This is a genomic window from Pseudoalteromonas sp. G4 (assembly GCF_028875915.1).
Taxonomy (GTDB): Bacteria; Pseudomonadota; Gammaproteobacteria; order Enterobacterales; family Alteromonadaceae; genus Pseudoalteromonas.
This window is the reverse complement of sequence record NZ_JAPEHW010000019.1, coordinates 1-54,571: the sequence shown is the minus strand read 5'-3', so window position 1 is coordinate 54,571 and position 54,571 is coordinate 1. Positions and strand designations below refer to the sequence as shown.

The window sequence follows — 54,571 nt, the reverse complement described above, 5'->3', positions numbered from 1 at the left end:
CCGCCAGTACTGGCGCAAGGTAAATACCGTACACATTATGCCATTGGTAGTCGCGGGCATTAATGTTTGGGTAAGAATTTCCAAACGTAAGCTTTTGTTTAAAGGCGCGTTTGTTAAAGCGTTTTGGCAACCATAAATAAAGGCCCGAAAGCACTAATACAAAAAACATAAGATTGGCGATACCGTTTACCCAGCGCCCTGTTTCACTAAAGTTGCCATCAAGTGTTAGCCAGCGGTGAAAGGCGCGTAACTTGCGCATAAAGGTTTTGGTGGCAAGCCCAGGCTCTTCGATTTTTTCACCTGTATAAGGGTTTAAGTAGGCTAGGGTTTTGCGGCCTTCTTTTACTTGTACAAAGGCGTTTTCTTCATTTCTTAAGGAAATTGTCAGCAGTTTTTCATGGGTAAAGGTCTTGGCAATCTCGCTTAGCGCTGTTAACGACAGTGTATTTGTGTGGTGATTTGCTTGTGGGTAGTCGCTTTTTTCAGCGAAGTGAATAATTTGACGCTCATAAGTTAATAGTGCACCCGTTGCCGACATTAAAAAGATAAATAGGGCAGCTACGCAGCCAAAGATCAGGTGTAGCCAAAAAAACGCTTTTCTTATACTCATAGTTTATTGCTCATTGTAACGATAAAAGCGAGCCAACCTTGAGGTTGCTCGCTTTATTTAATGCATTAATTGACGGTTAATGCGTTTTATTTTGTGATTAAAGTGACACGCGTACTTCAAAACGGGCAGTACGTGCATCACCAATGGTGACATTGTTTACACCGCCGCCAGCAAGATAATCTTCATCTAATGCATTTTCTATATTGAAGCGGAAGTCGGTGTCTTGTCCACCAATTTGTGTGCTGAAAGTTGCACCTAGATCAAGGCGGTAATACGCATCTTTAGTAATCGTATTGTCGGCGTCAGCAAAACGCTCACCTTGGTAAATTAAACCCGCATTAAGCGCTAACTTTTCGGTTATTTCGTAACGCGACCAAAGTGATGCTGACCATTTAGGTGCATCCACAGGTGTTTTGCCTTCGTAGTTACTGTCACGCTCGTACTGTGCATCTAGGTACATGGTTGATGCCATTACGAAAAGCGTATCTGTAACAGCACCTTGTGCTGATGCTTCAAAGCCTTTATGGCGCTGCAGGCCTGCTTGTGTAGTAATGGTGTCAAAATTAGGGTCGTCAATCAGTGTTTCTCGCACTAATACGCCGCTTTTTTCAATATCAAACACGGCTGTATCAATCATTAAGCGTTCAGACACTTGCCATTTTAAACCAAGCTCTAATTGCTCCGATGTCACCGCATCTAGCTTCATGCCGTGGTTTTTATCGGTTTCGTCATTTAATGTTTCGCTGCGCTGTGGCTCAAACCCTTCGGCATAGCTTAGGTAAACTGTTGCATCTGAAATAGGGTGGAAAAGCACACCAAATTTTGGCACAAATGATTCGCTGTCAGCACCTTCTTTGTTTTGTTTATCAAAACGGCCACCAAGCGACACTTGCCATGTATCGTTAAAGGTAATTAAGTCTTGTACATAAAAACCGTAAAAGTCGTATTCGCTGGTGTAATGGGTGTCGTCCGTTTTATATGAAATATCTGGGCGCGTTGGTTCTTGGCTGCCAGGTGTGTAATCAACACTTGCAGCTTTAACGCGTAGCTGACCATAGTAATAATCTAGGCTATTTGCGCCAACAAGTAAGTCATGACGAATGCTACCCGTATTAAATTCACCTTTTACATCGAAATACATGGTTTTGAATTGCCAATCATCAAAGCGGTCGTATGGGCGCGACTGATAACTATCACCAGCTACATAATCAGATGGTTTACGCGGCGCAGACTCAAAACGTTGACGCTCAAAGGTCTGCTCGTTGTAACCAAACGTCATTTGCCAGTCATTGTTGAGGTGATAATCGATTTTGGTACCCAGGTTGTTTACGCGAATATCAGTAAATGCCCATGAAAAGTCATAGATATAGTCTTTATCGCCAATTACATCACCGTTGCTGTTTAACCAAGCACCGGTATCAAGGCCAGTTTTGTCATCTGTTTGGTCGTAGTACACATTCACAATCAAGTCGTCAGTAATTGCGTAATCAACCGCAAGATAACCTAAAAAACGGTCGCGCTCTCGGTTTTCGCCATTGGCGTATTCACGGTCAAACACCACATCTTGTTTTACTAATACACCGCGGTAATTTAGGTCTTCAATTAAGTTACCGCCAGCATCTAACATAAAACGTGTAGAGCCATTTTGGTCTGCGTCTGCACTGATATCCAAAAGCGACGATGAGGTTGGTTTTTTAGTTACCATATTAACTAAACCACCCGGTGCAGATTGGCCATAAAGCACACTTGATGGGCCTTTAATAACTTCAACACGTGACAGCGTTTCGATAGGTTGCTGGTAGTGTGACCAGTGTTGGTGACCATCGCGTAAATAGCCATTTGATGAGCTAAGGGCAAAGCCTCGGGCGTTAAAAACTTCACGGTTACGCTGTTTTGAGCCAGGTGAGAGGCTGGCGTCATTAATTAATACTTCACCTAATGTTGTAGCAAGTTGTTCATCAATAATGGTTTCTGGAATAACGGTAACAGACTGCGCCGTTTCAAGTAGTGATGTACTACCGCGCATTGCGCCAGAGGCATCATCTACTTTGTAATCGTTAAAGTAAGTGCCTTTCACTTCAATAACTTCTAGTTTTTTTTCATCGGCTACAGCGGTTGCTGAAAGTGATAAAAGTGACAGTGTAATTGCTTTGGTAATGTGATTTAACTTCATACTAAACCTAAATATCCCTGAAAAAGTGCGGGCATTTTATAGAAAGATAATTAAAATTGAAATAGCAAATGATAATAATTATCGTTAAGTTTAAATTGTAACCAATTAAGCAATATACCGTTGTTTGGTTTTTAGTGAGTTAAACTCAAGAAATTTAATGGGAAGGGTGTTTTGAAAATATAATATTGTTAGTAACTTAGCTTGAATGGCAGATAAATATCAGAGCATCTATGCCTTCGCATTTTATTGTTTTAATAAAATGTATTTAAGTATTTTGTCATTCAAATCGTTATTAATAACCCCCATATTGATGATGAAAATTCATTTGTTTGCTGTTTATTTAATAAAGAATGAAGTTAATAAATCTGTGTAATAAGTAATATTGAGAAAAAGCATATTAAAGCGCGTTTAATTAAGCGTTTATCACCGCTTTTAATTACATTATGCTAAAGAAACTGTTACTCACATAATTAATTACAAGGTCAGACTATGCCCTTAGAACGACACCCGATGTGGCGAGCACCACAACATCATATGGACGTTGAAAACGCACACGATCATGTTCATTGGATAGAGCTTTTTTATGATCTTATTCATGTTGTAATAATATTCTTGCTTGGGAACTTCTTAAGTGATCACCTTAACCTTGCAGGTTTTACTGTTTTTGCAGGGATATTTATTGCTGTGTGGTTTGCTTGGGCCGATTCGAGTGTATTTAATTCACTTTACGTAAGCACAGATGTTAAACATCGCTTGCTTATGTCGAGCCAAATTGTCACCGCAATGGTGATGGCGGCCTCTATTCCTCATATCTTAGATAAAGGTTGGCAATATTTTGCACTTGCCTACGCAGTTAACCGTTTTATAACGGGCTATTTATTTTATCGAACCAATCGTTTAGGTGTTGAAGAAACGGTACTTGCCAGCAAAGTGAGCCGCAATTTCTTTTTATTGGCGATTGTATTTGCGATTAGTGCGTTTTTACCAAAGCCGTTTAACTTTGGATTATTTGCTTTGGGTATTATTAGTATTCAGTTACTTTACATGCTGCCAAAGGTAGGGATACTCGAATGCAGCCGTTTTGTGCCGCGCTTAGGGCATATGGCTGAACGTTTTGCGCTATTACTCTTGATTGTGGTGGGTGAGGGCTTTTTTAAATTAGTTATCACCCTTTCAGAAAAAGGGGTATATAAAGTAAGCCCTGAGATATTCGCTAATTTTATTTTTGGTGGGTTTGCTGTATTTGTTTTATGTTGGATTTACTTTGACTTTGTAGGGAATGGTAAGCCGAAAAATACCAAAAAGTGGACACTAGTTAGCTGGTGGATAGCCCATTTATTTTTAATGTTAGCCGCCGTGATGTTGGGTGTGGCGTTGGCTGGCGAAGTAAAAGTAGGGTTTTGGCAGCCCTACCCATTGAAATATGCCGCAGTTGGTTGTGCCGGGCTTGCTTTATATTTAGCGAGTTTATTATGGATACAGTGCACCATTGAAACGCGAATAGCCCATCGCTTTGCAACGCCAAACATTAGGTTGTTTGGTATAGCTTTGGCAATTGGTACATTTTTTATTGTGCCATATGTACCTGCTTTAGTTGGCAACTTATTGTGGGGTACAGCGTTAATTTCGCAAATTGCCATTCCTGTAACGCGCGGTTACCTTGTTCTTTCTAAAGAAGAACAATTAGCGGACGAAAGTGAAGTAAAGTCACATTAGTGGCTTTACTTAAAGGTATCTGAGCGCTCAATCACTTCAATGGCATAGCCATCTGGGTCGTTTATAAAAAAGAACTTGGCAACCAGCGCATCGCCATTGTAGAACGATTTTACTTCTTTGGGTTGATAGCCAAGTTCAGTGGCTGTTTGATGGATTGCCTCAATATTCTCTGCGCTTACTGCAAGGTGACCATAGCCATTGCCATGTGTGTAGGGCGTTTTAGTATCAAAGTTAACGGTTAATTCAAGCTCAAAATCTGATTCATCATTACCAAGATAAATTAAGCAAAAACTATCAAAAGTGATACGGCGTTTTTCTGTTAAGTTGAGAATAGTTTGATAAAATTGCAGTGACTTTGATTCGTCTACTACGCGGATCATGCTGTGAATCATTTTAGCCATGTATTGGAAAACCTTATGTGTGAATTATATGCTGGTGAACCGCAAACATCTTACGACAGCACAAAGCGGTCGATACGTTTGCATGGGGTCGTTACGAGCATTTCGTTAGAAAATAAAATGTGGCAAATCTTGGAACAAATTTGTGAAGCCGAAAATGTTACTGTGCCAGAATTTATTGCCACCTTGTATCAAGAGGTTGTTGAGCGTCATGGCAGTGTTAAAAACCTTGCCTCTATGCTGCGTGTGACCTGCTTAACCTTTGCATTAAATAGTAACTGAAAGCCGTTCAAAAAGGGTAGTAACCCATTACTACACTGAATTTTTTACCGTAAATCACTTGGTTTAACCGCTTAACACTTAGCGCTCTTTCATACCGTGTGTTCGATTAGTCTAGCCCTATTGCTTTCTTACTCGGAATTTAACTTATGGAAACGCTTACTTTTTTTGAAGAATTTTTTGCCAATGCAAACCCTGTATTTGTTTTAGGTGTAGCCTTAGTGACGTTGGTACTTTGGTTTTTACCTGCCATTCTTGCATTCTTCTTAAACCGTAAACATGCAAAAGTGATTACCGTTGCATGCGTACCAGCGGGTTTTTCACTGATTGCTTGGTCAGGTTTATTTCTTTGGGCTGTGACTGGAAAAAGTGTTGAAAGGGTCGTGACTAAATCACGAAAAGAGCAAGTAACACCTGAAAGTAACTAATTTTCATCATTTTAAAAATGCCCTTTTAGTTTTGCATTGTTATTAAAAGGGCAAAGCGCTATTCATTATTAACCCCTCTTTATAAATGCATGTTATTTCTAGCTTTCGCTATTAAGGCTTGCACTTTAACAACGCGACTCTCGCTGGTGCATGCGTTTAAACAAGAATGCTTAAATCTCTTAATAACAAATTCAATTTATTTAAACCAAACCCCATGGAAGAGAGTATTGGTTATGGTTAGTAAGAATTTGAATTTCTATAAAAATTACCTTTAATTATAAGAAAATACTAAGGAGTTGGTATGAGTAATTCGGTACTGGCAAGCGCGATAGAGCGTTTGCATCGCATTGGTGAGCAAGCCAATACATCAAGCCAAGTGATTGAAGCATTAAGTCACCCTCATGCAACCCTTGCGTGTAATTTACCTGTCCGATTAGATAATGGCAGGTTGGCCTATTTTAAAGGTTATCGCTGTCGCTATAACGATATTTTGGGCCCATGCAAAGGGGGTATTCGCTTTCATCAAGCGGTTAATCAAGATGAAGTAGAAGCATTGGCATTTTGGATGACATTAAAGTGCGCTGTGGTGGGTTTACCGCTTGGCGGTGGTAAAGGGGGTGTAACTGTTAATCCAAAAACGCTTTCACCAATGGAACTGGAGCGTTTGTCTCGTGCTTATGTACGTGCAATGGCTGATTTTATTGGCCCAGATACCGATATTCCAGCACCTGATGTATATACCAATGCCCGCATTATGGGCTGGATGATGGATGAATATGAAAAAATCACGCGCAGTAAAGCGCCTGCGGTGATCACCGGTAAGCCTATCTCTTTAGGTGGAAGCCTTGGGCGTGAAAGCGCAACTGGCCGCGGCGCCTTTATTTGTACGCAAATGCTGGTAAAAAAACTTGGGTTAAAACCAAGCGAACTGACCGTTGCAATTCAAGGTTTTGGTAATGGTGGTTATCACTGTGCAAAATTACTTCAGCAAGCGGGATTTAATATTGTTGCCATTAGTGATTCGCAAGGCGGCATCTATCGCGCTGAAGGGCTTGATGTTGATAGTATTTATCAAGAAAAACAGCGCAGTAAAAAATTAACAGCGGTTTACTGTAATCAATCCGTGTGTGAGACGCTTGAATTTAAACACATTAGTAATGAAGAGCTGATCACAATGGATGTGGATATTTTGATCCCAGCGGCACTAGATGGCGTGATCACACAAAATAATGCAAACGAGGTTAAGGCAAAATACATTGTTGAAATAGCAAATGGCCCTGTTGAGAGTGATGCCGATAGCTTACTTCAAGCCAATAATGTCACAATTGTGCCTGATATTTTGGCTAACTCAGGTGGTGTTATTGTGAGTTATTTTGAATGGCTGCAAAACCGCCAAGGCGAACAATGGACGCTTGATAAAGTAGAAGAAAAACTGCACCAAAAGCTTGAGAAAGCCTTTGAAAATGCATGGCAGATTTATACTGAGAAAGGCATTTCACTAAGGGACAGTGTTTATAATGTGGCGCTGGTGGCATTAACCGAAGCAATAGAAGCGCATGGCACAACTGATTACTTTAATGCGCAATCGAATCGTTAAAGAAAGTACATTTGGATAAAAAGAGCAGCTTAAGCTGCTCTTTTTGTGTGACGTTTTTAAAAATTATTGTTTGCTTTTCACATAGTCATCAACAATACGCGCCAAAATATCTAGAGGTACGGCACCATTTTTAAGCACCACATCATGAAACTCAGCCAAATCGAACTTATCACCTAGCGTTTGTTTGGCGTTTTGACGAATTTCTAAGATTTTCATCATGCCTACTTTATATGCGGTTGCTTGGCCTGGCATCACAATATAACGCTCTATTTCAGAGGTAACATCTGACTCTGCCATGCCTGTATTTTTAAGCATATAGTCAATAGCTTCTTCACGTGTCCAACGTTTATGGTGAATACCGGTATCGACTACTAAGCGTACTGCCCTGAAAAGTTCTGCTTGTAGGCGGCCAATATTATCGTAAGGGTCGTTTTGAAAGCCTAACTCCCACGCAACTTGTTCAGCATAAAGAGCCCAGCCTTCAGTGTAAGCAGTAAATGGCGACATGCGTCTAAAGAGCGGCAAGCCTTCAGCTTCCATTCCAATGGCAATTTGAAAATGGTGGCCTGGAATACCTTCGTGGTAAGCAAGGGTGCGCATTGAGTATTTAGGAGTGGCTTTAATATCGTATAAATTGGCAAAAAATAACCCAGGGCGTGAACCATCAATAGCGGGCTGTTGATAATAGGCACCCGGTGCGGTTTTTTCTTTAAATTCAGGGATGCGACGCACTTTCATACCTGCTTTTGGTCGAATATTAAATGCGCCATCAAGTCCTTGGTCAATCTCATCTAGGATGGTTTGATAGTCCGCTAAAATTTGTTCGCGACCTTCATCGGTATCAGGATAATAAAAACGCTCATCGGCTTTTAACGCTTCAATAGCCGTGCTAAAGCCAAGGCTGGTATCAAATCCTTCGCTATTTAAAATTGTGAGAATTTCACCCTGAATTCGTGCAACTTCATTTAACCCTGTTTGATGAATAAAATCGGCAGTGTAGTTGGTAGTAGTGAAAAATTTAAGTGAGCTGGCATAAGCTTTATCACCATTTGGTAACTTCCAAAAGCCATCATCTGTAGTGGCTTTATCGCGAAGTGCGCTAAAGTAATCAATAAACAGCTGATAAGCAGGGTGCACAGATTCTGTCATTGCATTTTCAACGTCAGCAAGGATCTTTGCTTGAGTTTGGTCGTCAAAAACCGCACTACCACTTTCTGCTGCTTTATTCATTTTATCTTGCAATGAGGTGTAAAGAATATTCTCATTGATTGGGGTTGCAACAAAGGTGGTCATTTCGTCAAGTACGCGGTCAATTACAAAACGCGGCGGAATAATGTTTTTTTCTTCTCGTAATTTTAGCCCCTCTAAGCTTTGACTAAACTTGCGTTTAACTTGGTTTAAACGGCTAATGTAGTTATTAGCATCTTCAACCGAATTAACTTGGTGCTGCGCATCCATAAAACTTGGGAAACCGTTTTGAATGCCAAATAATTGGTTTACCGGATAACTGTGGTAGCGAAACTCGGTGGCATCAACAGCAAAATCAAGTAAATAGAGCGCAATTTCTTTCGACATTTGATCAGATTTATCGAGTTCGCTGTCATCATATTGCAGTACACCTTGTCTTATTTCGGGTAACAGGGCGAACATTTCGTCGTCTTTAGCAAGGCTTGCATCATCAAGCTCTGCATTGTGGCTGTTAAAGCCTAAACTCTCTAAAAAACCAAGCGAGGTAAGGGTTTCTGGGCTGTCAAAGGCCATTTTTACCATAGTACGGTCAACGTACGATTTAAATCGCAATGGTTTTTTGGCGTACCATTCATGGGCAACAAATGCACCTGCTAAAAATGCCAGTAATAAAATACTCAGCACTAGCCACTTTATTATTTTTTTAATCATTGGGCTTCCATATAAGTTGTTGTTTGCATCCCTTGCTATGATACCGACATTCGTAAAATTAACAATTTATTAACGTAAAATAATGGTAAAGAAGTGTGTGCTTAAGATATACAAGTTAATTCTTTACCCTTAGAATTCATTTGCTTGAAAGATTATTTATTTAGGAGACAGCTTGAAAGCATCAAGGTTTATCAAAATGAGTGTTTGGCTATTTAGCTTGCTGTTAACCAACACCTCAATGGCTAATCAAGTTTTAAATAACATTCCTGAAAACTACAACAAAGCAAGTAAGTTTGTGTTTTATTCGCACGGGTTCATTGTTGAAGGGGATAATCCAATGCCAATAGAAACCAAACATGGTTGGGGGGTGTATGATTTTCCGAGTATCAAACAAGCGCTTTCGGATGCACGGTATACTTTGGTTGCAACGCATCGCAAAAAGAATACGGATCCTTTTATATATGCCAAGCAGTTAAGTGAAAACATACGCAGCCTAGTTAAAAATGGCGTAAAACCAACGCATATTACCCTTGTTGGTTTTTCAAGAGGCGCGTTTATTACAGGGCTTACCTCACATTACTTACAAGATATTGGTGTTAATATCATTTTACTGGCTGGTTGTGGGCGCTTGATTTCATCAAAACATAGCGATATTCAAGTGTATGGAGATGTGTTGTCAGTTTACGAGAAAAGTGATGCTGCAAAGTCGTGCGCTAAATTAAAAGCCAAAAGTACAGCGTTAACGTCATTTGAGGAAATTGAGATTAATACAGGGCTTTCACACGGTGCATTTTACACACCAAGTGATGAATGGCTTGTTCCGGTCAAAAATTGGATCGCTGTTAAAATGAATTTGGGATAACAACAATTTAGTTATCCTTTTGATTTAATTGCTGAATTCTTCTTTGAGATCTTCTGGGGTAAAATTGGTTTTGAAACTAAAAGCGTAGGGTGTATCGCCTTGGCTACGTAATTGCGTGAGGCGCGCTATGCCTTCTTCGACTGATGGAATATGACCATCTTCCACCCACCAAAGCACGTAGTTATCTTCATTTAGTTTTTCAAACCATTCATTTTTGCGGCGCATAAAATCGCGGTGATGGGTGAGAAACATAAAGTTTTTTAAGCTATCGACATTTTGCCAAACAGACATATTGACGAGCATATTGGGGTTTTCAAATGCTTGAATATTAGTCGCATCGCCAGAGTCATCTTTCAGGCGCCAAATAAAGCCTTCACTGTTTTCAGCGAGTGAATTCACCTTATTTAAGTTATCAACAAAGTCTTTTATTTCAGGGGCATCAAGTGCGTATTTTGCAAGCGCGATATTGAGTTGAGCTAATTGCATAGTCATCCTTTGCGAAAACTTACGGAAAAAAGATCAGTTTTTAACACGCCACGGTGGGTTTAAACGGTTTTCACCTGCCCAATATAGCTTGATTTTATTGCCTGAAGGGTCAAATAACACAGCTTCTCGCCATAGGTATCGCTCATCAGTTGGTAACTGCGTAAACGTAATGCCTTTGGCCTGTAATTCGTCAACCCAGTTATCGAGTTCTGCATGTTCAAAATAAATTGTTGCGCCATTAACAGGGTTTTCTTCAAGTGATAGCGAAAATGTTGAATCGCCCATCGGGCAGGCAAAACGTGCATAATGGGGTGTGTCAACGATAAGTTCAAAACCGAGCGTTTGGTAGAACGTAACTGCATTTTTCATGTGAGCTACTGGCAATGTAACTTGGTTTAAATTCATTTTAATCCTCAAAATATTAAGGCATGCGTTTAAAGCGCATGCCTTAGAGTTATTTATTTGTTTTCATTAACTAAAATAACTTTACGATGCGGGAATGGAATTTCAATATTTGCTTCATCGAGTGCTTTTTTAATTTGCTCTGGCACCGAATACAAGATATCGAAATAATGCTCACCCTGGCAAAAAGGGCGAACTAAAAAATCCACCGAGCTATTGTTTAATGTTTCCACTTCAACAAACGGACTTGGTTCGCTAAGTACATGTGGGTGCGCTGTAAGTACACCTTCAATTACTTTGCGGGCTGCATCAATATTCTCGCTGTAAGCAATACCAAAATGCATATCCACACCGCGAATTGCATGGTGTGAATGATTAATAATTTTGCTGCCCCAAATATCGCTGTTAGGAATGATAATACGCTGATTATCAAAAGTTTGTAGAATGGTGGTGAACATGTCTATTTCAGCAACTTTACCGAATTGGTCACCTGTTTCGATAAAATCATCAACTTTATACGGTCTAAAAATAAGTAGCATAACGCCTGCTGCTAAATTTGACAGTGTGCCTTGTAATGCTAAGCCAACCGCTAAACCGGCAGCGCCGAGTAAAGCAATGATTGAAGCTGTTTGGACGCCAAAACGGTTGAGTACGGCAATGCCTACAAAGGCTAAGATGGTGTATTTGGCAACACTGCCAAAAAACTTAAATAAGGTGTCATCCAATTGCGCGTGTTTATTGGCAACTTTAATAATGGCTTTATTTACTTTACCTGCAAGCCATACACCGATAATTAAAATGGCGAGCGCCAAAATAAGATTGGTTGCCCAATCAAGTGCGGTGGGCAGATATTGGTTTAAATCGAGTTGAGCTATAAATTCTTCCATGAGACTTTCCTTTTAGTTAAAAAATATACACTAAGCTATCTTATAAAGCTGTTCAAGTGACAAAATAAACACACTGCGTTTTAATTGCGCTAGCGCAGCTAAAATTGATTAATCAATAATTTAGTTAACAATCACTTGCGAAATAGCCAGAACGATCACATAGTTTTAAGTGCACAGTGTTTTGTAGCTGTCATGAAATTAAGGGTGGTTTATGTCTAATATAAAATTAGTGATTCGTTTTCGTTTAGAACCGGGCTGTTTGGGGCCGACGGGCACAGATTATGTTGAAGACTTTTGCCGTTTAATTAATTTAGTTGAGTTTAGTTACCCTTTTGTTGAACTCAATGTGATCCCACGATACGACAAAACCCTGCCCGAATGGGAGTTTTTACTCAGCGATAAACTGATTAGTGAAAGCCAAGCAGACCGCGTTTTGGAACTACATAACTTTACCATCGAGTCGATGGAAGAAGCGGTTGATGAATTTATTACTCTGAAAGTCGAGCAGTTTATGACTTCGGTTAAAAAAAATAGCTAACCGTTAAAAATCAATTTCACTTCACATTTTCTTCACATGCCCCTTGCTAGATTGTACTCAACAATCAATAGGAGCATGTTATGACAATCAAAATTAAACACAGCGTTATTGCAAGTTTACTTGGCCTTTCTTCACTTAATCTAATGGCTGATGAGCAAAAGCATATTTTAATGGTGTTAAGTAGCTATGGCGAAAAGGACGCAGCGGGCGAATTAGTTAAACCAGGCTACGAATTCGATGAAATGAGTAAATCGTATTTAGTATTTAAAGCCGCTGGCGCAAACGTTACTTTTGCATCGCCAAAAGGCGGAAAAGTGCTGGCTGATAACTACAACAAAGAAAAGTCCTACAATGCAACGTTTTTAAAAGACAGCAGTGCGTTAGAAAAGCTTGAAAGTACAATCAAACTTGAAACCCTCAACCATAACGATTTCGATGCTGTTTATGTGGTGGGTGGTAAAGGGCCAATGTTTGATTTAGCCAGTGATAACAGCGTTAAAAAAATAATAAAGCAAGTGTATGAAAATAATGGCGTGATTGGCGCTGTGTGTCATGGACCTGCTGCGCTTTTAGACATTAAACTATCAAACGGAGAGTACTTGCTAGCAGGTAAACGCGTTTCAGCGTTTAGCAATTTAGAAGAGACGGCCTTTACTAAAAAATGGCAAATGCCATTTTCGCTTGCCAATAAATTATCAGAGCAAGGTGCGCTTTATCAACAAGACAGTTTGATGTTCAATCAAGTCAGTTTTGATGGCAACTTGCTGACTGGTCAAAACCCTTTTTCAACCACAGACACAGCAATTGCCGTTGTTGAGAAATTAGGTTTATCGCTCGACAAACCAATTGAATTTAAAGACGGGCGCTTGCTACATATAATGCCAACAAAGATGACTTTGATACCATGCTGTTAGCGATGCTTGGGGTTTATTTAGGTAAGCATGCGCAAAACCAAATGGAACGCGATACCGCGCTTTCATTAATGGAAGTAACAAAAGATGCCATTAATCACCCGATGCTTGAGCTAGCAATGGCAAAAACACTGCTTGCTGAAAATCAGTTTAAAGCTGCACAAACACATCTTGCAGCGGCAAAAGTTAAATTTCCAGACAATACTGATATCGCATCCTTATTGAATAAAGTGCAATCGCTTTAATGAAAAAACGGATTTTAATTAAGCAGTTAACCTTTGCACTCATTGCACTAAATAGTGCGATGAGTGCACTAATGCTGATATTCATCACCTTTACCCCTTACCTCATTTACCTTTAAATGCTAGCCTTGTTTTGTCGGCTTAAAAGGAATAATTAAATTGAAAGAACAACAGCTTAAAGTACTTTTGATTGAAGATAATGTAGCGATTTCCAACAACATCGCCACATTTTTTGACAATCGAGACGCTGTAATGGACTTTGCTTATGATGGTGAACAAGGCGCTTCTTTAGCCCTTGCACATTTTTATGACTGCATTATTTTGGATATTGCTCTGCCGAAAAAAGATGGCTTAGCGGTTTGTCAGGAGCTGAGAAGTAAGGCAGAACGGCATATTCCGATTATTATGCTAACGGCGCGAGATACTTTAAGTGATAAAGTAACGGGCTTTGAGTTAGGAGCGGATGATTATCTAACCAAACCGTTTGAGTTAGAAGAGCTTTATTTACGCTGTTTGGCGATTACTCAACGGCATCAATCGCAAACTCAAAGCAAACAATTACAGCTGGGCAAGGATGAAACTGAGTTAGTGTTAGATTTTGCTAGCAAACGGGTACTGCGTGCAGGCGCTGAAATTCATCTGCAGCCGATAGGTTTTGCTATTTTACGCATTTTGATGGAAGCCTACCCAAGAGCGGTATCACGCTCAGAATTATGCGATAAAATTTGGGGCGATGAGCCAACTGATTCGGATGCGCTTCGTTCGCATTTTTATCAACTTAGAAAAGTGCTAGATAAGCCATTTGCAAAGCCGATTATCAAGACCATCCACGGTGTTGGGTTTAGTTTAACATTTTAAGAGATTGAGCTTGTGTTTACATTAATTAGAACGCGCATCATTGTATCGTTTATCAGCATTGCTCTGCTAGTTAGCACTTTGTTTATTGGTTTAGGTTTTATATTTTCATATGAAGTGGAAGATGGTTTTTTTCGCTTTATTTTAAATAGTGAAAAAGAACAAGTTGAATCGCAATTAGCCACAAACCAAACGGTCTCCACTCATTACCCTTTTGTCAGTTATGTTGCATCAATTGATGCATTACCACAGCCAATTTTTAGTCTGTTACAAGAAGAGCCCAATCGTATAGAGTTCTCAGGTGACGGTGACAAACATTACCATATTAAAGCGCTATCTTCCGGTTACTTGGTTGCCGAAGTGAGCGAGCAACTGATTGTGCGCAAAAATACAGGCGGTATGTTGGGCTTCGCATTATTTTTTGTCACCATCATTTTGTTAATAGTTCTATTGGTGGCGTGGCTATTAGCAAAGCGCATCACTAAACCAATTAAGGCGCTCGATCAGCTTATTTCAAATACCACATCAGACACCATGCCCGTTGGCTTTTCAGCACAGTTTAAACAAGATGAAATCGGCGTATTTGCCAAAGCGTTAGATAATGCGTTTATGCGTGTACGGCAGTTTATTGAACGGGAGCAAAACTTTACGCGTGATGCCTCCCATGAATTACGTACACCTATCGCAATTAGTGTAGGGGCAGTTGCGTTACTTAAAGAAACACCTCTTAGCCAAGAGCAACAGGTGCTTTTATCCCGTATTGAAAATGCGCAGCGTGATATGCAGCAATCAGTTTCGGGTTTATTGGCAATGGCTAGAGAGCATGATTATGAATTAAGCGACATTAAACTATTACCGCTGATTGAACAGGCTATTTTGTTGCATCATAAATTGATTGAAAATAAACCGATTGAGATTGAGGTGAATGTTGACTCAACTGCCACAGTAAACACGAATCATGATGCATTTAAAATGGTGTTAAGTAATTTAATTAGTAATGCATTTCATCATACTAATAAAGGCACAATTTTTATTGAATATGCCAAGAATCACTTAACAATTCGTGATTCGGGTAGTGGTATTGATAAGCAATTGCTCAACAAGGTGTTTGATGCTGGGGTTAAAAGCGACAGTAGTACCGGCCTTGGCTTTGGCCTTGCGATTGTAAAACGCTTATGCAAACGTTTAGCTATTGATATAACAGTCAGTTCAGATAAACAAGGCACGGTTTTTACCTTAAAATTGGCCAGTGACTAAAGAGCGCGGTAAATAATTAGTATTTCGTTTCTGTGTTCCCGTATACTTTGCCAATAAAATTATGCTGTAGGTTATTTATGAATATTTGGGTTGATGCCGACGCGTGTCCGGTTGTGATAAAAGAAATTCTGTTTCGCGCTGCTGAACGTACACAGATTATGACAACGTTTATAGCAAATCATAGCTTTCGTATTCCGCCTTCACGCTTTATCAAGCGACTGCAAGTAGAAAAGGGTTTTGATGTTGCTGATAATGTGATTGCCCAGCGCGTAGAGCCTGGTGATTTAGTGATTACTCAGGATATCCCTCTTGCCGACGAAGTGATCACCAAGCAAGCTATAGCCCTCACGCCACGCGGTGAGCTGTTAACGAGCAGCAATATTAAGTCGCGTTTAAATATGCGCGATTTTTTTGATACGTTGCGTGCCAGTGGTGTTGAAACCGGTGGCCCAAGTGCACTTTCTAATGCGGATAAAAAAGCATTTGCTGACGAGCTAGATAAAGCCCTTGCAAAAGCGCGCTAAGCAATAATATATAAAATCTAATACTTATAAGTAGCAATCATTTGCTAAACTAAGCTAGTCCCACTCTTTGCACTATACTTAGGGAGTTATAACTCCGAGGATGGTGCATCATGTTTTATGGTGTAGATAAAATAAATGCATTTGCACTTGCCATGTTAAACCAGGCCGAGCTGGATGACTTATTGTGGTCAATTGCACAAGGCGTGGGCGAGATTATGTCGTTTGATGATTGTGTGATTTATCTTCGCAATGAAGATAAATTGGTACAAATGGCAGCTTTTGGCATTAAAAACCCAAAAGATCGTGAGATTTTTGAGCGCATTGAAATCCCTGTAGGACAAGGCATTGTGGGTACGGTTGCTGAAACAGGCGTGGCTGAAATTGTCTCAGATACGCGCACTGACGCACGTTATATCAATGATCAATTCCAAGGACTTTCAGAGCTTGCAGTGCCGGTTATTTATGAAGGCAATACGATTGCCGTAATTGATTCGGAATCAAATAAAACTGACGATTATTCAGAATTTGAAATGGCGCTTTTACAGGTGATTGCCAATATTGCCGCACCACGTATTGCCTCAGCGCAATATCGCCTTGAATTACAACAAACCCAATTACGGTTAGAGCGCAGCAATAATGAGCTGCAAGAAAGTTTAGCGCAGTTAGCACATAATCAAACAATGATGATTGAGTCAGAAAAAATGGCAGCGCACCGCTTGGCTTTGCAATTAGTAATATCAATACCATTAACCATGATTATTTGCCTGAGATCACAACGCGTTTGAATACCCTAAAAAACGACCCATCTATAACTGAAGAATTAAAAAACGCGGTATTTGATGATGAGCTTAGCTTTATCTTAAGTGATTTAGACGAGCTGACAGCTGAAACGGTGAAAGGCCTTAATTCAGCCAAGCAAATTATGCTTGATTTAAAACGCTTTTCCCGTGGCGAATCTGATGTTCACGAACTTAGTGATATCAATAAAGGAATTCAATCAACGCTTAATATTTTACGCAATGAACTTAAAGACAATTGTAAGGTGCATTTAGCGCTAAACCCTTTACCGGAAACAACGGTGAATATGGGAAAACTTAACCAAGTGTTTATGAATCTGATTTTAAACGCAAAACAGTCGTTTGATTCGAAAGGGGATATTTATATCTCTACTAAAGTTCATGAAAATAATATTGTGATTACTATCAGGGACACGGGGTGTGGCATTCCAGAGGCTGATTTAAAAGACATATTTACCCCGTTTTATACCACAAAGCCAATCGGTGAGGGCACAGGGCTTGGCTTGGCAATTTGTTATCGCATTATTTGTGACGAACATAAAGGTAAACTGACGGTAACATCCAGTGATAAAGGCAGTGAGTTTACGATTTGCATTCCGTTTTCAGATCAGCACCAATTGCAAGCCTAGCCACAGTTTTAATTTAATTCTGCCTTTGTTAGCTTGATTGAGGCATGTCGGTTTTGTGGTTTTTTACCGAGCCATGTTCAGAAAGTAATGATAAAAAGTCCTTTTGGCTACTTGGTTTAGCAAACCAATAACCTTGTATTAATGTACATTCAAAGTCTTTCAGCCATTTCATTTGATCGCTCGTTTCAACACCTTCCGCAATGACTTCTAATTTTAAGCTTTGCCCCATTGCAATAATGGCTTTTGTTAATGCTTGGTTTTCTTGGTTGTGCTCAATATCACTGACAAAACTTCTGTCAATTTTTAGTTTATTTACTGGGAATTTTTTTAAATAACTGAGTGATGAATACCCAGTACCAAAATCATCAATGGCAATTTTTATTCCGCGCTCGGCGAGTTCGTTTAATTGCGCCATGGTTTTTTGGTCATTCTCGATAAATACGCTTTCGGTGATTTCTAAAATCAATTTTTCAGCAGGCAAACCGCTGTTAAGAAGGGCATTATCGATACTTTCGATAAAACCATCACGCTGAAATTGAATACTGGAAATATTGATACTGATACTTGGCGCATCACTATATAAGGTTTGCCAGTTAGCGGCAGTTTCGCATGCCGTGTTTAATACATATTCACCAATTTCAGCGATGAGCCCTAACTCTTCTGCGAGGTCAATAAAGTGAAAAGGTGACAACAAACCTTTCTCTGGGTGTTGCCAGCGTACAAGGGCTTCAGAGGCATAAATATGATTGTGCTCGGTATCAAAAATAGGCTGATAATGTACGGTAAATTGCTGTTGCTCAATCGCAATACGTAACTCACTTTCCAGTGCGCGGCGCTTAAGGGCTTTTTCATCCATTTCGGCGGTGAAAAACTGAAAGTTATTTTTACCATTTGCTTTGGCTTTATACATTGCGCTATCGGCTTTACGCATTAGTGTTTCAACATCCTTACCATCATTTGGGTAACTAGTGATGCCGATACTCGCTGAGACAAACCCTTGTGCGTTTTCGAGTTCGAACGGTCTGGCTATTGCGCTCTGTATTTTGCGCGCTACTTTATGAATATTAAATTCTTTTTTGTCTGTGGAAATAAGTACTGCAAACTCATCGCCACCTAAACGGGTGATAGTGTCAGACTTACGTAAGGTAGCGTTTAACCTTTGAGCTGTTTGTTTTAATAATACGTCGCCTTGGGAGTGACCTAAGGTGTCATTAACATGTTTAAAGCCATCTAAGTCAATAAACAAGAGTGTGACAAACGTATTGTCACGCTCCGCTTTATTAAGTGCTTGTTCAAAACGATCTAAAAATAAGTTTCTATTGGCAAGCCCGGTAAGCGAGTCATAGTTAGCTTGTTGGTATATCTTACTTTCTGCTTTTTTGCGTTTAGTAATATCACTAAAGAGCGCAACAAAGGCTTCAATCTCACCATCGTTGTCTCTAAGCGCTGTGATAGACAGCCACTCGTAATAAATTTCGCCATTCTTACGGCGATTACATACTTCACCTTGCCATTGATTGTTTTCATCTAGCTGGTGCTGCATATTTTGATAAAACGATTCATTTTGTAGGCCTGAACTTAAAATTTCAGGTGTTTTATTGATGACCTCATGGCTTTCATAGCCGGTGATTTTAGTAAACGCTTCATTTACTGCTTGGATTTTATAATGTTTATCACAAATCATCACCGCTTCGGTGGCGGTTTGGAACACAGTCGAGGTGAGTCGTAGCTGTTTTTCATCTTGTTTTTGTTTGGATATATCATCCAAAATTAACACATAACCACTTTGGCTGTTTTGCTTACTGTTAATTGGGTAAAGGTGTACACGTAAAAAAGTATTTCCTTGGTGAATAGATAACTTATCTACCCATGGTTGACGATGTTTGATGGCATTAGTAAAACGTGTTTGGTCGTCTACCAAATTGGGTAAAACTTCAAATACATTCTTACTCTTACTTATATTAGCAAACAGCGTTTTCATGCTGTGGTTGTTTTGATAAATAATATTGCCGTTATAGTCTGTGGTTATAATTGCCGATGGGCTTTGTTCTACAATTTGATTTAGTTCATCACTGCGTTTTTCAGCATTTCGTGCAATGCGCAATAAATAAGTTAAAAATAACGAAACGGTGATTAACGTAATGATGCCAGTCAAATACAGAGTATGCATTTTGTTGTTCTTATCTGTAATGGTTGCAAGTTGAGCGTCAACCATTTCTTCGAGGTTTTGTTGGTATTGCCAAATATCCGTTTGATACTGGCGTTGTTCCGAAATATCTTGAATGATGGAAAATAACATTGTTCTGCCAGCGTTTGTTATTGGGGTGGAGTAAACTTCGACGGTTTTAACATCGCCACTGGCAATTTGGTGACGAAAGATAAAATAATTGCGTTTTTGTAGCTGGGCGTTTTTACGCTCTTCTGCAACTTGTTCTTTAGTGAAGAGGTTTATTTCTTGAATTGATTTATTTTCGAGTACATCAATGGTGTAACCATAAAAATTCGCTGCGGCCTTATTGGCTTTGACAATTTCACCGCTTGCAGCATCGATTAGTAACATCACTGCGGTGTGGTCTTCAAAAATTTCACCAAATTGGCTATTTGCAGATAAACAAAAAGGCAAAAACAACAAAAAATAGACAACTAATGGCATGGCACACTATTTTGAAGCTAAAGTCGGTACATTATTAAACTATAGTCGCAATTATTGCAAGAAGTTGCTTAAATTTTTATAGGTTTAACAGTCAGTAAATCAGCATCTGGCGCCTGATAATCAGATGAAATAACGCTGTATAAAACTAAAAGAAGTCTTATACAGCGTAAAATTTAAGTTAATAAAGTTTTAATTTCTTCAAAAATGCTTGGGTCATCTATGGTTGAAGGGATATTTAACGTTTCGCCATCGACTAACTGACGTAAGTTTTTGCGCAAAATTTTACCCGAGCGTGTTTTTGGTAATCGCTCGACACAAAGAATATGCTTTAGGCAGGCAATCGCGCCAATTTTGCCGCGAATTGTGCCGATAATTTCTTGCTCAATTTCGCTAGAGGATATTGCTTCGCCGTCTTTCAGTACAATCATTGCCATTGGCACTTGGCCTTTTAATGAGTCGTTCACGCCAAATACAGCGCATTCGGCAACAGCGGGATGTGCAGCAACTATCTCTTCCATTTCACCAGTTGAAAGACGATGCCCTGCAACATTAATAACATCATCAGTGCGCCCCATAATGAACAAATAGCCGTCTTCATCGAGGTAGCCACCATCGCCTGTTAAAAAATAACCTTCATATTGGCTTAAATACCCTTCAGCATAACGCGCATCGTTTTGCCAAATAGTCGGTAAACACCCCGGAGGTAAAGGTAATTTTATAACCACCGCGCCACTTTCATTAGGCGCACATTGATTGCCATCCATATCTAAAATTTGCACATCAAAGCCAGGTGTGGCCACAGTTGCACTGCCTACTTTGGTTGGTAAAGATTCAATGCCAATCGGGTTACAGGCAATTGCCCAACCCGTTTCGGTTTGCCACCAGTGATCAAGCACTGGTAAGCCAGTTTTTTCCTGCAGCCAGTGATATGTCGGGGGGTCCAAGCGTTCGCCTGCTAAAAACAACCGTTTAAGGCTACTGGTATCGTATTCTTTAAAACCATTGGCCTCCGGATCTTCTTTTTTGATGGCACGAAATGCCGTTGGGGCGGTAAAAAGGGCGCTAACTTTATGTTCTTCAACAATACGCCAAAATGCACTGGCGTCTGGCGTGCGAATGGGTTTACCCTCATAAAGCACAGTTGCACAGCGATAAATAAGCGGTGCATAAACAATATATGAATGGCCAACGACCCAGCCAATATCGGATGCTGCCCAAAACACTTCACCGGGTTTCATGCCATACACTGTTTCCATACTGTAATGCATCGCCACTGCATGGCCACCGTTTTCTCTTACAACACCTTTAGGCGTACCTGTGGTGCCAGAGGTGTAAAGAATATACAAAGGATCTTCCGCACGAACTGGAGTTGGTGCAACGGGATTTGCCTCTTTTTCAACTAAATACCAATCAAGATCTCGTGGTGAGTGCATTGGCGCAAGTGCTTGCTCGCGCTGTAAAATGACGGTATTTGTAACTTGGTGTGTTGCCAATTCTATGGCTTCGTCAAGCATGGGTTTGTAAGGAATGACTCTGTCTATTTCGATTCCGCAAGAGGCACTTAAGATCACTTTTGGTTTTGCATCATCAATTCTGACTGCTAATTCATGGGCGGCAAAACCGCCAAATACAACAGAATGAATGGCACCTAGCCTTGCACAGGCTAGCATTCCAATCACGGCTTCTGGGATCATTGGCATGTAAATTACAACGCGATCGCCTTTTTCAACGCCCAAATCGGCCAATACGCCAGCGAAACGTGCCACTTTTTGGTGAAGCTCGAAATAGCTAAATGATTGTTTGGTATTGGTAACAGGTGAGTCGTAAATAAGTGCGGTTTCATCAGCAAAACCGTTTTCAATATGCTGGTCAAGTGCAAGGTAGCAGGTGTTGAGTTCACCGCCGGCAAACCAATGATAGCGGCCATTTTCATCTTGTTGGTATGCCGATGTTGGCGTTTTAAACCAAGGAATTCGCTTGCTTTGTGCTAGCCAAAATTCACACGGTTCCTGTTTGAATGCTGCATAAGCGTCGTTGTAATTGCCCGTCATATCAGGCTCCTAACTGTTTTTGTGAGAGACCTTACTAAAGGTAGGTTAATTTTAACATGAACAAAATTCGACCTTTGTCTGTTATCACCTTTGTCTGTAATCTAAGGAACGACACTTTTTTAAAAGATACACGCTATATAGAGCAAAAAGTTGGCAAAGATATAATTTATGTAATAATCAAACGCATTGAAATAAATAAGAAAATCAAATATGAAACGGATTTCGCTAATACTCTTATTGCTGCTTTTAGTTGGCTGTCAGCAATTTAAAAAGGCTAAAGAGCAGGCTGCTTTACTGACATCAATCGCCGAAATATCGGGAACGGTAAATACAAAACTTACAGGCTCTTCAGAAAATGTGAATTTGGTTGCAGCGGTGCTCATTAAAAACGGCGATGATTTTAAGGTCGAAAATCAAAAGACATTGGGTTCTAGTAATCAATTTCAGTTTTACTTAAAACCCGGGACTTACTATTTTGCTGTCTATCAAGATGATAACCACAATTTAGTTTACGATGAAGGTGAGCGCGCTATTGGTCATGTTGACGACTTTGGTACTTGGCAACCAATCGTGTTAAACGAAAAAGAAAAAAAGCACCTTACCTCACTGCGTTTCTCAACCCCACGAAACAAAAAACGTTTAGTAAAATACAATGACAATCAATCCATAAATCGTTTAGGCAAAGTAGTTAACTTAGCCGCCTCAGATTTTGATAGTGAAAACGTGGATTTGGGATTTTGGCATCCCATTGATTTTGTCAGCCAAGTCGATTCCGGTCTTTTTATGTTAAGTCCCTATCAAGAAAATAAAGAGCCATTAATTTTAATTCACGGCATTAAAGGTAATCCGCGCGAGTTTTCAGCCGTTATTGAAGCGTTTAAAAACAGTCAATATCAAATCTGGGTGCTGTATTACCCAAGTGGAGTTGGGCTTGGTATTGTGCGTGATTATTTAGTTGAAGGCGTAGATATTTTGCAAAAACGTCACGGTTTTGAACGTGTTTCCGTGTTAGCCCATAGTATGGGTGGATTAATCGCAAGAGGCTATTTATTAAAGCATCAAGAGCTTAAAAGTAATTACATTATAAATCAGTTTGCCACGGTGAATAGCCCGTTACTGGGCATGGAAAGTGCTGAAAAAGGCGTTAAAAACTCACCGATTGTGATTAATTCTTGGTACGACGTGGCATCCAATAGCGATTATGTAAAGACACTTAATGAACATACGTTGTCAGAGGCAATTAACTACTCCTTGGTGTTTTCATATAAAAGTGGCTACAGCGGTGATGGCGTAGTGTCATTGGCAAGTCAAATACCCATTAATATTCAGAAGGAAGCGAGTTCGATTAGAGGGTTTGAGGCGACTCATGCCGGTATTTTGCAGCAAAATGAGTTTGTTCAATTTATTAAGCGACAATTTAACGTGCCTGAAAAACGTTAATTTACGACATCATAAAACGTATACAATGCATAAACATGCTTTTAACGTGCCGTTAAAGTTTACAATTTGAACTAAAAATAATCGGATATTAGTCTAAATTACAGTTTCTTACGTTTTAGCATTGCTTCTTAGGCGCAGTTTTTTTATAGTTTCGCCTCATTTTCAAACAACATGGACGCACTTCACATGAAAATGGTGCTCTCTCATTTCAATTATTGGTGTAAAGCAAAGGATGATGCCCAGCTAACTAATACTGCTATTGAAATGTTAGATTCTTCGAGTAAAAGCCCTCAGTTAGAGTGGGTACCTGCAATGCAGCGCCGTCGTTTAAGCCATTATGCAAAAATGGCATTATTTGTTGCTGCAAAAAGTGCAAATACATATGAAGAAGAAATGCTTCCTGTTGTTTATGCTTCTCAGCACGGTGATTTTCATCGAACTTCCAGTATTTTAAAAGACTTGGCCGAAGGCGAAGTGATTAGCCCTACATCATTTGGTTTATCTGTGCATAATGCCGTTATTGGTCTTTATTCTATTTTGACCAAAAACCAACAACCAATGAACAGTATTGCGGCAGGTGAGAACACCTTATTAATGGCGTTGATTGAAGCCTATGTACAGCTTGATAACCCCACCGTTGATAAAGTATTAGTTGTGTATTGTGACCAACCACTGCCAACGGACTACGCACAATTTGACGAAAAAGACAGTGTTGATTTAGCGTGTGCATTTGTGGTGTCTAAACAGGCTGAAAACGGCATAAGTTTGACGTTATCACCTAGTGAAGAGAAAAATAATAGCGCTTTACAAGCTAAGCAACTGGTTGAGTTTCTGGCCACAAAACATGCAGGTGACAGTGTGGTATTAGGTTGTCAAAGTGCTTGGCAAATTACCATTGATGAGGTTAGACATTGTTAACAAAACTAGGACGGTTTTGGCGAATTATAGCAACCGGATTTTGCTTTTCTGTATTTGGCGTAGGTGGCTTGTTGGTGCCGCTTTTGGTGTTACCTATCCAATATGTGATTTATCGCGATAAACAAACGCGCCGAAAAGCGGCGCGCTACACCGTACATTTATTGTTTAAATTCTTTGTTGGATTAATGGGCTTTTTGGGCATATTCAAATTTTCCATCGCTGATAAAGAAAAGTTTGCCAAACTACAAGGCAAACTAGTGTTAGCCAATCACCCAACTTTGATTGATGTTGTGGTATTAATTTCGCTTATTCCAAACGCGGACTGTGTTGTTAAAGCACATTTATTTAGTAACCCATTTATGCGAGGTGTGATAAAATCCACCGGTTATATCAGCAATGATTGTCCTGATGGGTTATTAACAGATTGTGCGGCTTCGCTTGCCAGTGGTAATAACTTAATTGTGTTTCCTGAAGGGACGCGCACAACACCTGGGCAAGCACTAAAATTTAAACGCGGTGCGGCCAATATTGCGCTGCGCTGTCATGCTGAAATTGTGTCTGTGTTGATTCATGTATCACCTTCAACATTAACAAAGTCTGAAATGTGGTATGAGGTTGCGCCGACACAAGCAAAATTTGATTTAGCAATGACCAGACAACAATTGCAATTACCAGCCGTTGATACAGCAAAGTTAGCACAACAGGCACGAAGTTTTACCCGCGATATGCAGGCATTTTTTCAAGGAGAACTGGATACTTATGAGTGATTTAAAAACTAAAATCAAAAAACTCATTATTGAATCATTAGATTTAGAAGACATTACAATTGATGATATTGAAGACAGCGAACCACTTTTTATTGATGGTTTAGGTTTAGATAGCATTGATGCGCTAGAGCTTGGCCTAGCAATTAAAAAAGAGTTTGATATCAAAATCGATGCAAACTCAGAAGAAACAAAGCAGCACTTTGCGTCAGTAGATGCATTAGCTGCATTTATTGAACAAAACGCATAACAGCGGGTAAGTTATGAAAACACAACAAGAAATCTTCGCAGTATTAACTGATATCTTGGTGGAAGAATTTGAAATTGATCAGGATGATATCTCTTTAGAAGCCAATCTTTATCAAGATCTTGATCTGGACAGTATCGATGCGGTTGATTTAGTAGTAAAACTACGTGAAATCACGGGTAAAAAAATCGATCCCGAGGCGTTCAAGCAAGTTCGCACAGTGGAAGATGTAGTAAACGAAGTTAGTAAACTCGTTACTGAATAATTCCAATGACAAAAGCAATACTGAATACGCTTTTTATAAGCTTATTGCTTGCCTACCCAGTACTTATTTACTTTGGGTTGCAGCACTTTAGTTTGTCCAGTATTGCCCCTTTGCTGTTAATTGCCATTATTGGTCGTTACTTTTTTAGTAAATCGGCCAGTAACACCATGCCATGGCTGTTGCCTGCAACCTTATTGGGTAGTGTGTGTGTGTTACTTGCATGGCTACTCAATAACAGCAAAATCACGCTTTTTTATCCGGTATTGATTTCTGCCACTATGCTGGTCACTTTTGCCTATTCATTAGTCAAAGGGCCAAGTGTTATTGAAAGTTTTGCTCTGTTAGATGAAAAGCGAAAAGCTAAAGATAAAGAAAACGTCACATTACCATCGCATGTTGTCGCCTATACGCGCAATGTAACAAAAGTGTGGTGTGGATTTTTTAGTATCAACATTATCATCGCCACTTACACTATTTTGAGTGACGATATTGCGCTTTGGACCCTATATAATGGGCTTGTTGCGTATATTTTAATGGGATTATTGATGGCAGGTGAATTAATTGTTCGCCACTTTGCCAAAAAGCGCCATGGATTGCAGTCTTAATTTTTATGCCTACCGATAACGCATTTTTGAAAGAACATCAGTTACTCGCATCTCAAGTAAGCAGACTAAGTGCGGCACTAAAGCACCATAAACACACTTTTGGTGGCAATAGCTTAGTGCTTTACCATGCATCCAGCGAGGAGTTTTTAATCCGCTTGTTGGCAGCAGCTCATGCTGGGTTTGATATTATTTTTCCTGCAAATGGACAAGTTGAGAACATTGAAACTGCGAGCCTTGCTGCTGACTATGTTTTTGTTGATAGTTTTACTGGCAGCAAACAATTAAGCAAAGACATGTTAGTGTTGGATGTTGTAGACAACGCACATTCTGCAATTGAGCACATCACACTACCGCAAACAGGAAAGCTGACCTTTTATACATCGGGTTCCACTGGTTATGGCAAGCCAATTGAAAAACATTGGCAACATATCAACGCGGAATTAACAAATTTAAAGCACACCTTTAGTTTTGATAAGCCTTGCCAAATTATTGCAACCGTATCGCATCAACACATCTATGGCTTATTGTTTAAGTTGCTTTGGCCAGTGTTAGCAGGCTATAAAACGGAATTTACTTTTGTTGAATTTCCTGAGCAATTACAAATATTTATTGAAAAACAAAGCTCAGTGATTATTACTAGCCCAGCCTTTATCGACAGGCTAATTCGAGACAATGTACTAATTAATTGCAAAGCGAACATTCTTGGGATTTTTTCCTCGGGCGGACCGTTATCTAATGAAAGTGCAATTACGCTTTATAAACAGCTAGCTATTGGCGCAACGCAAATCTACGGTAGCACTGAAACCGGAGGCATTGCCTATCGCCAAGTCATCGCTGATAAGCCAACACCTTGGCAGTGCTTTAATGGCATCACGGTTGCCAATCATGAGCAGCAACTGGCAGTTCGTTCACCTTATTTTAATGATGATGTGTTTATTACCCAAGATATTGCTGAGGTGCTCGATGATGGTCAGTTTATATTGTCAGGGCGATTAGATCGCACCATTAAACTCGAAGAAAAACGGGTTAATCTTGATGCGTTAGAGCGCACATTATGCAGTGATAACTTTATTACCCATTGCAAAGTCATTTTATTAAAGAGTGGAAAGCGCCAACAATTAGGACTAGTGGCAGCATTAAGTGAAGATGGCTTTAGCGAATTGGATAAAAACGGTAAACTGGCACTCAATAAACACATAAAACGGGTTTTATCCGGGCGTTTTGAGGCGGTGTGCATGCCGCGAAAATTCCGTTACCTAAAAGAATTACCGGTAAATAGCCAAGGCAAATTGGTGTTTGCCGATTTGGAGAAATTGTTTGACTAAGCTGAAAGAGTCATTGCCTGAAGTACGAGCAATCGATACACAAGACGATAGTGTTAAATTAACTTTATGGGTGGATCGCGCCCTAGATTACTTTAATGGTCACTTCCCTGAAGCACCGATATTAGCGGGTGTGGTGCAATTAGATTGGGCGGTGAAATATGCTATTGAGCATTTTTCGTTAAGCTCTCATTTAGTTGAAAATGTTGAAGTATTAAAGTTTCAGGTGGTGATTGTGGCAAACTCCATGGTAGAACTTACGTTGACGAAAAAAAGCGACAATAAATTTACCTTTAGTTTTCATTCAGATCATGGTCAGCATTCGTCTGGCCGTGTTGTACTTCATAGTTAATAGTTATGCGCGCCTGTATTGTTATTCCTAACTATAACCACGTTGCTGTCATTAAAGATGTGCTAGCAGAGTTAAGCGGCTTGGCGCTGCCGATTATTATGGTAAATGATGGCTCATCAATAGAGGCATCAGAGGTGATGCGAGAGTGTGAAAAGAAGTTTGAATTACTCACTTTAATTGAGCATCAACACAATCAAGGCAAAGGTGGCGCGGTACAAACTGGTTTACTAAGCGCAGATAAACTTGGCTTCACCCATGCAATTCAAGTGGATGCGGATGGCCAACACGATTTAAACGACATTCAAACCTTGATAAATCTTGGTAAAGCCAATCCAACAAGCGTTATTAGCGGTCGCCCTGTTTATGACGAATCAGTACCAAAAGTGCGTTTATATAGCCGTTATATCACGCACTTTTGGGTATGGATTGAAACTTTGTCGTTTAGCATTAAAGACTCGATGTGTGGTTTTCGTTGCTATCCAGTGGCCGTAACAGCAGCGCTTTTACGTGATAAGCGTTTAGGCAAGCGCATGGACTTCGATATTGAAATTATGGTGCGTTTGTATTGGCGAGGTGTAAACAGTATTTTTATGCCTACTAAAGTGATTTACCCAGAAGGTGGCAGCTCACACTTTCGCGCCCTTGAAGATAATGTGTTAATCAGTTGGATGCATACCCGTTTATTCTTTGGCATGTTAGTGCGTATGCCTAAGCTTTTGTGGAGAAAGCTTAGTGGCTAAGCATTGGTCAACAATGCAAGAGCGCGGCACCTTACTTGGTATGCGTATTTTGCTCGGCTTTTACCGCTTGGTTGGACGCAAGGTGTTATGGCTAATGCTATTTCCTGTGGTGTTTTATTTTTACTGCACCGGTAAAACGCAACGAAAAGCCAGCATTGCTTTTTTAAACCAAGTGGAAAGCTACAAAGGGCAGCCTATTCGCGCTGGTTTTTGGCAAGGACTAACACATTTTTGTAAATTTGCTGATTCGGCTTTTGATAAAATAGATGCATGGCTTGGGCGCATTTCAATCGATGCAATTAGATACCAAAACCACCAAGAGTTCACCAAACTACAGCAAAGCAAGCAAGGCGCAATTTTTATTGGCTCTCACTTAGGCAACCTTGAAGTATGCCGAGCGCTAAGCCAAGGCCGTTATGCGGTAACCATAAATGTATTAGTGTTTACTCATCATGCAGTTGAATTTAATAAAGTGCTTAAGCAAATAAATAATGATGCGCAAGTTAATCTGATTCAAGTGACGGATATGAGTCCCACACTGGCTATTTTGCTAAAACAAAAAATAGAGCAAGGTGAAGTTATAGTAATCGTTGGCGATCGCACTAGCTCATCGGTAGCAGGAAGAGTAAACTATTGTAATTTCTTGGGTAAACCTGCGCCTTTTTCACAAGGGCCATTTATTTTGGCGAGTTTGTTAGAGTGCCCAGTATATTATTTATTTTGTTTAAAAACGGATAACCAGTATCAGGTTATTTTTGAAAAAGTTGCGGATAAATTAAAGTTTAACCGTAAAACCAGACAACAGGATTTACAAACAACCATTCAGCATTTTTCCGATAGGTTGGGGCATTTTGCCAGTGAATATCCTTATCAATGGTTTAATTTTTATGATTTTTGGACTGACGATAAACAAGTCAGTCGTGATTAGGTCGGAGTAAGAAGTGATTAATCAACAGCAAAAAAGGCCACTTATGTTTGGCCAAGGACCGCTTTCAATTGAAGATATTGTTGCGATAGCAAAAGGACATTCAGAGGCTAAGCTGTCGAATGATACTGACTTTACTCAGCGCATTGATGCAGGCGTTGCCTTTTTAGATAAGTTACTTGCCGAAGACGGCGTAATTTATGGTGTGACAACAGGCTATGGCGATTCAGTAACGCGCGCTGTACCTCTTTCATTAGTAAATGAATTACCACTGCATTTAACCCGTTTTCACGGTTGTGGATTAGGGGATGTGTTCACCAAAGAGCAAGGCCGTGCAATTTTAGCCACGCGTTTAAACTCATTAGCTCAAGGCTACTCCGGCGTTAGCTGGGATATGCTGTCGTTATTAAAAGAGTACTTAAATCACGATGTAGTGCCAGTTATCCCTCAAGAAGGTTCAGTGGGAGCAAGTGGTGATTTAACCCCACTTTCCTATGTTGCAGGTGCCTTAGTGGGCGAGCGCGATGTGTATTTTAATGGCGAAGTGGCAAATAGTGGTGATGTAATGAAAGCGCTGAACCTAACACCGCTCACCTTAAGACCAAAAGAAGGTCTGGCAATTATGAACGGCACAGCGGTAATGACCGCTCTTGCTTGCCTTGCATACAGCCGCGCAGAGTACCTTGTGAAATTAGCGACGCGTTTAACATCGCTTAGCAGTTTAGGTTTATTGGGTAACTCACACCATTTTGATGATATTTTATTCTCAGTAAAACCGCATGCTGGGCAACAACAAGTTGCTGCTTGGATCCGTGATGACTTGAATTATCATACTCATCCACGCAATGCTGATCGCCTACAAGACCGTTATTCTATTCGTTGTGCGCCGCACATTATTGGTGTGTTAGCTGATACCTTACCGTGGTTACGTCAGCTAATTGAAAATGAGTTAAATTCTGCAAACGATAACCCAATTATTGATGGTATTGGCGAGCACGTGTTACACGGTGGACATTTTTACGGTGGTCATATTGCAATGGCAATGGATACCTTAAAAACAGCGGTAGCCAATTTAGCAGATTTAGCTGATCGTCAAATCGCATCACTTGTTGATAGTAAATTTAATAATGGCTTACCGAGCAATCTGTCAAATGGTGATCCTGAGCGTCAATACATTAATCACGGTTTTAAAGCGGTGCAAATTGGCGCATCTGCCTATACAGCGGAGGCATTAAAACTCACCATGCCGGCTAGTGTGTTTTCGCGTTCAACCGAATGCCATAACCAAGATAAAGTCAGCATGGGCACAATTGCTGCGCGTGATGCACTACGCGTTATTCAACTAACTGAGCAAGTACTTGCAAGCACATTACTTGCGTCAATTCAGGCACTACGAATCAGAAAAGAGCGCGGCGAAGTAGATTCTGATAGTTTGGCAAATGGCCTAATGGACATGTATAACGACATTACGGGTTATTTCCCGAACCTTGATGAAGATCGCCCATTAGAGCGCACCTTACGCGACACGATTGATGCGATTCAACAACAAAAGTGGAAGTTATATGGATAGTCGCGGAGCGATTTTAACAAAACACGTTGAGATTGATGTGCCATTTCATGACTGCGACCCAATGCAGGTGGTTTGGCATGGTAATTATGCGCGTTATTTTGAGGTAGCGCGCTGTGCACTGTTACGTGAATTTGATTACGACTATGATGAAATGGCTGAGTCTGGTTATATGTGGCCAATTATCGATATGCGTTGTAAATACATCAAACCAGCACGTTTTCGTCAGACAATTGTGGTCTCTGCTTATTTAAAAGAATATGAAAACCGTTTAAAAATTGATTATGTCATCAGCTGTAAAGAGAGCGGTGCAAAACTGACAAAAGGGTATTCAGTTCAAGTAGCGGTGAGTATTAGTGATGGCGAAATGCAATATGTTAGCCCGCCAGCACTGATAGAAAAACTAGCAAAGGTGATAAATGCGTAGTGTATTGATGTTGCTTGTGTGTGTTATGTCTCTAGCGGTTAACGCAAAGGACACTATGACTGAGGCATTTGAAACATTATCTTTGGTGAAGCAAACGGAAGTATTTGGCGAATTTGAGCAGCGCAAAAAAATAAAAATACTCAAAAATAGCCTGGTATCAAAAGGTGTTTTCAATGCCAACAACACAGGGTTTGTATGGCAACAAGTCTCACCGGTTGCATCCATTATTCGCATGGACGACAGTGGCGTTTATAGCGAAGATCACCTTGGTACCACAAGCAAAATGAATAACGCAGATATGTATATTCCGTTATTACAAGCTTTGTTACTGCAAGACCCAAAGCTACTGTCTAATTACTTAAGCGTTAATAATGTGGATAGCGATTGCATGGGCTTAACAGCAAAAGCACCGTTAGATCAGGTTTTCAGTGAAGTGCGTTTGTGTGGGCAAGGAACAATTTCTAAGCTTGTTTTGCGTGAGACAGCAGGGCATGTTACAGAGATAAATCTAAGTTATGGTCAAGCAAACTAATCCAAACGTGCTACGTTATGGCTATGCACTTGCATTTGTGTTGCTTGCATTTGCGTGTATCACAACTATTGGCGTTCGTTTTCAACAAGGCTTAACGCAATTTAGCAGCGATATTTTAGCCGTTGTGCCAAGTGCAGCACAGCTCGAATCTCCTTCGCTTAAAGACGCAAAAAATACCATTCAACAACGTTCCTCAAGCCAATTAGTATTTAGCAGTAATAATAAGTTAGCCATTGAGGCTTTGACGAATGCCTTAAAATTTAAATCGACTTTAACCTATATTGCCCCACCAGATATAGCACTTGATGAAGTAGTGGATTTTTACTCTCGCTATCCGGGCAGTTTGATGGCCAGTAATTATCCAAGCCAAGTGTCTGAGCCAAGAGAACTTCTTAATTACACTTTGGCTGAACTAACAAAACCAGACAGTACTTTAAGCGCAAGTTCCCTTGAAAATGACCCAACATTAGCCCTAGCAAGCTTTTTAAATACGGTGTCTCAGATTGGTGGTCTGCAGCAAGAAGATGGCATATATAAAAAGGCGTTAAACACAAAACATATGCTGGGGTTTAATCAAGAACAAACCCAATCGACGTTTTATTTTGTTCGTTTTATGTTAAGTGAGAATGGCGCGGATTTCTCACAGAGCATTCAATTAACCGAAGACATTAAAGAGATAATAAAAAAAATAGAAAGCGACTTTAATAGCGCTATTTATTACTCAGGTTTTGCTTTTCACGGCAGTGAAAATGCACAGCAAGCAGAGTATGAAATCTCAACTTTTGGTTTGATTAGCTTGTTTTCTGTTACCTTGTTGGTGTTTGTGTTCTTTCGCAACTTAACCGTCGTTGGATTAATGTTTGTCACTATTTTTAATGCCTGTTTATGGGGCATGACGGCGTTAGTGATGGCTTTTGATACCGTAGAGTTAATCGGTTTAGTTTTTTCAATCACCTTAATTGGTGTGGCGATTGATTATTTGTTTCACGTGCTCTGCGCTGAAAAGGTTTCTATTACAACGAGTTTAGTACTTGGTTTTATCACCACAGCTGCTGGGTATGCGCTTTACAGCTTCTCGCCGATGGCGTTATTACAGCAAGTTGCTGTGTTTATGATTTTTGGTTTACTTGGCGCACTAATGTTTGCGCTTTATTGCCAAAAGTTTATCGTTTTAAATATCACAATGCCGCGTATTATTTGGGCCGACAGTTTCGAATTAATTAATCGCTATAAGGCGAAAATACTCGGCTTAGCAGTCTTTTTAGTTGCTGTTGGCTTGATGTTAAAACCCATTATTCATCAAGATGATGTTACGGTTTTAAGTGGCACAAGTGATGAGTTAAAGCGCAATGAATCACTTAATTTAGCACTCTTTGGTCAAAGTGATAAGCATCACTTTTTAGTTGTTGGCAGTTCAATGCAAGATGCATTAGAAAAACAAGAGGCCATCAATGCATGGGTAAAAACACATGCAGAGACAGTAAAAGTACAAAGTTTAGCAAACTATTTACCGTCGTTATCGTCACAACAGGCGACATACTCAACGCTAACTAATAAAGTAGCATCAGGGCACTATAGCGATGTAAGTAATGCCTTAGGGATTAATGTTAGCCTGCAAAACTATTCACCGCTGACAGTAAGTGAATTTGAAAGTTCGCCATTAGCACAATTATCAGAAGTACATAAAGTGGCACAAAATGAGGCTGCGACAGTGCTTTGGTTTAATAGTGATATGTTACCTAAGCAAACGTTACAGCAGTTAACCGAAACCCATTCATCTTTTTTATATTTACTTGATAAACGTCAAGAAATTTCTGATGCATTAGGTCATTATCGCACTACAGTGATGGGGTTGATGGTGCTCAGCGCTTTGGTTGCGATGATTGTAATGGCACTTCGTTTTGATTTTGCGACGGCACTTTTGTCTGGGCTGATTATTTGTGTAGTTACCGTATGTGCTTTATTGCTATCAAGTTGGTTACAAAGTGCGGTTAACTTATTTAACTATCTCGCGACAATTTTAATTTTAGCGCTAGCAATTGATTACCTTATTTTTTATCGTAGTAAAGGGTTATGTCAAAGTAACTTGCAAGCGATAAGTTTATCATTGTGTTCATCTTGTTTGGTGTTTGGCATCTTAATTTTTAGCAAAACGCCAGCAGTATTTAGTTTTGGTTTGACCTTAGTGATAGGGTTGGTGAGTCTTTACTTTTTGGCTCCCTGTATTGTCAAGGAAAGGAAATGAAGGTAGAAAAGGTTGACGTAGTTGTTATTGGCGCAGGTCCTTCTGGTGCCGTTGCAAGTAGTTTGTTAAATAAACAAGGAAAGCAAGTTATTGTACTTGAACGAGAAACGTTTCCACGTTTTTCTATCGGGGAAAGCTTATTACCGCAGTGCATGACGTATTTAGCCGAAGCGGGTTTAGTTGATAATTTACATGAAAAAGCGGATGCCCTTGGTTTTCAGTTTAAAAATGGTGCGGCTTTCGAAAAATCAGGTGAACACACCTTTTTTGACTTTACCGATAAGTTTACTGAGGGACCGGGCACGACCTATCAAGTTAAACGTGCAGACTTTGATAAATTACTTGCCGATGGCGCGGCAAAGCAAGGTGTTATCATTCGTTACCAACACACAGTGTTAGAGGTAACAGAGCATGCTGAATTCATGCGTTTAATGGTGATTGATGACAGTGGCGAAACATACACTATCGAAGCAAAATTTGTATTAGATGCGAGTGGCTTTGGCCGTGTACTACCGCGTTTACTCGATTTAGAAAAACCGTCAAAATTTCCTGTGCGTAGTTCATACTTCACCCATGTTGAAGATAACATTGATGACGCTAACTTTGATCGCAATAAAATTTTAATCACTGTACACCCTAAGCATCCTGATGTGTGGTATTGGCTTATTCCGTTCTCAGATGGCACTGCAAGTGTCGGTGTAGTAATTGAACCAAGTAAAGTCATTAGTCCAGAGCGTGAACACGATGCCATTTTATTTGATTACATTAATCAAGTGCCTAATTTGTCGCGCTTACTTAAAAATGCTAAAGCCATTGCACCTGCAAGGCAAATAAAAGGTTACTCTGCGGATGTTACCCGTTTGCACGGTGAGCGTTTTGCTCTGTTAGGCAACGCAGGTGAATTCTTAGACCCTGTTTTCTCAAGTGGTGTAACAATTGCACTTCGTTCAGCATGTTTAATTGCGCCAGTAGTCAATGACTTACTCGAAGGGAAAGAGGTTGACCTTGAAAATGACTATGCAAAACCTTTAAAACAAGGTGTCGATTGTTTTAAAACCTTTGTTACTGCGTGGTATGACGGTCGTTTCCAAGATGTTATTTTCCACAAAGAACAAGATCCGCAGATAAGGCAAATGGTGTGTTCGATTCTAGCGGGCTACGCGTGGGATACTAGTAATCCGTATGTCGCACAAAGCGAACGCCGTTTAGACGTTTTAGCGAAGTTATGCAAAGAGTATCAATAGCCTTACTGGCAGTTTGTATCGCATTACTTATAGGTTGTTCAAGTGTGCATTCACCCGAGCGTGTGCCACTTGACGACTTTGTTAGTTATCAATTACAAGCAGTACCGGATAATTGGCCAATACAATCTTCATTACAACTGGTTACGGTAACACGCGAAAACCAGCAACAATCACTGTTGTTGCAAAGTGAGTTACAGGGAGAGCAGCTGAATTTCGCTGCATTAACACCGCAAGGGATCAGTTTGTTTTCAATGTCACTATTAAAAGATGGTAGCTATACGCTGGAAAAACATATTCCAGGTTTAGCATTATATCCAAGCCATATGTTGGCAGATATGCAACTTGCCAGTTGGCCAATTAGCACAATAAACAAAGGGTTAGATGGGGCGCTTGTAAAAGCGAGCAAACAACAGCGCATAGTTGCCGATACAAACGGTCAGCTTATGGTTATTTCATACGCTGACAATAAAATCACTATCAACCATTTGCGTCGTCACTACACAATCACGATTGAAGAGATTAAAGAATAATGGCAGTAGCGTTAAACGATTTAGGACTCATCTGCAGCCTAGGTAATAACAAAGAAAGTGTAATGGCAGCACTATGTGACCCAAAGCTGTCGCAGCAAAATGTGCTTTCACCCTTTGCCAAAACTGGCAATGATGGGACAGCCTTTTTAGTGGGTGCTGTGAAAGCAGAGTTACCTGAAATAGCGGACTCTTTTTTTAATACTCGCAACAATCAATTGCTATTATCCGCTTACTTGCAGATTGAGAAAACCTTTAAAGCGCTTTGCAAAGACGTTGCAAAATCGCGTATTGCCATTGTGCTTGGCACCAGTACAAGTGCTATTAGCGAAGGTGAAAGCGCTTATAAAGTATTCTCAGACACAGGGAAATACCCTGATCAGTTTGATTATCGTCAGCAAGAATTACATGCACCAAGTGAATTTTTAGCGCACATAACCGGTGCGAAAGGGCCTTGTTATACTATTTCTACTGCTTGTAGCTCTAGCGGCAAAGCACTTGTTAGTGCAAAAGGGCTATTACAATCAGGCATTGCTGACATTGTGTTATGTGGTGGTGTAGACAGTTTATGTGAAATGACGCTTAACGGCTTTAAAGCGCTTGAGTCGACAGCAGAGCGCTATTGTAAACCATTTAATGCAGGTCGAGATGGCATTAATATTGGTGAAGCCGCAGCACTTTTTGTGATGACTAAAGAGAGCAGCAAAGCGCATTCAGCAATACAGCTTTTAGGCGCTGGTGAAAGTTCTGATGCATATCATGTCTCTGCACCAGAGCCATCGGGTCGCGGGGCAATTGCAAGTATGTCTAAAGCACTTACTGATGCAGGGCTAAACGCAACAGATATTGATTACATTAACGCACACGGTACTGGCACACCTAAAAACGATGAAATGGAAGCAAATGCAATTAATGCACTTGGTTTTGACTGTATGGTTAGTTCAACCAAAGCGCTTACCGGCCATACATTAGGGGCCGCAGGCGCACTTGAAGCTGGGCTGTGTTGGTTGCTGCTAAGTGATTTAAATAGCGAAAATATGTTGCCTGAAAATCACCCGAGTGCCGAATTAGATGAAAAACTTGCAGCAATTAAACTCGCAGCTGGTCAAACTTCTGGTAAAATAGGGCGCTGTTTATCTAATTCGTTTGCCTTTGGTGGCAACAACGTATCGCTAATTTTTGGAAAATAGCACAACATGACACAGTATTCGATTGAGGCGGTATTGCCTCATGCTGATCCAATGATCTTATTATCGCGCTTAGTTAGTTACGATCAAGATTCGGCTGTTTGTGAAGTGGATATCACCGCTGAATCTGCATTTTATAACGAGCAAACTCAAACAGTTGCAAGTTACATTGGCACTGAATATATGGCACAATCTATCGCAGCATATGCTGGTGCATTAGCACTTGATGACAATGCTGCAGTTAAAATTGGTTTTCTGATTGGCTCGCGTAAATACAAAACATTCTCACCTGAATTTAAATTGGGTCAAACACTGTCGGTTTCAATAAAAAAATTATTTCAAGAAGAAACCGGATTAAGTGTATTCGAATGCAATATTGCCGATGGCGAAACATTACTTGCTGAGGCAAAAATAAACGTGTTTCAACCGGAAGATCCTGTGCAGTTTTTAAAGGAACAATAATGACAAAACGTGTATTAGTAACTGGCTCAAGTCGTGGTATCGGCAAAGCCATTGCATTAAGACTTGCTGAAGATGGCTTTGATATTACTTTACATTGCCGCAGCGGCATAGATTCCGCGCTTGCTGTAAAAGAGCAAATAGAAGCCCTCGGACGCCACGTTACGGTTTGTCAATTTGATGTGTGTGATCGCGAAAAAGCGAAAGAAAGTTTACTTGCCGATGTTGCAGAGCACGGCGCCTATTATGGTGTAGTATGTAATGCTGGTGTGACACGCGATACAGCTTTTCCTGCAATGACAGGTGAAGAGTGGGATATAGTCATCGAAACTGGGCTTGATGGTTTTTACAATGTAGTTCAACCATTAGTAATGCCAATGATCCAAACGCGAAAAGGCGGTCGCATCATTACTATGGCATCGGTTTCTGGTATCGCAGGTAACCGTGGTCAAGTGAATTACAGCGCTGCTAAAGCTGGACTAATTGGTGCCACAAAAGCACTTGCTTTAGAAGTGGCAAAGCGCAAAATTACCGTTAACTGTGTTGCTCCAGGGCTTGTTGCAACTGATATGGTTGATGATTTACCGGTAGATGAAATTCTCAAAATGGTCCCGATGCGTCGTATGGCAGAGCCAAAAGAAGTGGCAGGTACGGTATCATTTTTAATGTCTGACGATGCCGCATACATTACGCGCCAAGTGATTTCTGTGAACGGTGGGTTAGTGTAGTGAAACGTGTCGTTGTAACGGGCATGTCGGCAATCACCGCGCTAGGCGATGATTGGCAGACATTCAAAGCCGCTTTAAAAACCGGTGTTAATGCAGTTGAAAACATGCCGGAATGGGAATTTATTAATGGTTTAAATACCAATTTAGCTGCGCCAATTAAACACTTTGAAAAGCCAAAGCACTATCCACGTAAGAAAATCCGTTCAATGGGCCGTGTTTCCCTAATGGCAACGCGCACCACGGAGCTTGCCCTTGAACAAGCCGGATTACTAGACCACCCATCTTTGACAAACGGCGATACGGGCATTGCTTTTGGCTCATCAATTGGCTCGACATCACCCCTTGTTTCTTTTGGCCGCATGATGGATACGGGTGAGATGACTGGGGTTACGGCAACCAGTTACATTCAAATGATGGCACACACCGCACCGGTTAATGTGGGCGTTTTCTTTGGTCTAAAAGGGCGAGTGATCACTACCAGTTCCGCCTGTACTTCTGGCTCGCAAGGTATTGGTTATGCATATGAGGCGATTAAATTTGGTCGTCAAAAATTAATGGTAGCAGGCGGTGCAGAAGAACTTTGCGTTACTGAAGCTGCTGTATTTGACACCCTGTACGCAACAAGCTGTAAAAACGAAACACCAAAACAGACACCTCGCCCTTTTGATAAAGACCGTGACGGACTGGTGATTGGTGAAGGTTCATGTACGTTTATTTTGGAAGAGTTGGAACATGCAAAAGCGCGTGGTGCCAATATCATCGCTGAAATTGTTGGCTTTGGCTGTAATTCTGATGGCCAGCACGTTACGCAACCTACCAGTGAAACGATGCAAGTTGCTATAGAACAAGCAATTGCGGATGCCGCTATCGAAAAATCACAAATTGGTTACGTAAATGCGCATGGCACCTCAACAGATCGTGGTGATATTGCTGAATCTCACGCCACATTTAACGCGCTCGGTGAAGTGCCTATCAGTTCACTTAAAAGTTATTTAGGTCACACTCTAGGTGCCTGTGGTGCAATCGAAGCATGGGCCAGTATTCATATGATGTACGACAACTGGTTTAGTGGTACCACTAATCTTGATAATATCGACCCAGAATGTGCACCACTGGATTATCTTCGTGCTGACGGGCGTGAAATCACCACTGACTATGTGATGAGTAATAATTTTGCGTTTGGTGGTATTAATACATCTCTCATCTTTAAGCGCTGGAATTAAATATGTTAAAGCAATGGATTGCGTTAATTTTATTAGTCTTTCCGCCGCTTTGTGTTGCTGACGAGGTCACTTTTGGTGTTGGCGCATTTTATTCATCTATTCCGCACTATTTAGGCTCTGATCAAAACGAAAGTTACCTTGTACCACTGCCATATATTCATATCGAAAAAGAGCACTATAAGGTTGAACGTAATGAGTTTGCTTCTTTTCTAGAAATTGCCTCTAAGCATTATTTAAGCCTAAGCGCCGGTGGTGCGATTGCGGTAGCAAGTAAAGATAATCGCGCCCGTGAGGGTATGGATGACCTTGCATGGGTAGGCGAAATAGGGCCAAGTTATCAATATTTTGCTTATGGCGACCCACTTGCAGATAACTACTTTTATATTTCCCCATTTATTCGAAAAGCGTATGCAATTGATAACCGAGATGTTGATGATATTGGCAGTGTGTCTGGGCTGATTATTGAGACGGGCAAAAAGTTATATCATAAAGAGCTACATGAAGTGAATTTAACCGCTCGTATTAGTTCACGTTTTGGCTCGCACGCATACAATAATTACTTTTATCAAGTAGCAGAGCAATTTCAAACAATTGACCGTTTGCAATATGATGCTGACGCAGGTTACCTTGCGTCTGTTTTTAGTTTAGGTTTAACATACGATAATGACTGGTTATGGGCCGGTGGTTTTATTCGTTATTATAATTATTCACACAGTGCAAATCAGCATAGCCCGTTGATGCGAGAGAAGAGTAATGTATCGCTCGGATTAGGTTTTGCATGGAAGTTTTACTCATTAAAAAAGTAGGGAGAAAAAATGAAAAAGTTAATTCTAGGTGTATCTTTAGTACTTGCGGCAACCACAGCTACAGCGCGTGATGATATTGGTCGCTATTCTGTTGATGAATTATTAAAAACCTCAAAAGCACAGCAAACACTTGACCCAGAAATTAAATTATTTTTTGGTAAGCAAGACGCAGGTAAAGTTTTATCAACTTACGGTGAAGTGCAAACAAACAAAAAAACCAACGCGGTAAACAAAAGTGATAAAGAAGCATGCCAATGGGTAATGCTAAGCGCACTTAAAGCAATGCAACAGCGAGCTCGCAAAGAAGGTATGAATGCGGTAGTAAACATCAGCTCGTTCTATAAAAAACGTGAATTTGTAAGTGATACTGAATTTGAATGTGGCGCAGGCTTTTTAATGGCAGGTGTGACATTAAAAGGCGATTTAGTTAAACTATAACCGTTAAACATTATTATAAAAAAGCCCGTTTAGGGCTTTTTTAGTGGCTGCTGATTTTTGTTTACTAATTAAAGTGAGAGTAAAACAAAAACACCAGCCCCTTATTTAAGGCTTTTAAAATGCAAAACCAACCAAACAACCCTTTACATGGCATAAAGCTAGAGCAAATTGTGACTCAATTAGTTGAAGAATATGGTTGGGATGGACTTTATCGTGAGATTAAAATCAATTGTTTTGCAAACGAGCCATCAGTCAAATCATCGCTGAAATTCTTACGCCGAACACAATGGGCGCGTGATAAAGTTGAAGCGCTTTACCTCGATACTTTCTCTAATTGATCTAAAAGTTAAGTAACTCACTATAATTAAGTAACAATTTGAGCAATCAGGGAGTACTTAGTTATGAAAAACGAGCTAGATGCCAAACTATTATTAAAAGTATTCGACCTTATTTACAAAAAAGGAGAAGACTTTGAAGACGGTAAACTTTATCAAGGGATCACCGCCTTTTCAGATATTGACGGCTACACCATTTACTTAAAAGGAAATGGTGTGTTGCTGCGTTTTGGCTTTCACAACACTTATCATCTTGATTATGAACACAGTAAATTAAAAGATGTGTTTATGAGCAAACTTGAAGCGCTTGTAAAAGAGGTTGATTAGTTAGCCTGTGATCAGGCTAGCTTGCTTAATGCTTAATGCTTAATTACTGAAAACCATTTTGCTTTAACTAACGTACTCTATAAAAAAGATTTTTCGAGGCAAACATGAAAGCACTATTTAATTTATTTCTGATTGCGGTTTTATCGGGCTGCGCTACACAGTATCCAAACCAAAATGTAGAAGGCACAGTTTTTCCGAACGTGTCTGGAACAAGCCTAGAAAAGCAAAATATAAATTTGCCTGAAGCTATGCTCGGCAAAGCAGCGCTTTTTTTAATTGGTTATAAACAAGACTCGCAATTTGACATTGACCGGTGGCTTATCGGGCTTGATATGAAAGAGGTTGATGTGGTTGCCTACGAACTGCCAACCATTGCAGGCATGTTTCCGCGAATGTTTAGTACCCAAATTGACGAGGGTATGCGCCGCGGCATTCCAAAAGAGTTATGGGGTGGGGTAATTACAATTTATGAGGACGGTGAGCGTATTCAGGCATTTACCGGCAATGAAAAGCCAAATAATGCACGCGTGGTGTTGTTAGATGACATCGGCAAAATAGTTTATTTTTATGACAGGGGGTTTAGTGTTACAGCGTTAAATAACTTAATTGGGCGCTTATCAACTCTTAAATAATGGTTAGAATTACTTTTCAACTGCTACTATTTCCTTCGTTATAGTAGCAGTGTCAGAATGTTATAAACATTAATGATTTGAAATCAAAGATTCAATAATTTCAAATTGTGCTTCTTTAGAAGGTGAGTTGGATAGTTTTTGCGCCAAACTTTCCCCATCCATTTCTATTAAAAGTTTAGACAAGCCTTGCTTTGATATTGTGACATCAAAAAAATCATTAAGGTCGTGTCCGCCAACCCAAATAAGCCCCGCTTTTTCTAACCAGCTAATAACGGCACTTATTTCAATAGCAATATCAAGCACAAGAGTATTTTCTAAAGCTGTTTCATTAATAATTTGCTGGGCAAGTTGGGTACACGAAATGTCGCTGGGATTAGGAAAAGCTAATTTTAATTGATTAAGCACCTGACAAGTGACACGTTGAAATAATGCTAAATTAGGAATACTTTTTAGAGTTTGCTCAATCATAAATTAATTATTAACCACTTGCTGTTACAGTACTTTTTACTATTCTTAAAGTATATCCGAGCCGATAACTATACACTAATAATAATGCTAAAACTGTTTTATCGTTCTTTTTGCTTTGTTTTGCTTATAGCGACTTCGTTTAATAGCTTTGCAACAAGTAACAGTTCACAAGCTGATCTATTCTCATTAGATATTGCACAACTCAGTCAATTAGAAGTAACCATAGCAAGTAATACATCTGAAACTCGCGCAACTGCACCTTCAACGATAACCGTATTTGATGAACAAAAAATTTCATCCCTTGGCATTATAAACGCGTTTGATGTACTGAATTTTGTGCCAGGTATGCAAATGGCACGAGGCGATTGGGTGGGGGCTGTGCCAAAAGAGCACGCCCGAGGAGTACGCTTAGACAATGGCTATTTATTAATTTTATTAGATGGTGTGCGTCTAAATGAAAGTTCATTTGGCAAAGCAACGGTTTATACTCCGTTTATTGCCGCATCAATATTGGAACGAGTGGAAATAATTCGTGGGCCGGGCTCTGCACTTTATGGCAGTAATGCGTTTTTGGGAGTCGTTAATTTTATTACCAAAAAACAGCATCAACAATTAACCCTTTCAATAGGTGAGCATGGTTATAAAGCTTTAAGTGGCAGTTATAGCCATAAACAAGATGATGTTACGTTTAATGGCAATATATCGTTGCAGCAAGCTGATGGTCAAAGCTATGCTGTGACAGACAATTTTGACGTTAAAGATCCACTAAAACACGTTTTACTAAATGCACAGTTAAATTACCAAGACACAAAAATATCATTTCATTTTATTGAAAATCAGTTAGATGAATTTATTAATCTTGGTGGTTACAGTAATGAAAATGTTCATAAGAGCCAGTCTTTTAGTACAAGCCTAGAGCATAATCTCTGGCAAAACGAACGTCACACTTTAGATGCGCTCGTCAGTTATGCAAATTTTCAAATAGACTCTTCAGGAATGGTGTTACCTAAAGAATTCGGCATAGTCAGTGAAGACTTTTTAGTAGGGCCTAATTGGCAAACACAATGGACAAAATTTTCACTGTCACACAGCCTTAAATTAGCAGAAGATAAACAATTAAATTCTGGTCTTGAATATCGTCATGCCAGTCAGTATCAGGCTGGCGCTACAACTAACTATTATGATTACCAAAGTGAATTAATTATTCCCGATGACAGTAATTATTTAGGCAGTTTAGTGCGTCTGGATAATATCCCCGAGTTTGCAGCACTTAGAGCCTCACATGATTTTTATGGCGTATTCAGTCAACTTAAATGGCAATTAGATGAAAAGTGGTTGCTCTTTATCGGCGCGCGATATGATGATATTCAGGGGATTGATAGTAAATTGTCGCCACGGTTTTCAGCTATTTGGAAGCCAATCAACCATCACAGTTTTAAACTGCAATATGGCGAGTCATTTAGAACACCTGTAAATAATGAATTGTATTCAAGTGATAGCGTGACCAAGGGAAACCCCAATTTAACCTCTGAATACGTGAAAACCAGTGAACTTGTTTGGTTATACACGGATAATAATTTGTCCCTTGAAACTGTGATATTTCACAATCAACTGAGGGATTTTATTAATCTAGTGCCAATTGAGGGGAACAGTTTTTTTACCTTTGATAATACTGTAAATGAAAATATTACAGGTGTGGAGTTCTCAGCCAGCAAAGCGTTTAGTAAGTTGAATGTGTTAGTTAATTACACGCAACTTTTTGATGAACCGATAAATGCAAGCTTTAAGCGTTTTGCTAATTTATCGCTTCGTTATCCCACCTCCTTTGCCACACTCTATTTGAACACTATTTGGCGAGATAAGATTGAAGAAGCACTTTCGGAAGAAACGCAATTTTTTCAAGCGAGTTATAGTTTGGTCAATTTTAAAATGGAACGCGAATTCGGAAAGCAAAGCGTCTCTCTATCAGCGGAAAATCTTTTAGACAAAGAGTACGCAATTTTTGACCCAAGAGTATGGAATGGTGCAGTGCCAGGTAAAGGCAGAAATCTGAGGGTTAACTACCAATTCAATTTTAACTAGTGATATTCTCCGGGGGGAAAAGGCACATAACTTTTATTATGCGCACTTCTTTTTATAAATTTTCTGACTAGTCAGGCATTTCTTCAATACTAACAATGGCGGAACGATTTAACGTAATTTTATAGCGTGTTGCAGTATGAGAGCCATTGGCACTGTAAGTAACCACCAAGTTTATTTGGTATCGCCTTTCAACTGATTGACCTGATACTTTATTGCCTTCCAAGCTGTATAATTTACCAGCGCCTTTTTTCAAATAGCGTACAAAGGGCGTCAAGTTAAAATAAACTTGCTGTTGAATTTCTTCATAACCAGGTAAAAATTCTTTGGCAATCACCTTACTATCACAGCGGTAATGGATAAGGTGTGCCGCTTGTTTATTCTGTTGACGACGCTTTTTGAAAAGATCGGAAACTTCTTTTGGCAGTGATTTACGTCGAATATGTTCCAGCCAAACAGTTTGAGTATGAATGGTTTTGTTATCAAAGCTGCTACGGAAAATATGTCGCCATTTGGGTCTGCCTTGTTTTATTTTGCGCCAAATAATGCGAGTTAAGTCGTCTTTAAAAATCTCACGTAGGCCATAAAGCACACCTAAAAATGCGATTAAAGCGACGGTAATTTCTTGAAAGTTTGAACGTGCATTGAGCACTAAAAACATGACAAATGCCATAATTACTGCAGTAACAGTGCCGCGAACTAATCGTTGCAGGTTTAAATTTAAGTTTTTTGTTTCTTTACTAAATACCACGCCATATTCGGTAAGCCTTTGCAATAATCGCATTTTATTCGTAATACGATTTGGATCGTCTAAGGTCAATATGGAATTGTATTCTTGATCGCTACGGTATTGTGTCTCGTTTCGACAAAACGAACGTAAAATTTCACGCTCTTTTGTGAACTCCGAATTTTTGGGGCCTTTCGAGAGCAGTTTTAAAAACATTTGCTCAGTGTGCCAACTTAAGTAGTTATCTGCATTTTCAAAATACGACTTTAACTTTTTGTCTGGTGGCGTATAACGACGTAGTTTTTTCAGTAAAACTTGTGCTTGCTCTACTAATTCAATGGCAGCAGGATAAAACTCGTCAGCTTCTTTAAGTTGTATTGTCTGTTTTATATCGGCCTCTAGTGCTAAGCGAATTTGATATGAATAAAGGTTTAGATTTAAGCGATAATCTGCTTTTTCACCTTTTGATTGGCTAATAAAACGGCTGCGTACTAAAGGTAGATGCAATTGCTCGGAATAATATGCACTGTGGCTTTTAACGTGTGCGTGAAAATAGTCTTCTTCATTAAATGTGCTTGAGTTTATACCCATTTCTACAGGTAAGGAAAAGTAGAGGTCGAGTCGTTGCGATTCTTTGGGTAATAAAAGGTAGCTAAGTTTGATAGACAAACTTTCATCCTGGCTGAGTTTGACTTCTCGGTCGATATTAAATACTCCTTTTTTGCGTATGGAAACACCCTAATTTTAGCATAAATATAGTTTAATAACATGGTGTTAAAATGCTTAGTGAAATTAAACTTGGATATCTGTGATTTGTCTTAGGTGAATTGCAAAAAATAAGAGGCTTGCTACATTGGCTATTAAATAATGAAAAATGGAAATTGATCATGGGTAACAGATTTAAAATAACATTGCTCGCTGGATTGTTATCACTTGCAACCTCAGATGTGATGGCACAAGAAAATGATGTGTGGCAGTATGAAGATGTGTTTAACATTGAATATGCGGCGGCGCCACAAGTTAGCCCAGATGGCCAGTTTATCGTTTATGAACGACGCGCCATGGACATTATGAGTGATGGCACCCGTACTAATTTATGGCATTACAACCTTGCTAATAATAGCCATATGCCGCTGCTTTCTGGCAAAGCACAGTATCGTATGGCGCGCTTTTCGCCAAATGGGCGACAACTTGCTTATTTGTCTAATAAAGAGGGTGATAACCAACTTTATGTGCGTTGGTTTAGTAATGGGCAAACTGCGCGCGTAACAAATGTTGCTGAGGGTGTAAGTAATATTAGCTGGTCACCAGATGGCAAGTGGCTGGCTTTTTCAATGTTTAAACCACAAGCATCCAGTGGCATTTTTAAAGATATGCCTAAAAAGCCAAAAGGTGCGAATTGGGCAGGCACTGCTAAATATATTGACCAAATGAGTTACCGTAGCGACGGTCGCGGGTTTCTGAAAAGTGGTTTTCGTCATATTTATGTTGTACCAGCAGAAGGCGGCACGCCACGACAAGTAAGTAGCGGTGATTTTCATCATGGAGGCCAAATTACTTGGCGCCAAGACAGTAAAGCCTTGTTTATTAGTGGTGACCGTAATAAAGATTGGCAAGATCGTCCCCGCGAATCTGATATCTACCAGATTGATATCGAAAGCGGCGAAACGACAAACCTAACTAACCGACCGGGGCCAGATGCAGCACCAGTCCTATCGCCAAATGGTAAAAACATTGCGTATTTACGTTTTGATGATAAGAAACTATCGAGCCAAAATAACGACATTTATGTGATGAACATAGATGGCAGTAAAGTCACTAACTTAACTGCAACGCTTGATAGACCAATTAATTCACCCAAATGGGATAAAAAGGGGCGCGGTCTTTATTTTAGTTATGATGACTTTGGTCAGAAATACCTAGGCTACGTAAGTTTAAAGGGTAAAATCAAAGAAAAAATAGCAAAACTGGGTGGGCAATCATTAGGGCGTCCATATACTTCGGGTGAGTTTGCTGTGATTGATAATGATGAATTAGTTTATACACATGCAAACAGTGATCGTCCAGCGGATCTTGCCGTTGTCAGAAAAGGCAAAGTACGAAAAATAACGATGCTGAATGAAGACTTGTTGGCTCATAAAGCAACCGCGAAGATTGAAGAAATAACGGTTAAATCATCTGTAGATAATCGTGAAATTCAAGCGTGGTATGCATTACCGCCTAACTTTGATGCATCAAAAAAATATCCACTTATATTAGAAATTCATGGTGGCCCACATACAGCTTATGGCCCAAATTTTAGTACTGAAGTGCAACTGATGGCAGCAAAAGGTTATGTGGTTGTATGGGCGAACCCGCGAGGAAGTACATCTTATGGTGAAGAGTTTGCGAATTTAATCCATCACAATTACCCATCGCAAGACTATAACGATTTAATGGATGTAGTAGATGGCATGGTGGCAAAACCGTATGTAGATAATACTAATTTATTTGTAACAGGCGGCTCTGGTGGTGGCGTGTTAACTGCTTGGATTGTAGGTAAAACGGATCGCTTTAAAGCGGCTGTTGTCGCTAAGCCTGTAATAAATTGGCTGAGTTTTGCGTTAACTGCTGATGGTTATTCATATTTCACCAAATATTGGATGCCTGGCATGCCTTGGGATCATGTTGAACATTTGTGGGCACGATCACCATTATCACTGGTTGGTAATGTATCTACACCGACTATGTTATTGACTGGCGAAGAAGATGTGCGTACTCCTATGAGTGAAACCGAACAGTATTATCAAGCGTTGCAACTACGTAAAATTGACTCTGCTATGGTGCGTATTCCAAAAGCCAGTCATGGTATTGCTGCAAGGCCGAGTAATTTAATTCAAAAAGTCGGTAATATAATGGCATGGTTTGAAAAGTATCGCACTGACGCAAATTAAGCTTTAATAAAGGTTAAATAAAAAGCCCCGAAAATTCGGGGCTTTTGCTTTACTTAACTTATTTAGGGGGAAGTTAAATTCGTTTATTTGCGAGTTGTTGAATTCGCTCTTCAGCGCCTAAAACAACATCATCAACAATTTGTTGTACGGATTGCACTTGATGAATAACACCTTGTGATTGCCCAATAAATTGCACGCCATTCTCTAAATCACCTTTAATGGTGGCTGCTTCTAGTTTTTCAGTGGCAGCGCCAAATAGCGAGAGCATTTTAATTTTGTCAAATTGAGCAACTAGGCCAACCAGTAATTTCCAAAGTGGCATATCGACCATTTTTGCGGCTTTAAAGGATTTTATTGTGGCAATCAAGAAGTTCATTGGCTTACGAGTTGCTTTTTCAGCAGCAGGTGTTTTCATTACGCGTGCATATAAACCATCAAAATTCTTCGAATAAATAGTATCCGCAACGCGTTTTTCTACCACAGCATCTTTAACGTTTTGATGAACAGGGCTTTCACTGCTAGTAGCAAAGCGAGAACCCATAGCAACGGCATCGGCACCGAGTGCAAGGGCCGCGACTAAACCGCGGCTATCAGCAAAGCCTCCGGCAGCAATCACTGGAATATCAACAATATCGACAATATTCGGCACTAAACACAACGAGGTGACTTCACCGCCGTGTGCAGCGGCCTCGTGCCCGGTGACGAGTAGGGCATCTACCCCTGATTTTTGTGCGGCAAGTGCATGTTTTTCTGTCACAACAGTTGCAATGACTTTACCACCATATTTTTTAGCACCGTCAACCAGCCAATCACCTTTTCCTAGTGAGAAGTTGATAACGGGCACTTCAAGTTCGAGTGCAATTTTAGCGTTTTGCTTTGCACCAGGCATCATTAGCGTAATACCAATACCAAAAGGTTTATCTGTGAGTGTGCGGATTTTAGCGATAGCATCACGCGTTTGTTGTTGGCTAAGTGGACCAGAAGCTAAAATGCCTAAACCGCCGGCATTACATACTGCTGCCACAAGTTCAGGTGTGGAAATCCAGCTCATACCTGGAAGCACAATGGGTTTTTCAATGCCAAATAATTGGGTAATGCGTGTTTGCATAATCGTTTTCTCAACTGGTCTGATGTGTTGAGTTTACAAATTATTAACCCAAGATGGAATAGCAAATATGCAAGGAGAAGAAAAAAGCCTGCGAATGCAGGCTTTTTGCGTTATTGATTATTCACAAATACCCGACGCGTTGGTGATTCTAAAGCGTAGTTGGGTATCGTTGTAATCACCGTCGCCACCGGTATCATCACAATCGATGTAACCTGTGTGATTCTCACCTATCGTGGTTTTACAACTACCATACTTCCAAGTTTGGTTGTTCTCTTTAAACTTGTACGTAATTGAGAATGTACTGCCACCAGAAAGTGTGGCACGCTCAACCCAGCTACTGGTGTTTGCAGGGTATTGCCAGCTTGTGATAGCAGAACCATTCGATAACACCTTATAACCTTGTGCATAATCAGCACTGCGCTTATGGGCAAAGGCAATACTAGTACCGGCGGCGAAAGTTAGGCCATTGCCCGACTCAGTAATACATTGAGCTAATGTTTTATTAACGGTAATGTTTACTTGGCTTGTGGCAGTACCACCATTACCATCGCTGATGCCATAGGTCACAACCACAAGCCCTTCATAATTGGCTGGTGCTTGATAACGCACTGTACCATTAGCATTAATTGTTGCAGTGCCATGGCTTGGGTTAACAGACGTCACTGTTAAAGTGTCGCCATCAGGGTCATTATCATTGCCTAATACATTGATTGCACTTAGTGTTTCACCTTGATTTACGGTTGCTGAATCAGCATTTGCAATCGGAGCAGTATTAGTTGATAAAACAGTTACTTCTAGTACAGCTTGGGCTGTACTATTAGTTTTGCCATCGGTTATGGTGTAAGTGATAGCGGCTTTACCAACCCAACCAGTTGGTGGCGTATATGTCACTGTGTTATCACTGTTAACGGTTACTTCACCCACACTTGCAATTGCACGAGAAACCGTAAGTGCATCCGAATCTAAGTCAGTGTCATTCGCTAATACATTAAAGCGTGTAAGTTTAGTGTCTTGGTCAATAGTGGCACTGTCATTGTTAGCAACAGGCAAGTTGTTTTGTTTAACACGAACATCAACCAACGCACTGTCTGTTAACCCTTCAGGATCTTTGATTGTATATGTGATCCAATCTTGGCCATAGAAACCTGCATTTGGTGTGTAAGTTAGATTTTGATTATTATCAATATCAACAGAGCCATTTTGTGCAACAGCTGATACCAGCGTTAAATCATCACCGTTCAAATCAGAGTCGTTCCACAATACATCGATATTATAAAGAGGTGTGTCTTGGAATGCCTGAATGCCATCATCAACTGCAACAGGAGGCTGGTTTACTGAATTAACAACAACCGTTATGTAACCTGTGGTAGTGCCACCGTTACCATCTGAAACCGTTACATCAATTTTTGCAGTACCGACAAAATCTTTATTCGGTGTAAAGTAAACGATGCCATTGCCATCAACTGACACACTACCATCGTTGGTTGTTGCAGAGATTGGTTTTGCATTATCGCCATCTTTATCGGTGATTTTATCAAGCACATTGATAGCATTGTTTTGCGAGTTTTCGTCAACCGCTGTTGAAGCAGGTTGCATCGTCGGCGCATCATTAACTGGTTGAACATCTACTGTGACATAAGCCGTTGCTTGTTTTTCACCATCGGTGATGGTGTACTCAATGCTTACTTCACCATAAAAATCAGCATCTGGTTGATAATTAATTAAATTACCATTCAAGGTTGCTTGACCTTTTGATGCGGTTGCGGAAACTAACGTAATCACTTGGCCATCAGGGTCTTCGTCATTTTGTAGTGCATCAAAGCCAATTAATGATTCGTCTTCATTGATGGAGGCGTTATCGCCACGTGCAATAGGCGCATCATCTAATGGATTTACAGTTACCTTAACGACGCCTTGTGCTTGACCGCCGTTACCATCTTCTACCTGGTAAGTAATAGTATCTTCACCATAATAGTTTTCATTTGGTGTGTAGCGTAGACTGCCGTCTGATTTAACTTCTACTTGACCATTAACAGCGGTTGCAGAAACCGCTTTAGCCGGATCGTCATCAACATCAAATATATGTTGAGCTAAATCAACTACATTAGTTTTAGAGTCTTCATCAACTTCGATGTTTTTTTCAGTGGTAGTAGGGTCGTCATTTACAGCATTGACTGTTACCACAACCACTGCACTGTCAGTGAATTCGCCATCAGTTACGGTGTAATGGATGGTGTCTTTACCGAAGTAGTTATCATTTGGTTGATAACTTAATGTGCCTGTAGCGTTTATTGTAACAATACCGTTATCAGCAGTTGCCTGTGTGACTGTTAACTTATCATTGTCTGGGTCGGTATCGTTTGACAGCACATCGATAACATCGATTTTAGTGTCTTCGTCTGTTTGCGCTTCATCGTTATTAGCATTGGGAGCATCGGTTTCACCGGTAATTGTCACATTGATAATGCCTGTAGCTGAGCCACCATTACCGTCAACAATGGTATAACTGATTTGATCGGTACCCGAGTAGTTTTCATTCGGTGAGTAACTTAAAGTGCCATCAGGGTTAACACTGATTTGTCCATGGTTTGCTTCTGCTGAAGTTAGAGTAAGCGTATCGCCATCTACATCATTGGTGTAAGGTGATGTATCAATAATCTCATTTTTTGCATCTTCGGTTACAGTCAAAGATGCAACCTCAGCCGTCGGTAAGTCATTAACCGGCGTCACCGTGACAGAGATTGTGGCATTTAACTCTTTTTCACCATCAGTAACGACAAATAAGATTTCATCGTTACCAAAATAGTTTTCATTAGGTTTGTAGGTAAACTGACCGTTACCTTCATCAATTAATTGACCATTTGTCGCAATAGGTAGGCCCACAATCGATACCGCTTCGCCTTCGGGATCAGTAATACCTTGTAATAAATTGATGTGATTGATGGCGACATCTTCTTTAGTGGTTAAGCTACGGTCAGTTTGACGCGGTTCGTCATTAACAGGTGTTATTTCAACGGTTACTTGGCTGCTGGCAACACCACCGCGACCATCGCTAATGCTGTAAATAATAATATCTTTGCCATAGTAATCAGGCTTAGGTTGATAGTTGATGCTATTGTCATCATTTACAGTAACAACACCATGAAGCGCCGTTGGCACGCCTAAAATAGTGAGCGGGTCGAAATTTGGATCTTCATCGTTTGCAAGCACAGCAATCGATTCAGCGAATTCATCTTCGGCAATGGTTAATTCATCTGGGTTAGCAATTGGCTCAGCATTGTCATCATCGTTAATGAACACATTGCCAACAACATTATCAACCACTAATGCAAAACTTTCACTCTGCTCAAATTCGTCATTTGACAGTGTGGCAACTTTAACAAAAATTGTGTCGTTATTTTCTGGTACGGTAACATCTTGTGTAGTGGCAAGCAGCAGTGTTTGCCAACTTTGGCCAAGGTCAAAGCTAATTTCTACCGTTGTATCATAATCATCTTGTGCAATGGCATTACCGTCTTGTAGTTGGAACGGATAAGTAATTTCACGTTCCACTTTGCTATCCAGACTAATTTCGAAGGTAGTTGAAGCGCCTTCTGATACAGGATTTGGCATAGCAATTACAGACATTACCTGTGGCTTTGGTGCTGTGCCGTCTGATACTGCAACAGATTTAGTAACTTTATCAGTGTCTTCAAACCATGCGCTTAACTCAAATGCTTCGTTTTCTTCAATCGCGTCATCCACCATTGACGTTACTTTTACTAATACATTCTGGCTTTCTGATAGCACGTTTACTAAAGTATTATCAATCAATGACATATCTTGCCATGTGGTGCCATTATCTAAAGACACCTGACCATAGTTTAAGAAGTCAGCATTTGTCGTGTCCCCTAAACCTGCAACATTAAAACGCAATGACTGAGTTTGTGCTAATTTGCGGTCAAACACGATATTGAAGATGACCTCTTCACCTTCCATAATTGGGTTTTTATCAACACTAATGAAATCAATAACGGCTTTTACAGGCGTTGCATCAATCAGTAAGACAGGTGCTGCTATTAGATCGCTCTGTGTATCTTCAGTCCAAGCATTCAAGGTAAGCATTTCAATTTCTTCATCCGCTTCCTGATCCTTAAGAACCGATACGCGCACTAAGAAATCTTGTGTATTCTCAGCAAGTAAGAATGAAGCTTGAGATGTTAAATCAATCGGTTGCCAGAATGCACCATCATCAAAAGAGTACTCAGCTTGCGTGGCAAAATCTGTCGCAGCTGTTGCGTCTTGTGTTTCAAGCGCAACAAAGACATTTTGAGCACTTGGAATTTGCTTATCCAGAGCTAATTCGAAGACAGCATAACTACCCTCTGTTACTTCGTATTCACGGGCATTATTGCTTTCTAAACGCGCCGGAATTGAATCTGGGTTATCAAGAATTTCAGCAATCGTTGATGTATCTGCGACGGTGAATTGATAACTTTCGGTCTCTTCTGCTTCCTGGTCTGTTAATGTTGTCACCTTAACTTGGAACTGGTTAATTCCCTCAGGAATTGAAATTTCAAGATCATCAACTAGGGTTACTTGCGTCCAAGTAGTACCATTATCAGTGGTGTACTCAAGTAAAGAGGCGTAGTCTTTATCTTGTGTTGCTTCAATGTCTTTCAGTGCAAGTGAGTATTTAACTACAGCAGAAGTTGCTTCAGCTAACAACACAGTAAAGGTTTGGCGTTCGCCTTCTTTTACCTGTTTGTTATCAAGGAAAATGCCAGAAACTTTCGGTGCTTGGTGGCCAGCTTGATTATCAATAATA

Annotated in this window: 53 protein-coding genes; 40 read left to right on the top strand and 13 right to left on the bottom strand. The window is 40.1% G+C overall.

What is annotated here, in order from left to right; genetic code table 11:
- Both ON073_RS08330 and ON073_RS08325 read right to left on the bottom strand, forming a co-directional pair.
- Positions 1-610 (bottom strand): PepSY-associated TM helix domain-containing protein (locus tag ON073_RS08330; RefSeq protein ID WP_274761425.1); only part of this gene is annotated, 610 nt, incomplete at its 3' end.
- 97 nt (positions 611-707) lie between these two features.
- Positions 708-2,783 (bottom strand): TonB-dependent siderophore receptor, encoded by a 2,076-nt coding sequence (locus ON073_RS08325; RefSeq protein WP_274761424.1) that lies wholly within the window; start codon positions 2,781-2,783, stop codon positions 708-710.
- 489 nt (positions 2,784-3,272) lie between these two features.
- Between ON073_RS08325 and ON073_RS08320 the strand changes: the two genes are divergently transcribed.
- Positions 3,273-4,499: a low temperature requirement protein A gene (locus ON073_RS08320; RefSeq protein ID WP_274761423.1), complete on the top strand. Its 1,227-nt coding sequence runs from the start codon at positions 3,273-3,275 to the stop codon at positions 4,497-4,499.
- Between the two features lie 5 nt (positions 4,500-4,504).
- Here the strand turns inward: ON073_RS08320 and ON073_RS08315 are convergent, their stop codons facing one another.
- Positions 4,505-4,900: a VOC family protein gene (locus tag ON073_RS08315; protein WP_274761422.1), complete on the bottom strand. Its 396-nt coding sequence runs from the start codon at positions 4,898-4,900 to the stop codon at positions 4,505-4,507.
- A 15-nt stretch (positions 4,901-4,915) separates the two neighbouring features.
- On the opposite strand from ON073_RS08315, the gene ON073_RS08310 reads away from it, so the two are divergent.
- The 3 genes from ON073_RS08310 to ON073_RS08300 all read left to right on the top strand — a co-directional run bounded on the left by ON073_RS08310 (position 4,916) and on the right by ON073_RS08300 (position 7,201).
- Positions 4,916-5,179, top strand: coding sequence for a ribbon-helix-helix domain-containing protein (locus ON073_RS08310; protein ID WP_274761421.1), 264 nt, complete (start codon positions 4,916-4,918; stop codon positions 5,177-5,179).
- A 146-nt stretch (positions 5,180-5,325) separates the two neighbouring features.
- Positions 5,326-5,604 carry a superinfection immunity protein gene (locus ON073_RS08305; RefSeq protein WP_274761420.1) on the top strand — a complete coding sequence of 93 codons (279 nt, stop codon included), beginning with the start codon at positions 5,326-5,328 and terminating at the stop codon, positions 5,602-5,604.
- A gap of 301 nt (positions 5,605-5,905) precedes the next feature.
- Positions 5,906-7,201, top strand: a complete 1,296-nt coding sequence (locus tag ON073_RS08300; protein ID WP_274761419.1) for a Glu/Leu/Phe/Val family dehydrogenase — start codon at positions 5,906-5,908, stop codon at positions 7,199-7,201.
- 63 nt (positions 7,202-7,264) lie between these two features.
- On the opposite strand, the gene ON073_RS08295 is transcribed toward ON073_RS08300, so the two are convergent.
- Positions 7,265-9,100, bottom strand: a complete 1,836-nt coding sequence (locus ON073_RS08295) for a DUF885 domain-containing protein (protein WP_274761418.1) — start codon at positions 9,098-9,100, stop codon at positions 7,265-7,267.
- A gap of 196 nt (positions 9,101-9,296) precedes the next feature.
- On the opposite strand from ON073_RS08295, the gene ON073_RS08290 reads away from it, so the two are divergent.
- Positions 9,297-9,962, top strand: coding sequence for an alpha/beta hydrolase (locus ON073_RS08290; protein ID WP_274761417.1), 666 nt, complete (start codon positions 9,297-9,299; stop codon positions 9,960-9,962).
- 24 nt (positions 9,963-9,986) lie between these two features.
- Here ON073_RS08290 and ON073_RS08285 read toward each other — a convergent pair whose 3' ends face one another.
- From ON073_RS08285 to ON073_RS08275, 3 genes are read right to left on the bottom strand one after another with little or no spacing between them, the layout of a single operon-like run.
- Positions 9,987-10,448: a DUF3291 domain-containing protein gene (locus ON073_RS08285; protein WP_274761416.1), complete on the bottom strand. Its 462-nt coding sequence runs from the start codon at positions 10,446-10,448 to the stop codon at positions 9,987-9,989.
- Between the two features lie 33 nt (positions 10,449-10,481).
- A complete protein-coding gene (locus tag ON073_RS08280) occupies positions 10,482-10,853 on the bottom strand; it encodes a VOC family protein (protein WP_274761415.1) in 372 nt (123 codons plus the stop codon).
- A 53-nt stretch (positions 10,854-10,906) separates the two neighbouring features.
- Entirely contained in the window at positions 10,907-11,737 is an 831-nt protein-coding gene (locus ON073_RS08275) for a mechanosensitive ion channel family protein (RefSeq protein WP_274761414.1), read from the bottom strand.
- A gap of 211 nt (positions 11,738-11,948) precedes the next feature.
- Here ON073_RS08275 and ON073_RS08270 point away from each other — a divergent pair, with 211 nt between their 5' ends.
- From ON073_RS08270 to ON073_RS08235, 8 genes are all read left to right on the top strand, one after another.
- On the top strand, positions 11,949-12,275 hold the full coding sequence (locus tag ON073_RS08270; protein ID WP_274761413.1) for a hypothetical protein: 327 nt from the start codon (positions 11,949-11,951) through the stop codon (positions 12,273-12,275).
- Between the two features lie 80 nt (positions 12,276-12,355).
- A complete protein-coding gene (locus ON073_RS08265) occupies positions 12,356-13,189 on the top strand; it encodes a type 1 glutamine amidotransferase domain-containing protein (protein ID WP_274761412.1) in 834 nt (277 codons plus the stop codon).
- Between the two features lie 2 nt (positions 13,190-13,191).
- The gene (locus tag ON073_RS08260) at positions 13,192-13,431 is read left to right on the top strand and encodes a hypothetical protein (RefSeq protein ID WP_274761411.1); all 240 of its coding nucleotides are present in this window, start codon (positions 13,192-13,194) and stop codon (positions 13,429-13,431) included.
- A 156-nt stretch (positions 13,432-13,587) separates the two neighbouring features.
- Complete coding sequence (locus ON073_RS08255; protein WP_274761410.1) at positions 13,588-14,286, top strand: response regulator transcription factor; 699 nt, start codon at positions 13,588-13,590, stop codon at positions 14,284-14,286.
- Positions 14,287-14,298: 12 nt separating this feature from the next.
- The gene (locus ON073_RS08250) at positions 14,299-15,540 is read left to right on the top strand and encodes a sensor histidine kinase (protein ID WP_274761409.1); all 1,242 of its coding nucleotides are present in this window, start codon (positions 14,299-14,301) and stop codon (positions 15,538-15,540) included.
- Positions 15,541-15,617: 77 nt separating this feature from the next.
- A complete protein-coding gene (locus tag ON073_RS08245) occupies positions 15,618-16,064 on the top strand; it encodes a YaiI/YqxD family protein (RefSeq protein WP_274761408.1) in 447 nt (148 codons plus the stop codon).
- Between the two features lie 110 nt (positions 16,065-16,174).
- Positions 16,175-16,849, top strand: coding sequence for a GAF domain-containing protein (locus tag ON073_RS08240; protein WP_274761407.1), 675 nt, complete (start codon positions 16,175-16,177; stop codon positions 16,847-16,849).
- On the top strand, positions 16,846-17,490 hold the full coding sequence (locus tag ON073_RS08235; RefSeq protein WP_274761406.1) for a sensor histidine kinase: 645 nt from the start codon (positions 16,846-16,848) through the stop codon (positions 17,488-17,490). The genes ON073_RS08240 and ON073_RS08235 overlap by 4 nt, the downstream gene beginning before the upstream one ends.
- A 28-nt stretch (positions 17,491-17,518) precedes the next feature.
- Here ON073_RS08235 and ON073_RS08230 read toward each other — a convergent pair whose 3' ends face one another.
- Both ON073_RS08230 and ON073_RS08225 read right to left on the bottom strand, forming a co-directional pair.
- Positions 17,519-20,143, bottom strand: coding sequence for an EAL domain-containing protein (locus ON073_RS08230; protein WP_274761405.1), 2,625 nt, complete (start codon positions 20,141-20,143; stop codon positions 17,519-17,521).
- Positions 20,144-20,316: 173 nt separating this feature from the next.
- Positions 20,317-22,194 (bottom strand): propionyl-CoA synthetase, encoded by a 1,878-nt coding sequence (locus tag ON073_RS08225; protein WP_274761404.1) that lies wholly within the window; start codon positions 22,192-22,194, stop codon positions 20,317-20,319.
- 210 nt (positions 22,195-22,404) lie between these two features.
- On the opposite strand from ON073_RS08225, the gene ON073_RS08220 reads away from it, so the two are divergent.
- The 25 genes from ON073_RS08220 (at position 22,405) to ON073_RS08100 (ending at position 42,449) form a co-directional block, all read left to right on the top strand.
- Positions 22,405-23,634 carry a lipase family alpha/beta hydrolase gene (locus ON073_RS08220; RefSeq protein ID WP_274761403.1) on the top strand — a complete coding sequence of 410 codons (1,230 nt, stop codon included), beginning with the start codon at positions 22,405-22,407 and terminating at the stop codon, positions 23,632-23,634.
- A 186-nt stretch (positions 23,635-23,820) separates the two neighbouring features.
- Positions 23,821-24,552 (top strand): beta-ketoacyl synthase chain length factor, encoded by a 732-nt coding sequence (locus ON073_RS08215; protein ID WP_274761402.1) that lies wholly within the window; start codon positions 23,821-23,823, stop codon positions 24,550-24,552.
- Complete coding sequence (locus tag ON073_RS08210) at positions 24,546-25,319, top strand: lysophospholipid acyltransferase family protein (protein ID WP_274761400.1); 774 nt, start codon at positions 24,546-24,548, stop codon at positions 25,317-25,319. The genes ON073_RS08215 and ON073_RS08210 overlap by 7 nt, the downstream gene beginning before the upstream one ends.
- On the top strand, positions 25,312-25,566 hold the full coding sequence (locus ON073_RS08205; protein ID WP_274761399.1) for a phosphopantetheine-binding protein: 255 nt from the start codon (positions 25,312-25,314) through the stop codon (positions 25,564-25,566). Before ON073_RS08210 ends, ON073_RS08205 begins: the two co-directional genes overlap by 8 nt.
- Before the next feature lie 13 nt (positions 25,567-25,579).
- Positions 25,580-25,828 carry an acyl carrier protein gene (locus ON073_RS08200; RefSeq protein ID WP_274761398.1) on the top strand — a complete coding sequence of 83 codons (249 nt, stop codon included), beginning with the start codon at positions 25,580-25,582 and terminating at the stop codon, positions 25,826-25,828.
- A 5-nt stretch (positions 25,829-25,833) separates the two neighbouring features.
- Complete coding sequence (locus tag ON073_RS08195; RefSeq protein ID WP_274761397.1) at positions 25,834-26,433, top strand: COG4648 family protein; 600 nt, start codon at positions 25,834-25,836, stop codon at positions 26,431-26,433.
- Positions 26,434-26,438: 5 nt separating this feature from the next.
- Positions 26,439-27,758, top strand: a complete 1,320-nt coding sequence (locus ON073_RS08190; RefSeq protein WP_274761396.1) for an AMP-binding protein — start codon at positions 26,439-26,441, stop codon at positions 27,756-27,758.
- Positions 27,751-28,107, top strand: coding sequence for an ApeI family dehydratase (locus tag ON073_RS08185; protein ID WP_274761395.1), 357 nt, complete (start codon positions 27,751-27,753; stop codon positions 28,105-28,107). Before ON073_RS08190 ends, ON073_RS08185 begins: the two co-directional genes overlap by 8 nt.
- A 5-nt stretch (positions 28,108-28,112) precedes the next feature.
- A complete protein-coding gene (locus ON073_RS08180; RefSeq protein ID WP_274761394.1) occupies positions 28,113-28,847 on the top strand; it encodes a glycosyltransferase family 2 protein in 735 nt (244 codons plus the stop codon).
- A gap of 13 nt (positions 28,848-28,860) precedes the next feature.
- Complete coding sequence (locus ON073_RS08175) at positions 28,861-29,775, top strand: LpxL/LpxP family acyltransferase (protein WP_274761427.1); 915 nt, start codon at positions 28,861-28,863, stop codon at positions 29,773-29,775.
- 43 nt (positions 29,776-29,818) lie between these two features.
- On the top strand, positions 29,819-31,342 hold the full coding sequence (locus tag ON073_RS08170; protein WP_274761426.1) for an HAL/PAL/TAL family ammonia-lyase: 1,524 nt from the start codon (positions 29,819-29,821) through the stop codon (positions 31,340-31,342).
- The gene (locus ON073_RS08165) at positions 31,335-31,766 is read left to right on the top strand and encodes an acyl-CoA thioesterase (RefSeq protein WP_274761393.1); all 432 of its coding nucleotides are present in this window, start codon (positions 31,335-31,337) and stop codon (positions 31,764-31,766) included. The genes ON073_RS08170 and ON073_RS08165 overlap by 8 nt, the downstream gene beginning before the upstream one ends.
- Positions 31,759-32,298 (top strand): outer membrane lipoprotein carrier protein LolA, encoded by a 540-nt coding sequence (locus ON073_RS08160; protein WP_274761392.1) that lies wholly within the window; start codon positions 31,759-31,761, stop codon positions 32,296-32,298. The genes ON073_RS08165 and ON073_RS08160 overlap by 8 nt, the downstream gene beginning before the upstream one ends.
- A complete protein-coding gene (locus ON073_RS08155; protein ID WP_274761391.1) occupies positions 32,282-34,543 on the top strand; it encodes a hypothetical protein in 2,262 nt (753 codons plus the stop codon). The genes ON073_RS08160 and ON073_RS08155 overlap by 17 nt, the downstream gene beginning before the upstream one ends.
- Positions 34,540-35,787, top strand: a complete 1,248-nt coding sequence (locus ON073_RS08150; RefSeq protein ID WP_274761390.1) for an NAD(P)/FAD-dependent oxidoreductase — start codon at positions 34,540-34,542, stop codon at positions 35,785-35,787. Before ON073_RS08155 ends, ON073_RS08150 begins: the two co-directional genes overlap by 4 nt.
- Complete coding sequence (locus ON073_RS08145; protein WP_274761389.1) at positions 35,769-36,317, top strand: DUF3261 domain-containing protein; 549 nt, start codon at positions 35,769-35,771, stop codon at positions 36,315-36,317. Before ON073_RS08150 ends, ON073_RS08145 begins: the two co-directional genes overlap by 19 nt.
- Entirely contained in the window at positions 36,317-37,504 is a 1,188-nt protein-coding gene (locus ON073_RS08140; protein WP_274761388.1) for a beta-ketoacyl-ACP synthase, read from the top strand. The genes ON073_RS08145 and ON073_RS08140 overlap by 1 nt, the downstream gene beginning before the upstream one ends.
- Positions 37,505-37,510: 6 nt before the next feature.
- Positions 37,511-37,963: a hotdog family protein gene (locus ON073_RS08135; protein ID WP_274761387.1), complete on the top strand. Its 453-nt coding sequence runs from the start codon at positions 37,511-37,513 to the stop codon at positions 37,961-37,963.
- The gene (gene fabG, locus ON073_RS08130) at positions 37,963-38,688 is read left to right on the top strand and encodes a 3-oxoacyl-ACP reductase FabG (protein WP_274761386.1); all 726 of its coding nucleotides are present in this window, start codon (positions 37,963-37,965) and stop codon (positions 38,686-38,688) included. The genes ON073_RS08135 and fabG overlap by 1 nt, the downstream gene beginning before the upstream one ends.
- Positions 38,688-39,911 (top strand): beta-ketoacyl-ACP synthase, encoded by a 1,224-nt coding sequence (locus ON073_RS08125; protein WP_274761385.1) that lies wholly within the window; start codon positions 38,688-38,690, stop codon positions 39,909-39,911. The genes fabG and ON073_RS08125 overlap by 1 nt, the downstream gene beginning before the upstream one ends.
- A 2-nt stretch (positions 39,912-39,913) precedes the next feature.
- Positions 39,914-40,717 (top strand): MipA/OmpV family protein, encoded by an 804-nt coding sequence (locus tag ON073_RS08120; protein WP_274761384.1) that lies wholly within the window; start codon positions 39,914-39,916, stop codon positions 40,715-40,717.
- Positions 40,718-40,726: 9 nt separating this feature from the next.
- Positions 40,727-41,155, top strand: coding sequence for an excinuclease ABC subunit A (locus tag ON073_RS08115; protein ID WP_274761383.1), 429 nt, complete (start codon positions 40,727-40,729; stop codon positions 41,153-41,155).
- Positions 41,156-41,274: 119 nt separating this feature from the next.
- A complete protein-coding gene (locus tag ON073_RS08110) occupies positions 41,275-41,493 on the top strand; it encodes a VF530 family protein (protein WP_274761382.1) in 219 nt (72 codons plus the stop codon).
- Positions 41,494-41,556: 63 nt separating this feature from the next.
- On the top strand, positions 41,557-41,817 hold the full coding sequence (locus ON073_RS08105; RefSeq protein WP_274761381.1) for a DUF3081 family protein: 261 nt from the start codon (positions 41,557-41,559) through the stop codon (positions 41,815-41,817).
- A 104-nt stretch (positions 41,818-41,921) separates the two neighbouring features.
- Positions 41,922-42,449 carry a hypothetical protein gene (locus tag ON073_RS08100; RefSeq protein ID WP_274761380.1) on the top strand — a complete coding sequence of 176 codons (528 nt, stop codon included), beginning with the start codon at positions 41,922-41,924 and terminating at the stop codon, positions 42,447-42,449.
- Positions 42,450-42,518: 69 nt separating this feature from the next.
- Here ON073_RS08100 and ON073_RS08095 read toward each other — a convergent pair whose 3' ends face one another.
- Positions 42,519-42,917 carry a hypothetical protein gene (locus ON073_RS08095; RefSeq protein ID WP_274761379.1) on the bottom strand — a complete coding sequence of 133 codons (399 nt, stop codon included), beginning with the start codon at positions 42,915-42,917 and terminating at the stop codon, positions 42,519-42,521.
- A 120-nt stretch (positions 42,918-43,037) separates the two neighbouring features.
- Between ON073_RS08095 and ON073_RS08090 the strand changes: the two genes are divergently transcribed.
- Positions 43,038-44,999, top strand: a complete 1,962-nt coding sequence (locus ON073_RS08090; RefSeq protein WP_274761378.1) for a TonB-dependent receptor plug domain-containing protein — start codon at positions 43,038-43,040, stop codon at positions 44,997-44,999.
- 67 nt (positions 45,000-45,066) lie between these two features.
- Here the strand turns inward: ON073_RS08090 and ON073_RS08085 are convergent, their stop codons facing one another.
- Positions 45,067-46,392 (bottom strand): hypothetical protein, encoded by a 1,326-nt coding sequence (locus ON073_RS08085; protein ID WP_274761377.1) that lies wholly within the window; start codon positions 46,390-46,392, stop codon positions 45,067-45,069.
- A gap of 218 nt (positions 46,393-46,610) precedes the next feature.
- Here ON073_RS08085 and ON073_RS08080 point away from each other — a divergent pair, with 218 nt between their 5' ends.
- Positions 46,611-48,656 carry a S9 family peptidase gene (locus ON073_RS08080; RefSeq protein ID WP_274761376.1) on the top strand — a complete coding sequence of 682 codons (2,046 nt, stop codon included), beginning with the start codon at positions 46,611-46,613 and terminating at the stop codon, positions 48,654-48,656.
- Between the two features lie 73 nt (positions 48,657-48,729).
- Here the strand turns inward: ON073_RS08080 and ON073_RS08075 are convergent, their stop codons facing one another.
- Both ON073_RS08075 and ON073_RS08070 read right to left on the bottom strand, forming a co-directional pair.
- Entirely contained in the window at positions 48,730-49,764 is a 1,035-nt protein-coding gene (locus ON073_RS08075) for an NAD(P)H-dependent flavin oxidoreductase (RefSeq protein WP_274761375.1), read from the bottom strand.
- Positions 49,765-49,881: 117 nt separating this feature from the next.
- Positions 49,882-54,571, bottom strand: a 4,690-nt coding sequence (locus ON073_RS08070; protein WP_274761374.1) for an Ig-like domain-containing protein, incomplete at its 5' end; no start/stop codon positions are given.

Bases quoted from the DNA above. Each gene is read 5' to 3' on its own strand.
- ON073_RS08270 (WP_274761413.1), top strand. From the start codon at position 11,949: ATGTCTAATATAAAATTAGTGATTCGTTTTCGTTTAGAACCGGGCTGT.
- ON073_RS08265 (WP_274761412.1), top strand. From the start codon at position 12,356: ATGACAATCAAAATTAAACACAGCGTTATTGCAAGTTTACTTGGCCTT.
- fabG (WP_274761386.1), top strand. From the start codon at position 37,963: ATGACAAAACGTGTATTAGTAACTGGCTCAAGTCGTGGTATCGGCAAA.
- ON073_RS08225 (WP_274761404.1), bottom strand. From the start codon at position 22,194: ATGACGGGCAATTACAACGACGCTTATGCAGCATTCAAACAGGAACCG.
- ON073_RS08230 (WP_274761405.1), bottom strand. From the start codon at position 20,143: ATGCCATTAGTTGTCTATTTTTTGTTGTTTTTGCCTTTTTGTTTATCT.
- ON073_RS08150 (WP_274761390.1), top strand. From the start codon at position 34,540: ATGAAGGTAGAAAAGGTTGACGTAGTTGTTATTGGCGCAGGTCCTTCT.
- ON073_RS08245 (WP_274761408.1), top strand. From the start codon at position 15,618: ATGAATATTTGGGTTGATGCCGACGCGTGTCCGGTTGTGATAAAAGAA.
- ON073_RS08310 (WP_274761421.1), top strand. From the start codon at position 4,916: ATGTGTGAATTATATGCTGGTGAACCGCAAACATCTTACGACAGCACA.
- ON073_RS08105 (WP_274761381.1), top strand. From the start codon at position 41,557: ATGAAAAACGAGCTAGATGCCAAACTATTATTAAAAGTATTCGACCTT.
- ON073_RS08190 (WP_274761396.1), top strand. From the start codon at position 26,439: ATGCCTACCGATAACGCATTTTTGAAAGAACATCAGTTACTCGCATCT.
- ON073_RS08175 (WP_274761427.1), top strand. From the start codon at position 28,861: ATGCAAGAGCGCGGCACCTTACTTGGTATGCGTATTTTGCTCGGCTTT.
- ON073_RS08140 (WP_274761388.1), top strand. From the start codon at position 36,317: ATGGCAGTAGCGTTAAACGATTTAGGACTCATCTGCAGCCTAGGTAAT.
- ON073_RS08155 (WP_274761391.1), top strand. From the start codon at position 32,282: ATGGTCAAGCAAACTAATCCAAACGTGCTACGTTATGGCTATGCACTT.
- ON073_RS08170 (WP_274761426.1), top strand. From the start codon at position 29,819: ATGTTTGGCCAAGGACCGCTTTCAATTGAAGATATTGTTGCGATAGCA.
- ON073_RS08080 (WP_274761376.1), top strand. From the start codon at position 46,611: ATGGGTAACAGATTTAAAATAACATTGCTCGCTGGATTGTTATCACTT.
- ON073_RS08260 (WP_274761411.1), top strand. From the start codon at position 13,192: ATGCTTGGGGTTTATTTAGGTAAGCATGCGCAAAACCAAATGGAACGC.
- ON073_RS08120 (WP_274761384.1), top strand. From the start codon at position 39,914: ATGTTAAAGCAATGGATTGCGTTAATTTTATTAGTCTTTCCGCCGCTT.
- ON073_RS08240 (WP_274761407.1), top strand. From the start codon at position 16,175: ATGTTTTATGGTGTAGATAAAATAAATGCATTTGCACTTGCCATGTTA.
- ON073_RS08275 (WP_274761414.1), bottom strand. From the start codon at position 11,737: ATGGAAGAATTTATAGCTCAACTCGATTTAAACCAATATCTGCCCACC.
- ON073_RS08290 (WP_274761417.1), top strand. From the start codon at position 9,297: ATGAGTGTTTGGCTATTTAGCTTGCTGTTAACCAACACCTCAATGGCT.
- ON073_RS08280 (WP_274761415.1), bottom strand. From the start codon at position 10,853: ATGAATTTAAACCAAGTTACATTGCCAGTAGCTCACATGAAAAATGCA.
- ON073_RS08320 (WP_274761423.1), top strand. From the start codon at position 3,273: ATGCCCTTAGAACGACACCCGATGTGGCGAGCACCACAACATCATATG.
- ON073_RS08095 (WP_274761379.1), bottom strand. From the start codon at position 42,917: ATGATTGAGCAAACTCTAAAAAGTATTCCTAATTTAGCATTATTTCAA.
- ON073_RS08220 (WP_274761403.1), top strand. From the start codon at position 22,405: ATGAAACGGATTTCGCTAATACTCTTATTGCTGCTTTTAGTTGGCTGT.
- ON073_RS08075 (WP_274761375.1), bottom strand. From the start codon at position 49,764: ATGCAAACACGCATTACCCAATTATTTGGCATTGAAAAACCCATTGTG.
- ON073_RS08100 (WP_274761380.1), top strand. From the start codon at position 41,922: ATGAAAGCACTATTTAATTTATTTCTGATTGCGGTTTTATCGGGCTGC.
- ON073_RS08160 (WP_274761392.1), top strand. From the start codon at position 31,759: ATGCGTAGTGTATTGATGTTGCTTGTGTGTGTTATGTCTCTAGCGGTT.
- ON073_RS08195 (WP_274761397.1), top strand. From the start codon at position 25,834: ATGACAAAAGCAATACTGAATACGCTTTTTATAAGCTTATTGCTTGCC.
- ON073_RS08295 (WP_274761418.1), bottom strand. From the start codon at position 9,100: ATGATTAAAAAAATAATAAAGTGGCTAGTGCTGAGTATTTTATTACTG.
- ON073_RS08315 (WP_274761422.1), bottom strand. From the start codon at position 4,900: ATGGCTAAAATGATTCACAGCATGATCCGCGTAGTAGACGAATCAAAG.
- ON073_RS08205 (WP_274761399.1), top strand. From the start codon at position 25,312: ATGAGTGATTTAAAAACTAAAATCAAAAAACTCATTATTGAATCATTA.
- ON073_RS08145 (WP_274761389.1), top strand. From the start codon at position 35,769: ATGCAAAGAGTATCAATAGCCTTACTGGCAGTTTGTATCGCATTACTT.
- ON073_RS08285 (WP_274761416.1), bottom strand. From the start codon at position 10,448: ATGCAATTAGCTCAACTCAATATCGCGCTTGCAAAATACGCACTTGAT.
- ON073_RS08215 (WP_274761402.1), top strand. From the start codon at position 23,821: ATGAAAATGGTGCTCTCTCATTTCAATTATTGGTGTAAAGCAAAGGAT.
- ON073_RS08325 (WP_274761424.1), bottom strand. From the start codon at position 2,783: ATGAAGTTAAATCACATTACCAAAGCAATTACACTGTCACTTTTATCA.
- ON073_RS08180 (WP_274761394.1), top strand. From the start codon at position 28,113: ATGCGCGCCTGTATTGTTATTCCTAACTATAACCACGTTGCTGTCATT.
- ON073_RS08300 (WP_274761419.1), top strand. From the start codon at position 5,906: ATGAGTAATTCGGTACTGGCAAGCGCGATAGAGCGTTTGCATCGCATT.
- ON073_RS08110 (WP_274761382.1), top strand. From the start codon at position 41,275: ATGCAAAACCAACCAAACAACCCTTTACATGGCATAAAGCTAGAGCAA.
- ON073_RS08305 (WP_274761420.1), top strand. From the start codon at position 5,326: ATGGAAACGCTTACTTTTTTTGAAGAATTTTTTGCCAATGCAAACCCT.
- ON073_RS08200 (WP_274761398.1), top strand. From the start codon at position 25,580: ATGAAAACACAACAAGAAATCTTCGCAGTATTAACTGATATCTTGGTG.
- ON073_RS08115 (WP_274761383.1), top strand. From the start codon at position 40,727: ATGAAAAAGTTAATTCTAGGTGTATCTTTAGTACTTGCGGCAACCACA.
- ON073_RS08165 (WP_274761393.1), top strand. From the start codon at position 31,335: ATGGATAGTCGCGGAGCGATTTTAACAAAACACGTTGAGATTGATGTG.
- ON073_RS08135 (WP_274761387.1), top strand. From the start codon at position 37,511: ATGACACAGTATTCGATTGAGGCGGTATTGCCTCATGCTGATCCAATG.